Source organism: Rhodococcus sp. C3V (assembly GCF_029269915.1).
GTDB classification, from domain to species: domain Bacteria; phylum Actinomycetota; class Actinomycetes; order Mycobacteriales; family Mycobacteriaceae; genus Rhodococcus_F; species Rhodococcus_F qingshengii.
The window spans coordinates 1-57350 of record NZ_JARJBE010000014.1 but is presented as its reverse complement, the minus strand read 5'-3'; the positions used below and the strand labels follow the sequence as shown (position 1 = coordinate 57350).

Here is a 57350-nt window from a genome sequence, read left to right as displayed (position 1 = left end):
AGGCCGGCTTCGTCTTCAACCGCCTCGTCACCCGCACCTTGGGTGAGGTCATGTCCGCCGTCGACGAAGGCACCCCCTTCGACGTCGCAGACAATGCCATCGCCGAACTCGGCATGCCCATGTCGCCGTTCACCTTGCTGGCCCTCGTCGGACCCGCAGTGGCACTGCACACCGGTGAGACCCTGCAGGAGTCGTACCCGGACCGGTTCAAGAGCTCACCCGGACTCGAAGCACTCGTCGAGGCCCGCAAGCCCGGCGTGTGGACCTGGGGCGAGAACGGTCAGGCCGTCGACCCCGAGGTCGCCGCACTGTGGCCGCAGGGTGACAAGGTGTCAACTTCGGAAGAGGTCCTCGAGCGCACACGTCGTGCATTTGCCGAGGAAATTCAGATCATGCTCGACGAGGGCGTCGTGGCGGCAGCCGAGGACATCGACCTCTGCCTGCTGCTCGGCGGCGGATTCGGATTCTGGAACGGCGGCATCACGCCGTACCTGGACCGCACCGGCACCTCCGAGGCCGTCAACGGCAAGCGCTTCCTCGCGCCTGGTGTTGCCAGCGTCTGAGTCAGTCGATCGACCCGTCACGGACGGCGTGCCTTCGGGTACGCCGTCCGTGGCGTTTGCGCAGGTTCAGAATAGGGTTCCCACATCGTCTTTCACGATGTTCTCGAGCGCACGCTCCGCGACGGCGGCGATGGTCATCGACGGATTGCACGCAGCGGAGTTTCCCGGCAGCAGAGCGCCGTCGAGCACGTACAACCCCCGCTGGCCCAGAATCCGCCCATCGAGATCGCACACCGAGTTCATGCAGGCACCGCCGAGGGGATGCCACGTGGACGGCAGTATCGCGTTCGTATCGGTGAGCAGTCCTCCTGCCGCGATCTGCTGGGCCGCAGGTCCGATGTGGCCTTGCTGGATCGCAGAGTCGCCATCACTCGGCCAACGGAGCACCGCCTCGCCTCGCGCTGAGTCGTACACGAACCGACCCCGGTCGCTGCTGACCCCGAATCCGACCATCACCGTGCTGTGAGCGTCGAACGCCACCGGCGGGAACGACGCCTGAATGACGGTGAACGCGTTATGCGGGTCGTCCCAGTTCCGGCTGCCGTAGACGACCGGCCCGCCCTGCGTCGCGCCGAAATTCTCGGCGAGATCCGACCAGATGTAGATCCGATCGGCATTGGTCCCCCACCCTGCGCCGAGCTCGTCGGGCAGATCCGTGATCCGCCCCGTTGCCGCGGCGCGGACCAGGAGTTTGGTGGTGTTCATGCTGCCGGCAGCCATGACGAGCGCATCCGTCGTCAAGATCTTGTTCTCGAGAATGTTGCCGGAAATGTCGGTCCGGTCCACGTACACGCGCCACCGTCCGTCGGCAGCCCGCTCGACATCGGTGACCTGGTGCAGAGTCTCCACATTCACCAATCCGGTCGCTTCCGCTGCCGCAATGTAGGTGACATCCACCGAATGTTTGCCACCGTTGTTGACACCGAGCGCGCCGTCACCGTTGGTGTAAGACGGCTTCATCTCACCCCTCAGTTCGGCCAACGCGTAGTTCCAGTCGATCGGCATCGGAATCTTCGACACGGGTAGACCGGAACGCGTTGCGTTACGCGCGAATACACGTGCCGCCTCGTAGTTCGGGCTGGAAATCAGTTCGTCTGGTGCAGTTTCCACTTGCAGCATCCGCGCCACCCGCGGGTAATGGACGCGGTCCATTCGTGCGTAGTCGAGCTCCTCCGGAAAGTGCGTGTTGAAGACCGCTTCTTCCGGTTGCAGCGTCATCCCTTGGTACACAAGCGATCCGCCGCCCACACCGGCTGCGCAGATCGCGGTCATGTTCTCACCGGTCACCGTCTCCAACAAACCCGCGTATGGCTCGAAGATCGCCGGCCTGCCGAACAGAGTCGGGTTGGACTGATGCCAGAGGATGCGCTTGTCCGGGCTGGCGGGGTGCGGGAAAGTTTCGGCATTCGGCCCGGTCTGCCACCGAATCCCTCTCTCCAGCAAAGTGACCGGAACCCCCGCCTCGGCCAGGCGAAGTGCCGTCACCCCGCCGCCGAACCCCGATCCGATAACCACGACACGGTGCACTTCACGTGTCAGCGGAATCCCTGTTGCAGCCCTGGCAGTGCGTGGCGCCATCATCGCGACTCCCACGGCGGCCGTACCGGCCAAGAACGATCTGCGTTTCACTCCGGACATGACTGGTGCTCCCTCGAAGAATGTCGCCAGAGAATTCCGGGCACGCCAAAACTAGACACTCTGACGCTCGAGTGTCAAGGTTTTGGCGGAGCAGGCGAGGAACTACGAGGTCGACCGGATTGCGGGCCCGAGCCACCTCGAGAGAAAGGCCCGCAAGGAGTCGTCGGAATGTACGAGGTCACTGTCGAATGCAACAACCGAAAGCCCCAGTCGCACGGCAATTTCCACTATCTCATCCAACTCCGCCTCGGTGGCGAGGCCACGTTCGACGATAGGGGTGAGCATCTGACCAGCGAAAGGTATTGCTCGACTCATCATTTCGAGATCGAAGACAGGGTTTCCCCGCTCGGCGAGGAGCAGAGTCGCGAGCACCGGGTGAGCACGCACGGCAGTTCGCGCGGCAACGATGAATTCGACGACGTAATCACACGCCGTGTCGACCGACTCCACCTGTGCCGTGATCTCCCCGAGAACCTCGACAGCGAGACCGCCCATCGCCTGGGAGACGACCTCCTCACGTGTGCCGAAAATCGAGTACACCGTCTGGCGCGAGACACCGGCCGCGGTGGCAACTGCGGCAATGTTCACAGCCCCGAATCCGCCACCTTCGATCAGTTCGAGGGCGGCGCCGAGAATCTTCTGCTGTGATCGCACGAGGAAAGTATTGCCCACCGAAATGGTGCACTGAGAAACGCGGTCCAGATCCGACTCCCACCTGCATAAACGGCACAATCGGTTTCGTTTGGCTGCCGAAATTCAGTAGGTTAGGCTGCCCTTCATGAAAACTTCTGTTCGGGGCTTCACTGCCCTCGGTGCGGCTGCAATCGCGGTCACCGCACTTGTCTCGTGCTCCTCGGATTCAGGCACATCCACGCCATCCCAAGGTACGGGCGGATTCCCCGTCAGCATCGAGAACACCTTCGGCACCACGACCATCGACTCGAAGCCCGAGCGCCTCGTCACCCTCGGATGGAACGCGCAGGACATCCTGTACGCACTCGATCTGACTCCGGTCGGACAGCCCAAGTACACCTACGGCGCGGACGACAACGGCGTCATGCCGTGGGCGCAGGACTACTTCGACGCGGACAAGACAACGCTCTTCGACATGCCGGCCAGCGGAGAACCGCCGATCGAGTCCATCGCGTCGTTGACCCCCGACGTCATCCTCGCGCCGTACGAGGGCTTCGAGGAATCCGTCTACAACCAACTGAGCAAGATCGCACCGACGGCCGCCTACCCCGGCGCGGCCTGGCAGACATCCTGGCAGGACCAGACCCGCATCGTCGGCAAGGCAGTCGGCAAGAGCGAAGAGGCCGACAAGCTCGTCGACGGCCTCGACGCGACTCTCGCCGATACCGCCACAGCCCACCCGGAGTTCGCCGGAAAGACATTGGCAGTGGTCAACTTCGACACCGATTCGAGCAACATCAACGTCTATCTGCCCACTGATCCGCGGGTCCAGGTGCTGACTGAACTCGGATTCGTCAACGCGCCGGGCGTCGAGAAGCTCGCCGCGGACAATGCAGGTGGATCGTTCTTCAAGACGATCTCCTACGAGAACATCGCCGACATCGACGCCGACGTGATCGTCGGCTTCACCGACGGCTCCGGCGATCCGTCCGGCATACCCGCAGTCGGTGGACTCGACGCGGTCAAACGCGGATCCACCGCATTCCTCAGCGACACCCGCGTCATCGGCGGACTGAGCAACGTCAACGTCCTGAGCACGCCGTGGGTCCTCGGCCAGATCACACCGACGTTGAGCGAAGCCGCAAAGCGCGCCTCCGCCTAGAAACGAGATTTTCCCGACAACCCTCTCCGGCGTGATCCGTATCGAACGGCTCGCCGGAGAGGCGGGTGACCCGGAAATTCGTGGCGAAGGATCTCGAAGACATCGCAGCAAAAGCCGAGCGTCTCTCGGGCGAGTAAAGCGCCCTCACCTGCACTTACCATATTGTTTGCATAATAACTGCAATCAATACGACATCACTGTGTCCAGCTGATTCGCTGCGGGAATGGACTCAGCTGGGTAACGGCGCGTGAGTCCCCGCCAAATCTGCCCGGGTGGGCGTAGCGTGCAGAGTGCTCGCGGATGGATCGGCGCATCGGGGTGTCGACCGTAGGGCCTTTGAGGGGGCAGGAATGGCATTCAGCGGAACCGCCTCCGGCGGTGGATCCGGCGCTACTCGCGCCGACGTCGGACATGCAGTGCTCTTCGCCGGCGCCGCCGCGCTCGGCGGTTTTCTGTTCGGATACGACACCGCAGTCATCAACGGGGCGGTCGGTGCGATCCGAGACAAGTACGACATCGGCGCCTCGGGCACCGGGCTCACGGTCTCACTGACTCTGCTCGGCGCAGCACTCGGCGCCTGGATCGCAGGCACACTCGCCGACCGACTCGGCCGCATCCGCGTCATGCAGATAGCCGCGGTGTTGTTCATCATCGGCGCCGTAGGCTCCGCAATTCCGTTCAGCGTCTACGACCTCACGTTCTGGCGCGTGGTCGGCGGCCTGGCAGTGGGTTTCGCGTCAGTCATCGCCCCGGCCTATATCGCGGAGATCTCCCCCGCCGCGATTCGCGGACGTCTCGGCTCGATGTACCAACTGGCGATCGTTCTCGGAATCGCCGTGTCGCAGTTGGTCAATTACGCCCTCCAGGCCGCGGCCGGTGGTGATCGCAATCAGATCGCAGGCCTCGAAGCCTGGCAGTGGATGCTAATGCTCGAGGCGGTTCCCGCAGTCCTGTACCTGATCATGACAACCACGATTCCCGAATCTCCACGGTTCCTCGTGGCGCAGGGCAAGGACGATCGTGCTCGCAAGATCATCTCCGATCTCGAAGGTGGAGATCACGACGCCGTCACCGAACGCATGAACGAGATCCGCGAATCTCTGACGGAGAAGCAAGCCAAGACCACAGTCCGCCAACTCTTCTCGAAGCGGCTCGGGGTCTCCCATCTGGTGTGGGTCGGTATTGCACTCGCCGCATTGCAGCAGTTGGTCGGTATCAACGTGATCTTCTACTACTCGAGCACCCTCTGGCAGGCGGTCGGATTCGGCGCCGACCGGTCCCTGCTGATCAGCGTCGTGAGCGCCTTGGTCAACATCGTCGGTACGTTCGTCGCCATCGCCGTCATCGACCGGGTCGGTCGAAAGCCGTTGTTGCTGGTCGGTTCCGCCGGTATGGCCATCTCACTGGGCACCGCAGCGTTCTGTTTCCATTCGGCAACAGTGACCAAGAACGAGATCGGCGAATCCGTGGCCACACTGACCGGAGCCAATGCCACTATCGCTCTTATCGGGGCGAACGCATTCGTGTTCTTCTTCGCCTTGTCCTGGGGCCCGGTCGTCTGGGTGTTGATCTCCGAAATGTTCCCCAACCGCGTGCGTGCTGCAGCAGTCGGAATTGCGACCGCCACCAACTGGGTCGCGAACTTCCTGGTCTCCTGGACGTTCCCGGCACTGGCCGATTGGAATCTGTCGTACACCTACGCCGGCTACGCCGTCATGGCAGTGTTGTCGCTGTTCGTCGTCCTGAGGTTCGTGAAGGAAACGCGAGGCAGCACACTCGAATCCGTCCAGTAGCGAGCTCTCACGATTTCACCGAAAGCGGTGGCCCTCGGATTGATCCGTGGGCCACCGCTTTTCGAGATCGTAGTGAAGATTATCGTGAGACGAGCTGTCAGCCTTGCGCGACTTCACCTTGAGCCGACGCCGAGGACGCGTCTTCCTGGACGTGGACGCCGACGCTACCCATCCCCGCCACCCAGCCGGTGATCTTGCGGGAGAGGTCCTGAGCCGTGAGTCCGAGTTCCTTGTGGATGGCCTCGCGGCTGGCGTGATCGAGGAACTGCTGGGGAACGCCCATGTCGCGGCACGACGTGTGCACTCCGGCTGCCCGCATCGCGGCCGAGACCGTCGAACCGATGCCGCCGTGCAGACCACCGTCTTCGATGGTGACCACGAGGGCGTACTTGTCCGCCATCTTCACCAGCGAATCCGCGACCGGCAGAACCCACCGCGGATCGACGACGGCAACCGAGATGCCCTGCTTGTCGAGCCGCTCGGCAATCTCGAGTGCCAGGGATGCAAACGGGCCCACCGCGACGAGGAGCACGTCGCCGCGCTCACCCTCGCTGGACTTGAGAACGTCGACCATTCCGTCGAGTCGCTTCACGGCCGGAATCGCTTCGGGTACAGCGCCCTTCGGGAAACGAACGACGGTTGGGCCGTCGTCGACGAGAAGTGCCTCGTCCAGTTCTTCGCGCAGTGTGTCGGCGTCGCGCGGTGCCGCGACACGGATCCCGGGGATGATTCCGAGCAGCGAAAGATCCCAGACGCCGTTGTGGCTGGCGCCGTCGACTCCGGTGACCCCGGCGCGGTCGAGCACGACTGTGACCGGTTGCTTGAGTAGAGCGACGTCCATCAACAACTGGTCGAAAGCCCGATTGAGGAAGGTCGAGTAGATAGCAACGACGGGGTGAAGTCCGCCAAGTGCAAGACCGGCGGCCGAGGTCATCGCATGCTGCTCTGCAATACCGACGTCGAAGATCCGATCGGGGAACTTCTCACCGAAGGCCGCGAGGCCGGTGGGCCCGGCCATCGCCGCGGTGATGGCGACGATGTCCTCACGACGCGAAGCCTGCTCGATCAACGCGGCCGAGAAGACCGACGTCCAGTCCGGCGCGGACGACTTGGTGCCGCGACCGGTGACGGGATCGATGACACCGGTGGCATGCATCTGGTCGGCCACGTCGTTCTCGGCGTGTGCGTAACCGTTGCCCTTACGAGTGACGGCATGGACGATGACCGGTCCGCCGTAGGCCTTTGCCCGGCGCAATGCCGATTCCATGGCGGCTTCGTCGTGTCCGTCCACCGGTCCGAGATACTTGATACCCAGATCGGTGAACATGACCTGAGGGCTGACCGCGTCTTTGAGACCCGCCTTCATTCCGTGCAGGACGGAGTACGCGGTGCGCCCCACCCAGGGCAGTCTCTTGACCATGCGTCGGCCACTGTCGAGGGCGCGCTCGTAACTCGGCGCAGTGCGCAGTGCCGAGAGATGGTCGGCGAGTCCGCCGATGGTCGGTGCGTACGAGCGACCGTTGTCGTTGACGACGATCACCACCGAACGGTCCTTGCCTGCCGCGATGTTGTTGAGAGCTTCCCAACACATTCCGCCGGTCAGCGCGCCGTCACCGACGACGGCAACTACGTGGCGATTCTGACCCGTCAGCGCGAAGGCCTTCGCGAGGCCGTCGGCATAGGACAACGCGGCGGAAGCGTGAGAAGACTCGACCCAGTCGTGTTCGCTCTCGGCGCGGCACGGATACCCGGACAGTCCACCCTGCTTACGCAGAGTGTCGAACTGATCCTGACGACCGGTGAGGATCTTGTGTACATAGGCCTGATGGCCCGTGTCGAAGATGATCGCGTCCTGCGGCGAGTCGAAAATTCGGTGCAGTGCGAGGGTCAACTCCACGACGCCCAAGTTGGGCCCGAGGTGACCACCGGTCGCAGCGACCTTCAGCACGAGGAACTCACGAATCTCGTCGGCCAACTCCGTCATCTCGGCGTGGCTCAACTGACGTAGATCGTCAGGACCCTGAATGCGGGCAAGAACACCCAACGAGATCGCTCCCTCCGTGCTTCACAGCTGCACCGGTGCGCGCCGCGGCTGTCTTCGCGACAGTGCTGCCAGTCTACGGAGCGTTCCGGCGAACCGACACGCGGACTCGGCCCGATTCCGGTGTGACTTCGCGTAACAGCGAAATCCCGCGGATCGCTCGTGATCGCAATCACAGACAAATGGGATCCGTCGCGATCGACTCGGCAACTCTTCTTCCACAAAACGACCGCCATGTCAGCTTAAGGTCGACGTATGGGAACTGTGGTCGACGACCTGATAACGCGAGTGTTCGACGAAGTCCGATCACTCGACGAAGGCGAGTTGGCCGACTACATCCCCGAACTCGCGGCGGTCGCCCCCGATTCGTTCGGAATCTGCATCGCCACCGTAGACGGTTACGTCTACGAGATCGGTGACTCGCGAATCCCGTTCACCATTCAGTCGATCTCGAAGCCCTTCACCTACGCCTTGGCTCTCGCCGATCGAGGAAGCGAGGCGGTTGCCGCGAAAATCGACGTCGAACCATCCGGCGAGCCGTTCAACGAAATCAGCCTCGACCCGCTCACCGAACGGCCACGAAACCCCATGATCAATGCCGGGGCTATCACCGCTGCATCACTGGTTGCCGGACCGAATCCCGAGGCCCGCTTCGAGCGCATCCGCTCGGCGTACTCGCGATACGCAGGCCGCGAGCTGACCTTCAACGAAGCCGTCTACACCTCCGAGGCCCGCACCGGTCACCGCAACCGTGCGATCGGCCACATGCTGCGATCCTTCGACGTCATCACCGGCAATCCCGACGAGGCCGTCGACCTGTATTTCCGTCAATGCTCGATCGACGTGACCTGCCGCGACCTGAGTCTGATGGCTGCGACGATGGCGAACAACGGTGTCAATCCGCTCACCCACGAGCGCGCGCTGGCACCCGCAGGCGTCGAACAGGTCCTCAGCGTCATGGCTACGTGCGGAATGTACGACGGCGCCGGCAAGTGGCTGGTAGAGGTCGGATTGCCGGCCAAGAGCGGTGTCGGCGGCGGAGTGCTGGCGGTTCTGCCGGGCCAGATCGGCATCGCCGTGTACTCCCCCAGGCTCGACGTTCACGGCAACAGTGTTCGCGGAGTTGCTTCTGCCCGGGCACTGTCGAAGGAACTCGAACTGCACTTCCTCCACGTGACGCGGGCGTCACGCTCGTCGATCCGGGCCAGATACAGCGTCATCGAAGCGCCGTCGCGAGTACGACGCACCCCGACCGAACAAGCCGTGCTCGACGACGTCGGCAAGCGCAGCCGGGTCTACGAACTGCACGGCGATCTCCTCTTCACCGGTGCCGAATCGGCGGTCCGCGAAATCGGCTCGGTGGACGAGGGCCTCGAAGTTGTCGTCATCGACGTCCGACGCGTCGACGACGCCAGCGACGTCGCGGTGCGCATGATCACTGCACTGCAGGTTCAGCTGGCCGAACAAGCCTGCGCTGTGGCCGTCGTCGATCCGCAAGGACTGCTGGGACAACGAAGTTCGAGCATCGACCCCGCCAGAAGAAGTGGTCGGGTTTTTGCGGACCTCGATTCCGCCATGCAGTGGTGCGAAGACACGCTGCTTGCGGTGCATTGTGAGGCCGATCGGCAGGCGTCGACGATCTCGATCGAGGACCACCCAGTTCTCGATGCTCTGTCCGCGGCGCAGATCGTGGGATTCTCCGCAGAGCTGGAGACGCGAACCTATGCCCGCGGCGAGAAGATCGCCCGCCGAGGCGAAGCGGCCTCGGGGTTCTATCTGATTCTCAGCGGCCAGGTCAGCACCATGTTCACCGATGCTCACGGGGTCGAGCACCGCATCACGACGCTGTCGGCCGGAATGACGTTCGGCGAGATGACGATGTTCCTCGACACTCCATTTCTCAATGACATCCGCGCCGATTCCACGGTCACCGTCGCTGTCCTGACTCCGGAACGATACGCAGAACTGACCGCACAGGCACCCGAGTTGAAACTTGCGCTGCTCGAACGACTGGCGGCGGGAGCCTACGAGCAATTGGACCTGATGTTGCGGAGTGTCATATCCGCCGGACGAATCGGATAGGAAGTACACATGCCGACCACCGCCTTCACCTCGGAGCCGTCCACTGTCATGGTGACCGGAACCGCCACTGCAACAGCTGTTCCCGACATCGTGCGGCTGACGATCGGAGTATCGGTGACACAGACGGCCGTTTCCGCCGCATTCGACGCCGTCGCGCGTCTGTCCACTGCGCTGACCGAGACCCTGCACGCGCGCGGTGTGCGCGGAGCGGACCTCACCACCGCTGGGCTGAGCGTCCATCCGCAGACTCACTGGAGTGACGGAGGCCGCCAGGAGACAACAGGATTCACCGCATCGACAACTTTCCGAGTCGTACTGCGAGAGCTGGAGCCGGAAGCGGCGAACTCCCCCGCCGCCGTCATCGCGGCGTGTGTATCGGTGGGCGGCGACGCGATACGGCTCGACGGGCTCGAGTTCGACCTCGACGACCGCAGCGATCTGGCGACAAAAGCACGCGAATTGGCCTGGACGGCAGCCGAATCGAAAGCCAGACAGTTCGCGGACCTGGCAGACAAAGATCTGGTCGAAGTCCTCGAGGTGCTCGAGGACTTCGACCAGATCGTGCCGATGCGCGGACGTGTCGCGGCGATGAAAGCGGATTCGGCCCCGATAGCCGTCGAACGCGGAGAGGTCGAAGAATCGATCTCGGTCCGCGTTCGATGGGCTATGGCGTGACAACAGTAGTTCAGAAGACGCTGCCGGCAGTAGACCAGCCGGGCATGCGGATCAGCGAGTGAGGTTCTTCTCCTCGTTCTTCTCTTCGCGTTCTTCTTCGAACTTCTGCTCGGCGTCGGGGGTTGCCATGTCGATGGTGGTGCGCAACGGACGGTTCGGGATGAAGACGACCGACACGAGCGTGACCACGGCGACGACGGCTGCGACCAGGAAGATCCGTCCTGTTGCGTCGCCGTAGGCGAACCGAACGATCTGCGAGACGAAGTCAGGCATATTGCTCAGGTCGAGGCCGTCCTGGAGGCTCTTTCCAGCTACTGCCTGCTGCTCGGGCGGCAAGGTGGAGACCGAATCGACTGTCAGTGTCTTGACGCGGGTCGCAAGAATCGAACCGAGCACCGACACACCGATCGCGCCGCCGAAGGTGCGGAAGAACGCCACGATACTGCTGGCCGCGCCGATGTTCTCGACGCTGACCGTGTTCTGCACGGCGAGCACGATGTTCTGCATCAGCATGCCGGTACCGAGACCCACGATGGCGATGAAGATTCCGATGGTCCAGAGGCTGGTTGCGTGGTCGATCGTCGACAGCAGCCCGAAACCGACCAGCAGCAGAACTGCGCCGGCGACGATGAAGGGCTTCCACTGACCGAACTTGGTGATCAGCTGGCCCGATCCGACCGAGGCGACGAGCATGCCTGCGACCATCGGAATGGTGAGCAATCCGGCTTCGGTGGGATCGAATCCGCGTGCGGTCTGGAAGTACTGCGTCAGGAACGTCGTCGCACCGAAGAGGCCGACACCAACTGCGATCGAGGCGATGATCGCGAGAGCCGTAGTGCGCTCGGTGATGATCTTGATCGGCAGGATCGGATCCTTGACCTTGGATTCGACGAACATCGTCAGGCCGAGCAGGGCCAGACCACCGATGACGAAGAAGGCCGACTCTTTCGAGAACCAGGCGTAGTAGTCGTCCTGACCGGCAAACGACACCCAGATCAGCAGGACGCTGACACCGGCGGTGAGCAAGGTGGCGCCCATCCAGTCGATGGAGACGTTGTCCTTCTTCACGGTCTCGACGTGCAGTGTGCGCTGAAGCAGGAACAATGCGATGACTGCCAACGGAACACATACGTAGAAGCACCAGCGCCAGCCGGCAGTGTCCACGAGGACGCCGCCGAGGATCGGTCCACCGGACATCGAGACGGCCATGGCCGCACCCATGTATCCGGAGTAGCGACCGCGATCTCGCGGCGGGATGATCGTGCCGATGATGGCTACGACGAGAGCGGTCAGACCGCCCATACCGATGCCCTGGATGACACGCGCACCGAGAAGCAACGGAACGTTGTGCGCCGCGCCGGCGATGACCGAGCCGATCACGAAGATGACGATCGCGGTCTGGACCAGGACCTTCTTGTTGTAGAGGTCGGCAAGCTTGCCCCAGATCGGCGTCGACGCCGCGGTGGCGAGCAACGCTGTCGTGATGATCCAGGCGTACTGCGTCTGAGTTCCGTGCAGTTCACCGATGATCGTGGGAAGCGCTGTGGAAACGATGGTGCTGCTGAGCAGCGCGGTGAACAGCGCTGCGATGAGTCCGGTGAGTGCTTCGAGAATTTCGCGGTGAGTCATCGCGCCCGCTTCGCGAGCCGATCCGTCACCTCCGGTACTTGCCCGGGTTTCTCCTACTGTTGCTGCCATGTGCCTTATCTCCCAATACTTTCTACGCCCGTGTGCGGAACTGCCGGTGAGGCCTGCCGATTCGATGCGCCGAACGTCTCGTTGAGACGTTGCAGCGATGTCACTGCGGCCATGGCCTCTTCCTGGCTCCAGTCTTCGAGCATGTTGCGCAAACGCGCCGCACGCCGCTGCGTGGTTCTCCGTAAAACGTCGTGTCCCTCTTCCGATACTCGGATGCGGAACGCCCGCTTGTCAGCCGGATCGGGATTTCTCTCGACATACCCAGCGTCGACCAGATCCGACATTTGTCGGCTGAGCGACGACTGACTGACACACAGATCGACGGCCAATTCGTTCTGTCGGCACTCCCCACGCGCTGCCAGCATGAACAACACACTGACCAGCGCAGGCGGCAGCAGGCTGTCTGCACCGGTGGTGACCGCGGCTCGCAGCGATCTGCCGAACATGAAGATCGTGTCGACGAGCGCTTGGGCCGTCTCCGGCTGTACCGACATTGCCTACCCCTGAATTCGAGTGGCCCGAACGAGCCGTGACTTGAAAACGGAAAACTACTTGCAGAACGAAACTATACGATTAGTTGCGTAATGCAAGCAACTGTTGTGAACGCGAGAAGCGTCACACCGTTTCAGGGAAAGATTTCGGGACGTCTCAGCGTTCGAGGAGCGCGATGCACTCCATGTGGTGAGTCTGGGGGAACGCGTCGAACGCCCGGAGGCCACCGATTCTGAAGCCCTGCTCCAGGTAAAGGCCGATATCGCGACCGAACGACGCCGGGTCGCACCCGATGTGGACTATCCGCTCAGCGCCCGTTGCGGCGAGAGCTTCCACGACCTGACGGCCGGCTCCCGCACGTGGCGGGTCGAGCACGACGACAGCAGGCGAACGCTCCAGATCCGCGATGATGTTCTCGACGCGGGCGCTGTGGAAGCGCACCTGACCGAGATCGGACAGCGCTGCCTGCCCGTCCGCGACTGCACGCGCCGAAGATTCGACGGACTCCACCACGCCGGACGGACCGACAAGCTCGGCGAGCGCTGCTGCGAACACGCCGACACCGCCGTAGAGATCCCAGGCCGTGTCCGCGGTAGCGGCTCCGGCCCAATCACCGACCACCTGTGAGTAAGTGGCCGCCGCGCCGCGATGGGCCTGCCAGAAACCGGTCGCGGCCAGCGCCCATTCTCGATTGCCGACGCGCTCGATCACTGTGTCCGATCCGATGGCAACTCGGGTCTTTCGCGGGCCGCCGCTTGCCGCTCGGCGTGCCATCGCGCCGCGTCGCCCGGGCGTCCGCCGTCCTGTCTTGGACACTGCGGGTGCCGCGATTTCCACGACGTGCCGCTCGCCGGCAGCGTCGAGAACAACCTGCAGCTCGCTACCTGGCGCCCACTGCGCACCGCCGAGACCGTCGTACGCGCTCTGATCGATCTGGGTGCACCGCAGGTCTGTGACGATCCGGTTGCTGCGGTACGCGTGGTATCCCGCGACCCCGTGCCCGTCCACCGCCAACCGGACTCGCGTGCGCCAACCCGTTCCGCCTCCGGTTCCGGGCAGTTCCTCTACCTCGACGTCCGATTCGACACGAGCGAGTCGCAGAAGCTGCTCCCGCACGACCGAGGTCTTCATCTCACGTTGGACGCTCAGATCCGCGTGCGAGTAGTCGCAGCAGCCCGCCCCGCCCGGGCCGGAGATCGGGCATGTCGGATCGATCCGATGCGGAGAAGCGTCGAGAACGGTGATCGCGTCGGCGCGGCAGAACGATCCGCCCTTGTCCTCGGTCACCCGGACCAGCGCCCGCTCCCCCGGCAAACCGTGACGGACGAACACGACCCGCCCCTCGTGCCGGGCGACGACGAACCCGCCGTGACCGGGGTTGCCCAGATCGACCTCGAAGGTCTGTCCGGTCCAATTCTCACTCAACGAACTACGCCTGCCATTTCGATGTTGCCGATCATTTTTCGCCGGTGATCATTTCTCGCCGGTGTCGTAACCGCGACGCGTGGCGCCTGCGGTCTTCTCGATGTCGAGCGGCTTTGCCTTTGCCGACGAACTCAGCTGCCACGGAACGCTGGTCACCATCACGCCGGGCTGGAAAAGCAGACGACTCTTCAGACGAAGCGCGCTCTGATTGTGCAGGATCTGCTCCCACCAGTGTCCGACGACGTACTCGGGAATGAAGACGGTGACGACATCACGCGGAGCATCGCGTCGTACACGCTTGACGTAGTCGAGAACCGGCTTGGTGATTTCTCGGTACGGCGACTCGATCACCTTGAGCGGAACCGTCACGTCGCTCTTCTCCCACTCACGCACGAGTGCACGGGTGTCGGGCTCGTCGACGTTGACCGTGATGGCTTCGAGGGTGTCCGGTCGCGTTGCTCGCGCGTAGGCGAGAGCTCGCATCGTCGGCATGTGCAACTTCGAGACGAGCACGATCGAGTGCGTGCGGCTGGGCAGTACGCCGTCCCACTCCTGCTCCTCGAGCTCGGCTGCGACGCTGTCGTAGTGCTTGCGGATCATCTTCATCACGATGAAGATCGCGACCATCGCGACGATGGCGATCCATGCGCCGGCAGCGAACTTGGTGATCAGAACGATGATCAAGACGGTGGCGGTCATTGCCAGACCGATCGAATTGATCACTCGCGAGCGCTGCATACGGGCCCGTTGCGCCTTGTCGGTCTCGGACTTCAGATGCCGAGTCCAGTGCTTGATCATGCCCGTCTGGCTGAGCACGAACGAGACGAAGACGCCGACGATGTACAACTGGATGAGCTTGGTGACCTCGGCGCCGAACACCACGACGAATGCGATGGCAGCACCGGAGAGGAAGAGGATTCCGTTGCTGAATGCCAGTCGGTCGCCGCGCGTGTGCAGCTGACGCGGTAGGTACCGATCCTGCGCCAGGATCGATCCGAGTACCGGAAAGCCGTTGAACGCGGTGTTCGCGGCCAGAACCAGGATCAGTGCCGTGACGATCGCCATGAAGAAGAAACCGATCGGGAAACCACTGAACACGGCTTCGGCGATCTGCGCGATCAAGGTCTTCTGATGGTAGCCCTCCGGCGCTCCGACCAGCTGTTCCTGCGGATTGTGTGCGTAGACGATGCCGATTTTCTGAGCCAGGATGATGATGCCCATCAGCAGGACGATGGCGATCGACCCGAGCAGCAGCAAGGTCGTGGCAGCGTTGCGCGACTTCGGCTTCTGGAACGCCGGTACGCCGTTGCTGATGGCCTCGACGCCGGTCAGTGCGGCACAGCCCGAGGAGAATGCGCGGGCGATCAGGAACGCGAAGGCAATTCCGTACAGATGCGAATCCTCGGCGTTGAGCGTGAACGACGACGATTCCGCGTGCACATCCTCACCGAGGACGTAGATCCGGAAGAATCCCCACCCGAGCATCAGGAACATGCCGACGATGAATGCGTAGGTCGGAATTGCGAACGCGGTCCCCGATTCACGGATACCGCGAAGGTTGACCGCGGTCAGCAACACGATCGCCGCAACCGCGAACAACACCTTGTGCTGCGCGACGAACGGCAGAGCCGAGCCGATGTTCGACGCCGCCGACGAGATCGACACGGCGACCGTCAGCACGTAGTCGACCATCAGCGCACTACCGACGGTCAGACCGGCGGTCGGGCCGAGGTTGACCGTCGCGACCTCGTAGTCGCCGCCACCGGAGGGGTATGCGTGGACGTTCTGGCGGTAGCTCGCCACCACCACAGCCATGACGATGGCGACGGACAATCCGATCCAGGGGGTGTACGCATACGCGGAAATACCCGCGACGGAGAGAACCAGGAAGATTTCTTCGGGGGCATACGCGACGGACGACATCGCGTCGGACGCGAAGACCGGTAGTGCAATTCGCTTGGGTAGCAGCGTGTGCCCGAGTTTGTCGCTTCGGAACGGCCGACCGAGCAGGAGCCGCTTGGTAGCGGTCGAGAGCTTAGACACGTGCAAAGCGTAAGCCGTCTCGCCCGATTCGGAGTCATCAGAGCCCCAACTTCACCTTTTGTCGTGACAACCGGCACGCGAGCGACCGTTGTACTTGCTCTTCCCGTGAGGGGCTGTACCGTTCGATTCGGCGTGCAATCGCGCCATGAGGGTCCATGAACGGAGTAGGGCGTGTATGTCGTCATCATGGGGTGCGGTCGAGTGGGTTCTTCCCTCGCCGCGTCTCTGACCAGGATCGGACATGAGGTCGCCGTCATCGACCGCGATCAGAGTGCGTTTCTGCGTCTCGATCTCGACTTCCCGGGAACCAAGGTTCTGGGAATGGGGTTCGACCGTGACGTGCTGGTCCGGGCGGGAATCGAGCGGGCCGACGCCTTTGCCGCGGTGTCCTCGGGAGACAATTCCAACATCATCGCAGCGCGAGTCGCACGCGAGACTTTCGGCGTCGAACGCGTCGTCGCACGTATTTACGACGCCAAGCGTGCCGCTGTTTACGAGCGACTCGGCATTCCCACGGTCGCCACCGTGCCGTGGTCGACGGATCGTTTCCTGCACACGTTGACCAAGGAAAGTCAGACTGCGAAGTGGCGCGATCCTTCGGGCACTGTCGCCATCACCGAACTTGCCCTGCACGAGGATTGGGCGGGCAAGCCGATCGCACTCCTCGAGGGCGCGACCAGTTCGAGAGTCGCCTTCATCATCCGCTTCGGGACCGGCATTCTCCCCGACCGCAAGACTGTCATCCAGGCCGACGATCAGGTCTACATCGCCGCCGTGTCGGGAACCGTCGCCGAAGCTGTCGCACTGGCCGGCAACCCGCCGCCGAGCGACGACTGAGGGAGGCCGCAGATGACTGATCCGTACGCCGCCCCCCACAACAAGACTGCGACTGTGTTGCACTACAACGTGATTGGAAGTTCTCGATGAAGGTCGCCATCGCCGGAGCCGGCGCCGTAGGCCGTTCCATTGCGCGAGAGCTGATTCGAAGCTCACATGACGTCATGCTGATCGAACGCAAACTCGATCACATCGAACCGGAGTCGGTGCCCGAGGCGAAGTGGGTGCACGCGGACGCCTGCGAACTCAGCAGACTCGAGGACGCGTCGATGGAGTCGTACGAGGTCGTGATTGCCGCGACCGGAGACGACAAGGCAAACCTGGTCCTCAGTCTGCTCGCGAAAACCGAGTTCGGTGTTCGCCGAGTTGTCGCCCGCGTCAACGATCCCCGCAACGAGTGGCTCTTCGACGAGTCCTGGGGCGTGGACGTCGCCGTCTCGACACCGCGGATGCTCGCTTCGCTCGTCGAAGAGGCCGTCTCGGTCGGTGACCTGGTCAAACTGATGACACTGCGGCAGGGACAGGCCAACCTCGTCGAGATCACGTTGCCCGACAACACACCTCTTGCCGGAAAAGCCGTCAAGAAACTCGAACTTCCGCGAGACTGCGCACTGGTCACCATCCTGCGTGGCGGACGCGTGATCGTCCCGCAGATGGACGATCCCATCGAAGGCGGGGACGAACTGCTCTTCGTTGCGGCCGTCGACGCCGAGGATCAGCTGCGCGTTGCACTCCGCCTGGAGAATTGACCGACGAACACACTGACGACGAAAGGGAATCACATGGCACAAGCGCCCGAAAACACCGTAGTCACCGACAATCCAGCCCAGAGCCGGTACGAGATCCATGCCGACGGCGATCTCGCCGGGATCGAGGACTACACCACCTCCGGTGACGTCGTCTCGTTCAACCACACCGAGATCTACCCCGCCTTCGAAGGTTTCGGATTGGCCGGGGTTCTCGTCCGCCAGGCTCTGGACGACCTACGAGCACGCGGCCTCAAGGTTCACCCGGTGTGCCCGTACGTCGTGAAGTTCCTCGACAAGCACCCCGAGTACCAGGACCTGATCAGCTGAGATCTCGGTCTTCGCGCGGCTTCGTCAGATTCACCGAGCCCACCTCTTCGGACTCTGCGTCCGTGGCGGTGGGCTCGCTGCTTTCGGGCTCCACAACCGGTTCAGGCTCGACGATGCGATCGGCCTTACGCACAGCCCAGACCGTCACGAGCAGCACCAAACCGGTCAACGGCCAACCCATGCCGATACGCGCGACTGCGAGCCATCCGGTGTGGTCGGTGTCGTAGAGCTGTGACTGAACGAGATACCGCGCACCGAAGACCACCGCCCACGCTGCCGTCGCGACGTCGTAGAGCCGGACGGCGGAGCTGTGCTTGCGCCAGAGATTGCCGTGCCCGTTGAGATAGCCCCAGATGATTCCGACGAGGGGCCAGCGCACGAGGATGGAAATCAGGAAGACCGCACCGTAGGCGAGGCTCGTGTAGATACCGAAGAGGAAATATCCTTTGGCGTCGCCGGTGCGGTAGGCGATGAATGCGGAAACTCCGACTCCGAGAAAACCGGAAATAGCGGGTTGGAGGGAATCCTTACGGAAGAGGCGCCAGGCCGCGATAGCGACAGCGACGCCTAATGCGGCCCAGATTGCCGCGGTGAGATTCCAGATGCTGTTGACCGGGACAAAAATCAGAATCGGCAAAGACGAATAGATCAGACCACTCAGCCCGCCGAGTTGGTCGATTACCGATCGCTGTTGTGTTTCAGTCACCTGTCGAGGGTGCCACAGTCACCGAGTTGCACGGTAAATGCGGGAAACGCGCCTATTCGCCGCGCAGTTCGTAGTAAGGGTTGAAGATCGCCTTGCGACCGTCACGCTCGCCCACACGACCGCGGATCAGCAGGGTCTTACCGGTCTCGATTCCCGGGATCCGGCGACGCCCGATCCAGACGAGATTGATCACCTCGGTGCCATCGAAGAACTCGGCCTCGATGCTGGCATTTCCCGACTTGGGACACGCGTCGACGCTGCGGAGTCGGCCCACCATCGTGACTTCTTCACCGCGACGACAATCGCATGCCTTCTGACCTCCGGAAGCCTTGTTGGACTCGGCCATCTCCTGGGCGTCCAACTGGTCGACGTCCTCGGTCAGACGCTGGGTCAGTCGACGAAAATATCCTGCGGCGGCGGGTGCCATTGCGCGCTCCTGCGAACATGTGTGACGCAAGGGTTTCGCGTCACGTGAAGGGCTGTGTGATCGCCACTGTAGACCCATTACGAGCGTGTAACCACACCGGTCAGTCCGCGTCTCGGGGGCACCGGGCAAGATCAAGAGATGCAGAACTCGGAATTGGCGACCGTTGCCGTCGTTCTCCCAGGTACAGGCTCTGACGCCCACTTCGCGGACCGCGCATTCCGGGCGCCGCTGGAGGCTCTGGGTGTGCGCATCGTCGCAATTGAACCGGACCCTCGGCGTGTCGTGGACGGCTATCTGGACGCGATGGACAGAGCCGCGGACACGCACGGCCGAATCATCGTCGGAGGGGTCTCGATCGGAGCGGCCGTTGCACTCCAGTGGGCCGCCGACAATCCCGATCGAACCGTGAGTGTGTTGGCAGCGCTTCCGGCCTGGACGGGCTCGGCCGACGACGCCCCCGCAGCAGCGAGCGCGCGGTTCACCGCCGGGCAACTGCGCTCCGAAGGCTTGGAGTCGGTGATCGCTGCGATGCTCGCGTCGAGTCCGGCGTGGCTCGGAGCCGAACTCGAGCGCTCCTGGCGCTCTCAGTGGCCCGATCTCCCGGCTGCGCTCGACGAGGCGGCGTCGTACCACTCACTCGGCGAGAGCGCGCTACGGGCGGTGGGCGTTCCGGTCGGCATTGCGTCGGCGGTGGACGATCCGGTTCATCCCGCGTCAGTGGCGCAGGCCTGGGCGGCTTCACTCCCCCGCGGCGCAGTCGCCACGACGACGCTCGACATGATCGGGCGCGACCCCGCGGTTCTCGGGTCCACCTGCATCAAAGCGCTCGCGGCGATCGAATCCGATACCACCGCGAGCGCCTGAAGAAAATTCTGTTACTGACCCAATTGCTGCATGGCAGAACCGGATTCGCCGCTACGAGGCGGCGGGGTCGGCCGTGCTGGAGGTGCCGGCGGAGCGGGCGGAGCGGGCGGTGCTGACTGCTGTTGCTGCTGGGCGGCGACCTGTTGCTGCTGCGCTGCCGCCAACTGCTGCTCGTGTGCGGCCGCCAACTGCTCGGCGAGCACCTGCGGGAGCACCACGGGCAGCGGTGTCCGCACCGGATGCGGCTCTGATCCTCGGTTGACGACGGTGTCACGCAAGATGTCCCGTGCGATTGCCACCAGAGGAGCGTTCGCGGCGGTGGATCCACTCGGACCCGCGACCACGCAGCGCACCATCCACCGGGGACCGTCGACGCCGATGAACCGCAGGTCCATGTTGGCCGTCACAGCAGCCAGTTCACGGCCCCACGGGCCGTTCTCGACGCTCACCGCGGAATTGTCGTCGCGAAGCGACTGCGCGAGCTCGGCAACGACCTCACGCCACTGACCGGGCGATTTCGGGGCGGCGTAGGCAGCAACCGTGATGCGGCCGTGCTCGGTGACCAGGTGCACGGCCTGCGGCGAACCGTTGGGCGCCATCTCGACCTGCAACTGCCCGCCGGTCGGCATCGGCACCAGAACGGAACCGAGATCAAGACGCTGACCGTCACGGCCTGCCGTCGGATCGTCGGAATCGATCTCCGAGATGTCGTAAGGGCCTTCCGATTCGTCACCGAACTCGTCGCCGGTGACTTCGAGATCGTCTTCGACCTCGTCGATCTCCACCGACTCGTCGTTCTCGTCACCGAAGAAGCTGGTGGTTTCCTCGTCGACATCTGTCTTCTTCTTGCGTCCGAACATGATTCAGACTCCCTCTCCGACTACCGCGCCAGGCGCATCGGTATCGAGTATCGCGTGCCCGCCGCTGGAACCGTAGCCTCCGGTTCCTCTGGTCGTGTCGTCCAGCGATTCGACTTCCTCGAAAACCGGAAGTTCGACTCGTTGAACCACGAGCTGAGCGATTCGGTCACCGCGGCGGATGTCGATGGCTGTGGCCGGATCGAGATTGATCAAGCAGACCTTGAGTTCGCCCCGGTATCCCGCGTCCACGGTTCCGGGCGCATTCACGATCGACAGTCCCGATTTGGCGGCGAGTCCGGAACGCGGATGGATCAACCCGACGGTGCCCACCGGCAAAGCGATCGCGATCCCCGTTCCGACCAGTGTTCGGTGTCCGGGTTCGATGGTGACGTCGCTGGTGGAGCACAGATCCACACCCGCATCTCCGGGATGCGCACGCTGTGGAACGGGCAGGTCTGGATCCAGTCGCTTCAAGGCGATGGAGAGATGGTCGCTCACGTGGGCCAAGACTACTCGTAGCGACGGACTATCCTTGACAGGTGCCCGAAACATCTCGACCTGACGTCGCCACCACAACGCCCCCGTCCACGACGCTGTACTCCGAGCGCCTGTGGGTGCCGATCTGGTGGTGGATCGCCGGGTTGGCCGTAGCCGGACTCCTCGCGGCCGAGGTCCACATGGGCCGCCCGGGGCTTCTCTCGTACCTGGCGTACGTCGTACTACTCCCGATCCCGATCTGGGCGGCATTCTGGCTCAGCCGGATGCGCGTCGAGGTGGTGGAGACAGCAGGGGTGAAGGAACTGCACGTGGGTAGAGCCCACCTGCCGGTCGAATTGATTTCACGGGCGGCAGCAGTGCCGGCTTCCGCGAAGAGTGCTGCGATGGGGCGCCAACTCGATCCGTCGGCGTTCGTCCAGCATCGCCCATGGGTCAAGACAATGGTGTTGATCGTGCTCGACGACCCGGAGGATCCCACGCCGTACTGGTTGGTGAGCACACGTCGTCCCGCTGATCTGCTGGCTGCGCTGGATCTCTGACCAGCGCGGTCACAGCAAAGCAGTACTTCCCGACCCTTGGTCGACCCTCGCGCTGACGGGTCGACCACCGGGAAGGGAGATCAGGCAGCGCAGTCCATGCATACGAGCTGTCCGTTGGCATCACTGGCCAGGCGGCTGCGGTGATGAACCAGGAAGCAGCTCGAACACGTGAACTCGTCTGCCTGCTTCGGAACAACTCGAACCGAGAGTTCCTCGCCGGAAAGGTCGGCACCCGGCAGCTCGAAGGACTCCGCGGTGTCCGTCTCGTCGATGTCGACGACGGCTGACTGCGCTTCGTTGCGTCGCGCCTTCAGCTCCTCGAGCGAGTCCTCCGAAACCTCGTCGGACTCTGTACGCCTCGGTGCGTCGTAGTCAGTTGCCATCTCGTCTACCCCATCCTCTTCGTGTATCCCGGTCCCGTGTGCGCCGAGAATCCGGTAGATCCTTGATGCGCATGGAAACCGCCGTGGCATCCAGATCATTCCCTGTCGCTGCATAACGCTGCAGGACTGGAATTAGTGCCCGGAAGTTCCTTCCGAGAACGTGATCTGCGCCTCATTTGGTTGTCATTTCGGCGTCCGGCCGATGCCCAGTTGAACGACCTGGGCCGCCAGACAGTAGCCGACGTGAGCACGAAAGTAGTAACCGAATCGGAAATTTCCGAAAAATGACTGCGAATTGTCACCAAGGCAAGAGCAAGCTGTGACCTTTCCACGATGTTTTCGGGCCGAATCCGGGTAGAAACAGGCCGGTAATCGGCCAACTGCCGTTTCGCAATCGACAAGGACTCGACGCGTCGAGCCTCGCTTCGGCTGTCTCGTCACACAGGCCCTCTAAGGTAGGCACCGAACGTCATGCCGGCGCCGCTCGGCCCGATGGCGAAGTAGAAGTTTCGTCAAGAAAGTCGAGGGATACCGTGGTTTCTCTGATCACCGAAGGCAGCTCTACCGATGACCAGGGACGTCCGTTCCGCCGTCGGCGCGCGTGGCCGGTGATCGCCGTGTTCGCGGTACTCGCATTGATCGGCAGTGTCTTGTGGGTCCGCATCCTGAGCGCCGAGGCGGAAGTCAGTGACACCGTCGCCTGCAACCTGCCGCAACCTTCGTCCGATCCTTCGGCAGCGGCGCCACTACCGCTGGGAACCGTCGTCGACCGCTCGAAGCTGCTCGACGTGGATCCCGCTCCCCTCGCCGCCACCAAGGTTCGTGTGTTCAACGCCAACGGTGAACACGGTCAGGCGGCCCAGGTGGCAGCGCAACTGAGCGAGTTCGGCTTCTCCAGCGCGCCGGACGTCCAGGTCGGAAACGACCCCGTCTACGTCGACCAGAACATGGAGTGCCAGGGTCAGATCCGATTCGGAGCGAACGGCCTCGCCGCCGCCAGTTCCGTCTGGCTGGTCGCCCCCTGCGCCGAACTGGTCCAGGACGGCCGCGGCGACGACACCGTCGACCTGGCTCTCGGCACCTACAACAAGGGCGCCCTGACCCCCAACACCGACGCTACCGCGATCCTGCATGCTCTGGCCGAGCAGCCCGCAAACGCCGAAGTCGCTCCGATGGACATCGCACTGCTCAAAGCAGCGCGCACGGCGCGATGCTGACAGGCCTCAGCTCGGAATCGGCTGATCTGCGCCGATCGAACTGAGCATGTGCGCGAACTGCTCGGCGATCGCCGGAGCGACTGCGTAAACGACATCGCCGTCGGCCGACGTGGAATTGGGCGCCGGGACGTTGATGACGGCGCCCGCTTCGGAAGCGATCAAGGAGCCGGCTGCCCAGTCCCATGGACTCAGTCCGTGTTCGAAGTGAGCGTCGACCCGGCCGGTGGCAACCATGCACAGATCCAAAGCCGCCGAACCGATGCGTCGGATGTCGCGAACCTGCGGCAGGATCTGCCCGATCAACGTGCCCTGGACCTTCCGGCGATCCGCTCCGTAACCGAAGCCGGTGGCCAACAGCGCCATTGACAGCTCGGTCACCTCATTGGCTTGCAGGTCGCTGACGACGCCGTCGGCCGTGGTCATGGTTGCACCGCCGCCCCGATGCGCGGCGTACGTGGTTTCCAACGACACGTCGACGACAGCCCCGGCTACCGAGACCCCGTCGATCTGTACGGCCACCGAGATGGCGAACGCGGGGATTCCGTAGAGAAAATTCACCGTGCCGTCGATGGGATCGACAACCCACCGAACTCCCGCGGAATCGTCGGTGTCTCCGCCACCTTCCTCACCCAGGATCGAATCTGCAGGCCGCCATTGCGCCAGAAGGTCGCGAATCACCTGTTCGGTTTCGGTATCGACAACCGTGACGGGATCGGTGGGCGTGCTCTTCGCCGCAACCGAACCACCCTCGGCGGCACCGGAACCCACCAGGCCGAATACCTCGGGCCGACGCAAGCGGACGTGTTCGGCTGCGCGTTCGGCGACGGCTACGGCTACTTCCCGCAACTGTGCGGGGTCCAGAGAATCGGCGGAAAAGTCGGGCAACGTTCTTTCTGAAGGGCGCACCGGACCATCGCAACACATCTCTACCGAGGGGCACCACTCGAACGTCTCGAGGCGGGCGGTTCGAGAGGACGCGCCCGGGTCCTCGTTCGGGTTAGTGTTTGCAACGGTAGATCGTGACCTCGAATTCGACACTCAGGAGCGCAGGACGATGACAACCACAGGTTTCGGGATCGACGTCGGCGGCAGCGGCGTCAAGGGCGGCACGATCGACCTGAGCACCGGGGAAATGATCGGTGACCGCATCAAGATCCTGACCCCGCAGCCGTCCACACCCGATGCGATCGCGGGCACTGTCGCCGAGATCGTCGAGCAGGCCAAGTGGACCGGTCCGGTCGGCATCACCTTGCCCGCTGTCGTGACCGGCGGCGTCGCGCGAAGCGCCGCGAACATCGACAAGTCCTGGATCGACACCGACGCCGCCGCCCTGTTCGGCAAGGCGCTGGGCGGGCGCGAGGTCACCGTCCTCAACGACGCCGACGCTGCCGGAATCGCCGAGGACTCGTTCGGAGCGGGCAAAGACACCTCCGGCGTCGTGATCTTGTTGACCTTCGGCACCGGAATCGGATCTGCCGTGCTGCACAACGGAGTTCTGTTGCCCAACACCGAGTTCGGCCACCTCGAGGTCGACGGCAAGGAAGCCGAGCACCGGGCGGCGTCGTCGGTGAAGGAGAAGAAGGACTGGAGCTACAAGGAGTGGGCGGTCGAGGTCTCGCGAGTTCTGACCACCTTCGAGAACCTGCTCTGGCCAGATCTCTTCATCGCCGGAGGCGGTATCAGCCGCAAGCACGAGAAGTGGATTCCGCATCTGACCAACCGCACCAAGGTCGTCCCCGCCACCCTTCTCAACACCGCCGGAATTGCCGGAGCTGCGCTCGCATCGGTCGGACTGGCTAGGCCGGCCTCCGTCGCCGGATGAGAAAACCCACACGTGAAAAGCGGAAAATCTACCTGTTACGGCCCGCCGTGACGTAAGAGTTTCCTGAGAGTCGTTACAATGGTGAAGTCCGGCTGCGCGCCGGCCAACAACCATTGACCTCTCCGCCGGATCACCACTCTGGCGTGACGCCGCACGACACCGTCACGAAAGGGCGTACGTGGCAGCCACCGATACACGTCAGACTGCTGATTCTCCATCAGAGTCAGAGCCACAATCTCCAGCCGTGGAGGCGGCCACCGTCACCGCTCCGGCAGCCAAGAAGGCTCCGGCGAAAAAGGCCCCCGCCAAGAAGGCAGCAGCAAAGAAGGCTCCGGCCAAGAAAGCTCCGGCCAAGAAGGCAGCAGCTAAGAAGGCCAGCCCCAAGAAGGCCGGCGATCCTGACGCCGAAGACGGCGATGTCGAGTTGGAAGACATCGACATCACGGACGGCGACCTTGCCGAGGTCGAGTCCGATGTCGTCGAGGTCGTAGCAGTCGGCGAAGACGAAGAGACCGCTGCAGAGCCGTCCGAGAAGGACAAGGCTTCCGGCGACTTCGTCTGGGACGAGGAAGAGTCCGAGGCTCTCCGCCAGGCACGCAAGGATGCCGAACTGACGGCGTCCGCCGACTCGGTTCGCGCCTACCTCAAGCAGATCGGCAAGGTCGCACTCCTCAACGCCGAAGAGGAAGTCGAACTGGCCAAGCGCATCGAGGCCGGCCTCTACGCCGTGCAGATCATGCAGGACCTCGCTGACAAGGGCGAGAAGTTGCCTGCGGCTCAGCGACGCGACATGAGCTGGATCTGCCGCGACGGCAACCGCGCCAAGAACCACCTCCTCGAGGCCAACCTCCGCCTGGTCGTCTCACTCGCCAAGCGCTACACGGGCCGCGGCATGGCGTTCCTGGACCTCATCCAGGAAGGCAACCTCGGTCTGATCCGTGCAGTCGAGAAGTTCGACTACACCAAGGGTTACAAGTTCTCGACCTACGCCACGTGGTGGATCCGTCAGGCCATCACCCGCGCAATGGCCGACCAGGCTCGCACCATCCGTATCCCGGTGCACATGGTCGAGGTCATCAACAAGCTCGGCCGTATCCAGCGTGAGCTGCTCCAGGACCTGGGCCGTGAGCCCACGCCGGAAGAGCTCGCCAAGGAAATGGACATCACGCCGGAGAAGGTGCTGGAAATCCAGCAGTACGCGCGTGAGCCGATCTCTCTCGACCAGACCATCGGCGACGAGGGCGACAGCCAGCTCGGTGACTTCATCGAGGACTCCGAAGCTGTTGTCGCAGTCGATGCCGTCTCGTTCACCTTGCTGCAGGATCAGCTGCAGTCGGTACTCGAGACGCTGTCCGAGCGCGAAGCCGGCGTGGTTCGCCTCCGCTTCGGTCTCACCGACGGTCAGCCGAGGACTTTAGACGAAATCGGACAGGTCTACGGCGTCACGCGTGAGCGTATCCGCCAGATCGAATCGAAGACGATGTCGAAGCTGCGCCACCCGTCGCGTTCGCAGGTTCTGCGCGACTACCTCGACTAGTCACACCAGCTATGCACACAAGAGCCGCTCTCCGGATCTCCGGAGAGCGGCTCTTGTGCGTTTGCCGCCTCAGACCAAGAGTGTGTCCCGGAGTTGTGCGACATCGTCCTCGCTCAACTGAAGGCCGTCCCGGACGTAGTTGTCGAAGTTGCCGTACACCCGATCCACCGTGGCGAAAGACGTGTCCAGCCAAGACTGTTCGACGCCGTCGATGAACGCGCTCCCCGTGCGGGGTCCGGTGAGGTACTGATTGCTGAGCATGTAATCGGCGTTCACGTCGGTGCGACTCACGCCGAGGACGGTCAGGAGAACTGCGGTCATCCAACCGGTACGGTCCTTGCCCGCCGAGCAGTGGTAGAGGACTGCACCGTCGGTGTTCGCGACGTTCACCAGCGCGTCGTGGAATGCGCGGCTCGCCCCCGGATCGGTCACCATCAACGCGTACATCGTCGGCATGTCCACCAGCGCCGGGAGGTTGGCGGGGTTGGTTCCGATGACGTCGAACCAGTTGCTTCGCGCCCCGTTCGGAAGGCGATCCTGCGAGAGCGTTCGTTCGACGACCGTACGGAAGTCGTCGACCGATTCCACTCCGCGTTCGCTCAACGACGCGAGATCCGACGGTGTCAGCTTGTCGAGGGCATTCGAGCGAAATACCTTCCCCCACCGAACGGTCTGCCCGTCCGCGGCGTCGTAGCCACCGATGTCACGCGCGTTCGACGCACCCTCGAGGTGTAGCGATCGATCCGCGGCAACCTGCGCAGCTGTGGGTCCGGCGTGGTCGAGAGCGGGAATTCCACCGGCGAGCGCCGGGACCGGTGCACACGAGATGATCAGCGCACACAGAGCGGTCGCGGCGGGACGGGCGATTCTGTTCGACATCCGGACAGAATAGGACCGCAATCAGGACTTCGTACGAACCTTGATGTACAACGAGGCGACCGGTTCGATAACTCTTGCCGCCACCGGGCCGATGACCGCCATCAGGAGCACGTAAGCAGTTGCCAATGCGGCAAGTTCGGCGTCGACGGCGCCTGCGGACACCGCGAGGCCGGCGATGATGATGGAGAACTCACCGCGGGCGATCAGAGCGGCACCGGCGCGCGCCTGACCCATTCGCGCGACACCCTGACGTCTGGCCGCCCAAGCGCCGGTTACCAGCTTCGTGATCGCCGTGACCACTGCCAGGATCGCGGCCCATCCGAGGACTGGCGGAATGGAACTGGGATCGGTGTTGAGACCGAAGACCACGAAGAACATTGCGGCGAACAGATCTCGAAGGGGCTCGAGCACGCGACTGGCATTGTGCGCCGTCGACCCCGAGATCGCGATTCCGAGGAGGAATGCGCCCACAGCCGCCGACACCTGCATCGCCGAACTGATGCCGGCGACCAACAGTGCGGCACCGAGCAGCTTGAGCAGGAGCGTCTCACTGTCGGGACTGTCGAGGAGGGCGGAGACGTACCGTCCGTATCGGAGGGCCACGACAAGAACCACGGTGATGACCAACAACGAGATCCCGACCGCTTCGAGCCCGCCCATGAAGCTCACGCCCGCGAGCATCGCGGTCAGAATCGGCAGGTACAGCGCCATCGCCAAGTCTTCGAACACCAGAATCGAAAGCACGACCGGTGTCTCGCGGTTACCGAGGCGCCCCAGGTCGCTGAGCACCTTGGCGATGATTCCCGAAGACGAGATGTAGGTGACGCCGGCCATGACCGTCGCCCCCACGACGCCCCAGCCGAGCATCAAGCCGACAACCGCGCCAGGGGTGGCGTTGAGGACGATGTCGACGATGCCGGCTACCCGCGAGCGTTTGAGACCGGTGACGAGCTCGGCCGCAGTGTATTCGAGCCCCAACAGCAGCAAGAGCAGGACGATCCCGATCTCACTTGCCAGATGGGAGAACTCGCCGATGTCGCCGAGCTGGATGAAACCGCCCTGTCCGAAGCACAGGCCGCCGATCAGGTAGAACGGGATCGGCGACATGCCGACGCGAGCAGCGAGCCGTCCGAGCAGTCCGAGCGCGAAGAAGACCGCGCCGAGTTCGATCAGTGCGAGGGTGGTTGTGTCCACGCGCCAGTCAGCCGTTGGCCAAGATTTTTGCCGCTGCAGCCAAACCGTCCGGCGTTCCGACTGCCACGAGAAGGTCTCCCCCGGTGAACGTGAAGTCGGGGTTCGGAGACGGGCTCACCTGTCCTGCGCGCATGACGGCGACGATGGACACTCCGGTGCGCGTGCGCATGCCGGTGTCCCCGAGGGTCTGTCCGTCGTAGCGAGAACCGTCCTTGATGTAGAGCTGTTTGGTTCGAATGCCCGGAAGGTCACGGTGCTCTTCCTCGAGCTGAGCAACGAGCTGGGGGGCACCCAGGAGATTGCTGAGCGCTGCCGCTTCCTCGGTGGTCAGAGGCAGCGAGGCAGCACACGCGTCAGGGTCGTCTGCCTTGGAAACGATGAGGTCGGTATGACCGTCCCGATGGGTGACGACACCCACGCGACGACCGGAAGACAGAACAAAATCCTTGCGCGTCCCGATCCCCGGTAGTGGGGTGACTTCTACGTTCATATACCAACGGTAGCGCCGATCGGTGACCTGCATCGCGGGAGGGCCGTAATCCGCGGGGCACAGTTCACGACCGGCCAACCGGCGACCTACCGAACCGGCGAAAACGCGCCGTTCTCGCCCGGAAAATACTCGACGACAGCGGTGACGGCTGCGACGGGAATCGGGGCGTACAGATGCGGGAATCGCATCGATTCCGGGTCCGAGGGGACACCCGGTTCGTACTTGACCTGACCGCCGAGCAAGGCCGGATCGATAGCCAGAAGGACTATGTCGTCACGGCCGGCAAAGATCCGATTGGCCGGGAGATGAACTTGCGCCGGAGTCGACATGTGGACAAATCCCTCCGCCTCGAATCCGTCGGGGATACGTTCACCGAGCTGTTGTGCCCGCGCCCACTCCTCGCGCGTGCACATGTGGAGCAACTCGACGCTCTCGTCGACAAGTGGTTCGCGTCCCGGGTTCATCCGCCCAGAATATCGGGCTGAGGTCGGCGATCCGAATCAGCTGTCAGCGAACAATCCTCACCCGAGAATGCCTGCCCAGCGCATTTCCAGTGAGACACAACACTAAGAAACGCCTTCGGGAACAACCCGTAAACCCCAAACGTCTGTAAGAGTGGATCTACCGCGCCATTCCGACGCGGCGGACCAGGCCCCAGGCACGCGGCCCGAATGCCGCAAAGCCAGTACGGAGGAGTCATGCCCGGAACACTGACCAGCCCACAGTTGACCGCTGCCGACCGGTGCGACCGGTGCGGTGCCGGAGCACGCGTACGCGCCGTGCTTCCCACCGGCGGCGAGCTTCTCTTCTGCGGACACCACGCAACCGAACACGCGGATCGACTTCGCGAGATGAATGCCGTCGTCTCCGAAAGCGAACCCGCAATCTGACCTGTCAGCCGGGGGTGGCCTCTTCACGAGGCGCGCCATGAACGCCAGAACGGGCGATCACAGTCACTGTGATCGCCCGTTCTGCCGTTCCGGGGCCGCAAGCACGCGAAGCGTGCGGGACCGGTATCGGCTGCTACCAGCTGCGGAGAATCGCGATGCGTTCGGTCAGCTGATCGACAGTAGCGATGGCCGTCGGCGGACCGCCGCACACCCGGCGCAGTTCCGCGTGAATGATGCCGTGCGGCTTACCAGTGCGGTGAACGTTCATCGCCACCAACCCGTTGAGCTCCTTGCGGAGCGCACCGAGCTGATCTGCCGTGGCCGCTCGATCGGATACCACTGCCGCCGTGGGTTGCGGGGCGGCGGCCTTGGCCGAGTTGGCCTCGACCTGCGTCTGCTGGCGTTGACGCAGCAATGCCCGCATCTGATCGGCGTCGAGTAGGCCTGGCAGACCGAGGTAGTCGGCTTCCTCGTCACTTCCGGCGAATGTCGCGGTACCGAAGGATGATCCGTCGTAGATCACCTGGTCGAGTTCGGCATCGGCGCCCAGGGACGTGAACGCCTTCTCCTCCTCGCCCAGCTCGTCCTTCTGCTTGTTCGCATCGGCGAGCAGGTCGTCTTCGAGGCCGTCCTTCTCACGATGCGGCTTGCCGAGTACGTGATCACGCTGGGCCTCGAGCTGTGCGGCAAGGTCGAGAAGCACCGGCACCGACGGCAGGAAGACGCTGGCAGTTTCGCCCTTACGACGCGAGCGCACGAAGCGCCCGATCGCCTGAGCGAAGTACAGCGGAGTCGACGCGCTGGTCGCGTACACACCGACCGCCAGACGGGGAACGTCGACGCCCTCGGACACCATGCGGACCGCGACCATCCATTTCTGGTCGCTCGCACCGAATTCGGCGATTCGCTTGGACGCGGTGGGGTCGTCGGACAGCACGACGGCCGGCTGTTCGCCGGTGATCGCTGTCAGGGCCTTCGCGTACTCGCGGGCCACTGTCTGGTCCGTCGCGATGACGAGTCCGCCGGCATCGGGCATACCGGTACTGCGCAGCTGCGCCAAACGGGTGTCTGCTGCTTGCAGCACGGCAGGAATCCAGTCGCCGGCAGGGTCCAAGGCCGTACGCCATGCCCGAGTCGTCTGCTCGGCGCTCAGCGGCTCGCCGAGTCGAGCGGTGAATTCCTCGCCGGCGTTGTTTCGCCACCGTGCCTCGCCCGAGTAGGCGAGAAACACGACGGGGCGAACCACGCCGTCCTTGAGGGCATCCGAATATCCGTAGGAGTGGTCGGCTTTCGAGCGGAGCAGACCTTCCTTGTCCGGCTCGTACTCGACAAAAGGAATGGCACTGTCGTCACTGCGGAACGGGGTTCCGGTCAGTGCGAGACGCCTGGTCGCGTCGCCGAACGCTTCACGAATGGCGTCGCCCCAGCTCTTGGCGTCGCCGCCGTGGTGGATCTCGTCGAGGATGACCAGCGTCTTGCGGCCCTCGGTCCGCACACGATGCTTCGACGGGTGCGAGGCAACCTGGGCGTAGGTCAGCACGACGCCGTGATAGTCACTCGAGGTCTGGCCGGTCGAGTTGGAGAACCGCGAGTCCAATGCGAGGCCGGAGCGCTGTGCGGACTCCGCCCACTGGTGTTTGAGGTGCTCGGTCGGCGCCACGACGGTTATCTGGTCGACCGTCCGGTCACGGAGCAATTCCGAAGCTACCCGCAGAGCGAAGGTGGTCTTACCTGCTCCCGGCGTTGCGACCGCCAGAAAGTCACGCGGACTGCTGGAAAGGTACTTGGTCAGTGCACGGCGCTGCCATGCACGAAGGGAACCGGTAGGGGCGCCAGGTTGGGTTCCCGCGGATTGAGCTCCGGCGGGTTCGGGCGACTTGCCGAACTCGGCTGCCACGGTCTCAGACGTCATAGGCCGCGCCTCCACTGGAATCGCACTGTTGTCTCGCGCTCCTCGAATTTTCATCAATGTCCGGCGACGAGCCTAGCCGCCGCCACCGACCAAAGCCGCACTCGAAGCGCGTACTCATGGCCGTTCTCACTCCGGCCGGCGAGGTTTCGCTTCTCTCGCATCCTGCCGACCTGCACGCGAATTGTCTCAGAAATGTGCGACACGTCGGCGCCATGGTTGGGCAACCGGGTGTGTCGTCAGGGATGCTGGAGACATCATGAGTGAAGCGCGAGGCGAGAAGTCGAGCGGAAGTGATCTGCACCACCGCAGATGGCATCCGCTACGCCGCACCGGGCAGTTGATCGGTCGAACCCTGAGCAAGGCCTGGGACGATTCCATCTTCGGAAAGGCGGCTACGGCCGCGTTCTGGCAAACGCTGTCGCTTGCTCCCCTGCTGCTCGGCCTTCTGGGAATGATCGGCTACATCGGTGGGTGGTTCGGACCCAACACCGTCGAGATCATCGAATCCAAGATCGTCACGTTCAGCGGAACGATCTTCAGCGAAAGCGTCGTCGACCAGATCATCCGCCCGACGGTGACGGACGTCCTTCAGCGCGGACGCCCGGAGATCATCTCGGTGGGCTTCCTGCTCTCCCTGTGGGCGGGATCATCGGCGATCAGTACGTTCGTCGACTCGATCGTGGAAGCACACGGGCAGCAGGATGCCCGCAATCCCATCTGGCAGCGCATCTTCGCCCTGCTGCTCTACGTGATGTTCCTGGTGATGGCGGTGTTCATCCTGCCGCTGGTAGCTCTGGGGCCGACGCTCGTCGGGCGAGCACTGCCGGCCTCCTGGTACGTGGTCGGATCGAATCTGGTCGACACGTTCTACTACCCTGCTGTCGGTCTGCTGGTGATCATCGGCCTCACGACGCTCTACAAAGTCGCTCTGCCGAAGTCGCTGCCGTGGCATCGGCTGCTCGCGGGCGCCCTGGTCGCCGGTGTGTTCTTCATGGCCGCCAGCACCGGATTGCGTTGGTACCTGGGATTCGTCACCAGCACCGGCTACACGTACGGCGCACTGGCAACGCCGATCGCGTTTCTGCTCTTCACGTTCTTCCTTGGTTTTGCCGTCGTGCTCGGCGCCGAGTTCAACGCGACGGTTCAGGAGTTCTGGCCCGCTCGTGCCACTCGGATGGAGCAGATGCGAGAGTGGCTTGCGGCTCAGAACACCGACGAAAAGACCGGTCCGGTCACCAATCTGACCTGGCACCTGGCCACCAGCCCGATCCGCATCTCGGGCGACAAAGCGGACCCGGCCACGGTCCCCTCGTACGGGCGGCCCCGCAGCAGACAAACCGAGAGCAGACAATCGGAGTCGCGCCAGAACTCGTGCGTCGACCAAGATCCCTGCGATGAACCGCACGCAGACGCGAAGAGCCCGGCGGCCGACTGCGTCGAGGCTGTCGATCCGCCGAGCTCCGGAAGTACTCCCGCTCGCCTGACCCGAGGTCAGTCGCCCTTACGGAGTCCTTCGTAAATCTTCTTGCAGTCCGGGCACACCGGTGATCCCGGCTTGGCGGACTTCGTCACGGGAAACACCTCACCGCACAGCGCGACGACATGGGTTCCCATGACGGCGCTCTCGGCGATCTTGTTCTTCTTCACGTAGTGGAAGAACTTCGGGGTGTCGTCGTCGGTCGTTTCGTCGGTGGAGACGTCGGGACGTTCCTTGGTTTGAGTGCTCACCCCTCCAATAATGCCGTCTCCGTCACAGCGGTGCGACCCACGGGTCGTGTGCAATTGTCGGCCGAGAGTGGAACAGTGGAGTCATGGCACGAAATGGCGCGTTCGGCAGGTCCGACGAGGCCGGGACTCCCGACAATCCCGTACTGATCACCGAAGCGCAGCAGTCCGTCGAAGAACAGCACAAAGCCCGAGTGCGCAAGTACATGATCATCATGTCCTTCCGGTTCCCGGCGTTGATCCTCGCGGCGATCGCGTACGGCATCTGGGCCAACGCCTGGATCTCGATGCTCATCATCGGTGCATCCATTCCGCTTCCCTGGATCGCCGTCCTGATCGCCAACGACCGACCACCGCGCACCAAGGACGAACCGAGTCGATACGACGGACGAAAGAAGACCGCAGGCGAGATCGAATCCGCGACGCACCACACCATCGAAGGCTGACAAGTTCCGCCTGCGAGAATGACAGGGTGAGAAGCGAAACGCTCCTGTCCATCACCCCTGCGCTGCGTGAGGCTCTGCTTCGCAATCGATTCGACACCGGAACCATGCTCGAGGCGTTGGGTCCCGAAGTTCACGCTGCTCTCGGTCGAAGTGAGCCGGTGCCCGTGCGCCGCGCCACCCGAGAACTCGGGGACCTGGGCGTTCTCATCAGACTGTTCCTTCTCGCCGATGACTGCCCGGCGGGCGACGTCGCCGCGGCGCTGGCTCCGCTGACAATCGCGCAGTGCGTCGACGCCGGTCTGCTCGAAGGTGAGAACTTCGACAGTGAGAATCCGCTCGTGCGGGCCGCGGTGGATCTTCGCCCCATCGACGTCGGCGACGGCGATCGTTGGGTGATCTCGGATCTCGACGGCGGAATCCGTCCCAAGAAGGCCACGGCCGATCATGTGCTGGGCGTTGGGCATGCGTCACTGTCCTTGCTGCAGGCCACGCCCACCGCGAGGGTCGGCAGCGTGCTCGACCTCGGTACGGGATGCGGCATCCAAGCCCTGCACGCGAACACGTACGCCGATTCGGTCACCGCAACCGACATCAATCAACGCGCTGTCGACCTCACGGCAGCAACCATGGCCCTCAACGGACTGGACGTCGAACTCCTTCAAGGGTCCTGGTTCGAACCCGTCGAGGGTCGAACCTTCGACCAGGTGGTCGCCAATCCGCCGTTTGTCGTCGGCGAGGCACGCGTCCATCACACGTACCGCGATTCCGGCCTCGATCTCGACGGTGCGAGCGAATTGATGATCTCGCAATCGATCGACTACCTGAACCCCGGCGGCACGGCAGCTCTGCTGGCGTCCTGGGTGCACGTCGAAGGGCAGGACTGGCGGTCGCGGATCGCGTCGTGGCTGCCGGCCCACGGCGTCGATGCCTGGGTGGTCCAGCGCGATGTCGCGGATGCGGCTCTGTACGTCGGCACGTGGCTCAAGGACGGCGGGCAGGATCCTCGAGATCCGGAAACGGCATCGAGAGCAAACGCCTGGCTGGATCACCTCGAAGAAGCCGATGTCGAGGGCGTCGGCTTCGGTTTCGTGTTTCTTCGCCGCACCGACTCCCCCACCGACCTGATGGCCGAGGACCTCATGCACGGCTTCTCGGACCCGCTCGGGGCCGAGGCGCTCGCTTACTTCGACCGTCTTGCCTGGTTGCGTGAACACGACGTCCTCGAGGAACGCTTCGTCCTCGATCCGGACACGGCTCTCGAACGCGTCTACCTCCCCGGTGACGAGGGATGGCAACAAGTAGTCACGCGTGTGCACCGCGGCAACGGACCGCACTGGCAGCACGAGATCGACGAGCTCGGTGCTGCGCTGTTGGCCGGACTCCGAGCGGATGGACTGGTGGTCGACGAATTGATCGAACTTCTTGCCGCGGCGAACGGCGAAGACCCGGACCAGCTACGTGAGGCCGTCGTCACAATGATGGTCTCGCTGGTTCGGCACGGGTTGGTGCTTCCCGTCACGAACTGAGTTCCCGGTGAGTTGCAGATTTTTGTGTTCTCAGCAACTTCTCAGGACGACTGGGAAATAACTGCAGGTCACGGCGATTTAGCGGAAATCGGCACGGGAACTTTCCCGGAACTCTCACACGTTGAACTGTGTGAGAGACCGCCGATAGGGAGGCAAGTCATGACAAGCCCCAGCACCACTACTCGCATTCGTCCGAGCGCCGCAGATCTGGACGCCCAGAGCCCGGCCGCAGACCTGGTCCGCGTCTACCTGAACGGGATCGGTCGTACCGCACTGCTGACAGCAGCAGACGAGGTCGAACTGGCGAAGCGAATCGAAGCGGGGCTGTACGCCAGCCACGTTCTTGCCACGGGAAAGCGCCTGACAGTCGCCAAGAAGAGGGATCTCGCAACGATCGTTCGCGAGGGACAGTCGGCACGTAGCCACCTCCTGGAAGCGAACCTGCGACTCGTCGTGTCGCTGGCCAAGCGCTACACCGGCCGCGGCATGCCGCTCCTCGATCTGATTCAAGAAGGCAACCTCGGACTCATCCGTGCGATGGAGAAGTTCGACTACGCCAAGGGCTTCAAGTTCTCGACGTACGCCACCTGGTGGATCCGTCAGGCGATCACCCGCGGAATGGCTGATCAGAGCCGCACCATCCGGCTCCCAGTCCACCTCGTGGAGCAGGTCAACAAGCTCGCCCGCATCAAGCGCGAACTGCACCAGCAGCTCGGGCGAGAAGCCACGGACGACGAGTTGGCCGAAGAGTCGGGCATCCCGGCGCACAAGATTGCCGACCTGCTCGACCACAGCCGCGACCCGGTAAGCCTGGACATGCCTGTGGGCAACGACGAAGAAGCGCCCTTGGGCGATTTCATCGAAGATTCCGAGGCGACCTCGGCCGAGAACGCCGTCATCGCCGGTCTGCTGCACAGCGATGTGCGCAGCGTGCTCGGGACGCTCGACGAGCGGGAGCAGCAGGTCATCCGACTTCGCTACGGTCTCGACGACGGCCAGCCCCGCACCCTCGATCAGATCGGCAAGCTCTTCGGCCTCTCGCGTGAGCGGGTTCGTCAGATCGAGCGTGAGGTCATGGGCAAGCTCCGCGTCGGCGATCGCGCCGAGAAACTGCGGTCCTACGCGAGCTGATCAAACAACACTGCGGTGCGTCAGCGCGCCACACCACTCGCGCTGACGCACCGCACAAAGCACCGGCCACCGCTACTTCCCTCCCCCTCGGGAAGGTGCGGTGGCCGGTGTTGTTCGCTGTGTCTACCGCAGCCGCCTGGGCCCCAGGTCGATTGCGCTCGGCTCAGGTCCGATTCGGACACGTGAATCGGTGATCTCCGCGCCGGTAGCCGAAGCGAGTACCGGCTCACAGGCCAGTTCGCGGACTTCGGGAATGTCGTCGGCCAGCGCCGAGATGCGCTGGACCAAGTCAACCAACGCACCCTTGTTGACCGGAACGGCGTTGCGGTATCCGGAGAGAAGCGGCGCGGCCTTGGGCGCGTCGATCAATTCCGTAGCAGCGTCCTCGGTGAGTGGCAGTACGCGATAGGCACGGTCACCGAGGAGATCGGAGATCACACCGGCGAGCCCGAACGAGATCAGCGAACCGAACGACGGGTCGTCTTGGACACCAACCACACATCCGATGCCCTTGGTTGCCATTTTCTGCACGTGCAGCAGCGGTTCACCCGACGCGGCCGCAAGATCTCGGTAAGCGAGGCGCACCGATTCCGGTCCACTCAGATCCAGCCTGACGCCGCCCAGATCCGGTCGGTGTCGCCACATTTCGCCGGTTGCCTTGACCGCGACCGGGTAGCCGACAGCATCCGCTGCCTCTACTGCTTCGTCTTCGCTCAGGACCGAACGGAATTCGACGACGGCGACCCCGTAACACTCGAGCAGCGCCGCCGCTTCCACATCTGAAAGCCAACGGCCAGGAGAGTTTTCAAGCCAATCTGCCACCATCTTCTGGGCTCGCTCGGAGTCGATACCCACGGGGCGAACCACCTTCGACGCAGGCTTGCTGCGCCACTCCGCATATCGCCAAGCCCTCGCCAACGCCAGGGCGGCACGCTCCGGCCCCGGGTAGGACGGCACCGAACCGCGGGTCGGGTTACCGACTTCGTCACGAACCGCCAGGACGTCCGGCACACCCTCAGCTGCGAGGAACGTGGTGAGAATCGGCTTGTCCGAGCCTGCGACGGCGTCCTTGAGTGCTTTCGCAAACGGCTCGACCGGAATGGCGACCGGAGGAACGAAGACGGCAATGACGGCATCGACGTCGAACGACGCCAAAGCGTCGCGCACGGCAGTGGCGAACAGTTCCGGACTCGCCTGGGCGCCGAGGTCGACCGGGTCGCTGACCTGCAGACCTTCACTGCGGGCCGCGTCCGCAGCAAGGACACCGAGCGCGGTCGAGTTGCCGATGACCGCAAGCCGGGGGCCGGCGGGCAACGGTTGGTATCCGAAGAGCAAGGCGCAGTCGAACAATTGTGAAATGGACCCGACCTGAATGACGCCCGCCTGTTCGAAGAGGGCGCGGACGATCGAATCGTCGATCTCGACTCCGGTGGCGGCGAGCACCGGCGGAACCGCGTGCCGACCGCTCTTCACTGCGACGATCGGCTTCTTCCGCGCAACTCGACGCGCGATGCGAGAGAACTTCCGTGGGTTGCCGAAGCTCTCCAGATAGAGAAGGACCACTTCGGTGGACTGGTCGGAATCCCAGTACTGCAGAAGGTCGTTACCCGAGACGTCCGCACGGTTACCGGCGGAAACGAAGGCGGACAATCCGATTCGGCTGCGCGCGGCTTCGTCGAGAATGGCGATACCGAGCGCGCCGGACTGACAGAAGAAGCCGACGTTGCCTGCCACCGGCAAGACCGGCGCGAGCGTCGCATTCAACGAAATCGCCGGGTCGTTGTTCGCGACACCCAGCGCATTCGGGCCGATGAGGCGCATACCGTGAGCGCGCGCTGCATGGACCAGTTTGCGTTCGGACGAGCGCCCGTCCGGACCACTCTCACTGAAGCCCGACGAGACGACCACCAGCGCTTTGACGCCCTTGTCGAGGCAGTCGTCGAGTACCGAATTGATCGATTCTGCAGGTACAGCCACGACGGCGAGATCGACGTCGTCGGGGATGTCACGAACCGTCGGATATGCCCGAACGCCGTGTACCGAACGATGCTCCGCGTTGACGGGATAGACCGGTCCGGTGAATCCGCCGCGCAGCAGGTTGGTCAACACCGCGTTACCCACTTTGGCCGGGTCCGCTGATGCGCCGATCACCGCCACCGATCGCGGGCTGAGCACGTTTCCCATGCTGCGGGCCTCAGCTGCCCGCTCACGCGAATTACGTACTGAAACAAGCGCTTCCGTCGGGTCGATCGCGAATTCGAGTCTCAGCACGCCACCGTCGAAAGAGCGGCTCACCTGATACCCCGCCTCACGGAACACCGTCACCATGTTGCGGTTCTCGGAGAGGACCTCGGCGACGAACATCGTCAGACCGTTCTCGGCCGCTGCCGCTGCCAGGTACTCGAGCAGGATCGGGCCGAGGCCGCGCCCCTGGTGTGCGTCGGCGACGACGAAGGCGACCTCGGCAGACTTTCCGTCACCGACGTCGAGCAGTCGCTCGTATCGACCCACCGCGATGATCTCGTCGCCGAGCATCATCACGAACGCCACGCGGTTGTGGTGGTCGACCGTCGTGAAGTTCTTGACGTCGCGCGCCGACATCGTGGGGTACGGGCCGAAGTAGCGCAGATACCGGGTGCGCTCGGAGAGTTTGCCGTGGAATTCGACGAGCTTGTCCGCGTCTTCGGGAACGATGGGTCGCAACGCCACCGCTCCGCCGTCGGAGGCGAGAACATCGACTACCCAGGAATGGGGATAGGTGTGAGCGGGGTCGGTCTTCGGCGCCTGGCCGCTCGCCTCGCCGCCGGCAGCTTCGGTATCGGACTGTTCAGTCACGGGGATCCTCCGGGTCGAGTCCGAGTAGCGGGAACGAAGCGCGACGTGTCGCGATGATCGCCGAGTCGATACGGGTGAGTGCACGGTCCACCGAGGCGACACCTGTCTCCGGTGTACCACCCGGGCCGTCCCACGGCGTGTAGGCGACATCGCCGCCGTCCCCCATGGTCGGCGGGAGGTCGACGCTCGGCGCTCGCAGCTTCGTCGATTCCTTCCAGTCTTCCGGGACAGCGGTGTCGACGTCGATCTCGCGATCGAGCGCTGCAGCGATCAAGTGAGTCCATGCCCTCGGCACGACGCGCACCAGTCCGTATCCCCCGCCTCCGACTGCCAGCCACCGCCCCTCGGAGTAGCGGTCGGCGAGGTCACGCATCGCCAGGAACGCGGCGCGCTGACCGTCGACGGTGAGGGCGAGATCCGCGAGCGGGTCCTCGCGGTGCGAGTCGACTCCGCACTGGCTGATGATGATCTGCGGGCGGAAGGCTGCAATGGCTCCCGGGACGACGGCGTGAAATGCACGCAGCCACAACGCGTCGACGGTTCCGGGCAGCACCGGGATGTTCACCGCCGTACCTTCGGCGGCCCCGTCGCCGACCTCGCTCGACCATCCGGTGTTCGGCCACAAGGTTGCCGGGTGCTGATGCAGCGAGACCGTGAGCACCCGCGGGTCCCCGAGGAACGCATGTTGCACTCCGTCGCCGTGGTGAGCGTCGACGTCGATGTAGGCGATGCGGTCGTAGCCGTTGTCGAGCAGCCACGAAATCGCAACCGCCGCATCGTTGTAGACGCAGAATCCAGAGGCCCAATCCGCCATCGCGTGGTGCATGCCGCCGCCTATGCTGACCGCGCGCCTCGTACGTCCCGAAGCGATTTCCTGCGCTGCGGCCAGCGAGCCGCCGGCGAGGATCGCACTGGCTTCGTGCATGTGCGGGAAGACCGGGTTGTCCTCGGTACCGAGCCCGTGGGGAACATCCTGGCCGCTCACACCGTTGTTCGCAGAGTTACCCGCGTCTTTGACCGCTGCAAGATATGCCGGTGTGTGGATTCTGAGGAGGTCGGCATCGGACGCGGCACTCGGTTCGAGAAATTCGATGCCCTCGAGAAGTCCGAGGCTTCGCGAGAGTGCCATCGTGAGATCGAGGCGAGTGGGATTCATCGGGTGATCGGCGCTCCACCGATAGCTCAGGTACTCCGGACTCCACACCACGACTCGATTCGCTCGAGACGCCGCGGGGTCCCCGTCAGATCTGATCGACGCGGTCATGGGATCACGCTACTTCCTTCTCGTTTCGTGCTGCACACCACACTCGTGGCCCGCTTCGGAGACCGAGATCGAGTGACACGAATCCAATTCGGACACGCGCTGGACTCGCCGCGGTGGAGGCGGCACCGGAACCACGAACTGAACGGTAGAATGATCAACTGACGAAGGGGTTGAGTGTGAAGGATCTAGTCGACACCACGGAGATGTATCTCCGGACGATCTACGACTTGGAAGAAGAGGGCGTAGTCCCACTCCGGGCGCGGATCGCCGAACGGCTCGAACAGAGCGGACCCACCGTCAGCCAGACTGTTGCGCGTATGGAGCGTGACGGCTTGCTGATGGTCGCCGGCGATCGACATCTGGAACTCACCGACAAGGGTCGCGATCTCGCGATCTCTGTCATGCGTAAGCACCGGTTGGCAGAGCGCCTGCTGGTGGACGTCATCGGTCTCAAATGGGAAGACGTACATGCCGAGGCATGCCGTTGGGAGCACGTGATGAGCGAGGAGGTCGAGCGTCGGCTCGTCGTCGTTCTGAACAACCCCACGACGTCGCCCTACGGCAACCCGATTCCGGGCTTGGACCAGTTGGGACTCGACGGCCCGGTTGCCACCACCGAAACATTGGTGCGCCTGACCGATATTCCGCACGGCGCACAGACAGCTGTGGTCGTTCGGCGACTGGCCGAGCACGTGCAGTCCGATCCCGAGGTGATCGCGCAGCTGCGTGACGCCGGCGTCGTTCCCGACGCCAGGGTGACGGTCGAAACCCGTCCGGGCTCGGTGACGATCATCGTGCCGGGTCACAGCGGGTTCGACCTGTCCGAGGAAATGGCTCACGCCGTTCAGGTCAAGCAGGTCTGAGGAAGTAGATGAAACTCCTGGTCACCGGCGGCGCCGGTTACGTCGGCAGTGTGTGCAGCACTGTGTTGCTCGAGCGTGGACACGAGGTTGTCGTCATCGACGACCTCTCCACCGGAAATGCCGACGCGGTGCCTGCCGGTGCCGAGTTCATCGAAGGAGACGTGGGAGCGCTTGCTGCCGACGTCCTCGGCAGTGCGGGTTCACCGGTTTTCGACGGTGTGCTTCACTTCGCGGCGCAGTCGCTGGTCGGCGAATCGGTGCTGCACCCCGAAAAGTACTGGCGCGGAAACGTCGTCACGACCATCGAGTTGCTCGAGGCGATCCGTGTCTCCGGTACTCCGCGCCTCGTGTTCTCGTCCACCGCAGCTACGTACGGCGAACCGGAGCAGTCCCCCATCGTGGAGACCGCTCCGACCCGCCCCACCAATCCGTACGGCGCGACCAAGCTCGCGATCGATCATGCGATCACCTCGTACTCGATCGCCCACGGCCTCGGTGCGACGAGCTTGCGCTACTTCAACGTCGCAGGTGCGTACAAGTCCGCCGGCGAGAACCGGGTGATCGAAACCCACCTGATTCCACTCGTCCTGCAGGTCGCGCTCGAACAGCGGGACAAGATCTCGGTCTTCGGAACCGACTGGCCCACGCCGGACGGAACCGCGGTACGCGACTACATCCACGTGCTGGACCTCGCCGAAGCACATCTACTGGCGCTCGAATCCTCGGTTCCCGGCGAGCACCGCATCTACAACCTCGGAAGCGGTGCCGGCTTCAGCGTGCGCGAGGTGATCGCCGCCTGTGCGCGGGTCACCGGCCTGCCGATCAACGTCGAGGACGCGTCACGACGGCTAGGTGATCCGGCGGTACTGATCGCATCGAGCGACAAGGCGATTGCCGAGCTCGGTTGGACGCCCACGCGTACCGATCTCGACGTCATCGTCGCCGACGCATGGCAGTTCCTCCAGGATCTGGGCGACCGCTCACACGCTGCTCGCTAGCTTCCACTCGGCAGTGCCGGCGGCAAGCCGGTGATTCCGAGCGATTCCCCGATGGACAATCCGACGGCCGCGAGGTCACGGATTCCGTCGGGGCGCACACCGGATTGCAGCGATAGATCCAGCAATCCCGCCAAGGTGTGTTCCGAATCGGCCGACAGTGCGGCCGACAGCGCAACACCTGCCAGAGGGCCGTCGCCACGCACGTAAGCAAAGAAGCCGAGAAGTGTTGCCGGCCAAGCTCGTTCGGGCGACGGTACTTCATGGGTGAGCACGAGCCACAATTGCTCAGCATGTGCCGCAACGGACGTGATCGCCAATCCCAGCACCACGTCGCGCACGCGTACGTCCGTCAATGCGACCACCAGATCGGCGCATTCCTGCGGGTCAGGGCGGTGAGCGCCTGCCTCGACACGGCGGACATGTTCCAACACCAGATCGATCCGGCGCTGAACTGCGGTTTCACCGCTCGGTCCCCCTCTGTGCGCGCTCGACTCTCGTCGGCTCGCGATCAGTCGGGCAATCGTGTCGTGATTGCGAGCGGCGCCGTGTACCCACCGGACCAGTTCCTCACGCGAACGGCGAATGACCCTCCCGCCCAACACCTGTGCTGCCGCAACCGACGAAGATGCCGGGTCTGGCAGGGTGCCGCGGTGAATCGAACGCATGACGCTCGTCCACGGCTGGCCAGATTCTATTGCGGCCGTGCACAATACGTCGGCCAGCTCGACGCAGGTTCCGCCGAGCATGTCTTCGAATACCTCGGCCAGCTCGATGGTTTCATCGATCAGAGTTTCAGCTGCCGAGCAATCGGTGATCACCACGAGAACGACCGCACGCGCGCCTTCCCCGTCACAGACGGCGGCGAACTGGCGCAGCGCCGCGCTCATCTGCCTCGCGGGCTTTCCCCTGACACTGGGAAAGTAGTCGTGCCGCATCACTGGTCCGAGCGTCGAGGCGGAGGCGCCCATCAGAGACAGCGCAACCACAGAGTTGGACGGGTGGAAGCCCAGGAGTGCGGGTATTGCCGCGATCAATTCGCCTGGATCGGAGACGCGTTCGACGCATCCGAGAAGGGCGGCAAGGTCGTCGTCGGAGAATTCGAATTCTCCCGGAAGAGGTGATGTCGTCATGCACACACCGTCGCTGATCACCCTGACCCGGCCGTCTGCTCGACCAGGGAAAACAGCTGCGTCCAACTCGTCTGTGGATTACCGCATTTGTTGGGGACCAAGTACCGCGCCGCACCGAGCAGCTCCGCTACTTGTCGTACCTGTGTGCTGCGAAATCACTTGCCTGCTTTGACCTTCTGCACGGCTGCAGTGAACGCTTGATCCAGCGGTGCCGTCGAGGGCGTCGCAGAACCGAACGTCATCAGTGTTGTCGCCACCCGTACGTCGCCGACCTGCGCGATCAAGGTCAGCATCGTCTGATCACCGGCTGTGGCCTTGGGAGACACGACAGTGCGGCGAAGTGACATCGTCTTGTCGGCATCGATCGGCGACGGCGGAAGAATTTCCGTCGTCACTGCCGTAGTGACGCCGTTCGCAGTGACAGTCATGGACGGGCACTGCCGAGTTTGCGCTTCCAACTCGTCCAGTGGTGCATCGACCTTCGTGAGTTCAACCGAAATCGTTGCCCTCGTCGCGTTGTCGGTCCCGACCGCCATCACGGTCCCGTTCGGACCGTAATCCTGTTCCGGTGGCTCACATTCGGACGGATCGACGGTGGCACCGCGCGGGACGCCGACTAGATCCGGCGCTGCCATCGGAACGGCCTGCGGGGGCAGCACAACAGCGCCGAAGGGCTCGGGGAATTCCTCGGGAGTCAGCAGCAGTTCGGACAGCGGTGCCGCCGTTTTCGGAGAGGTGGATTTCGGCGTCGAGGATTTGGGTGCAGCCGTCGTACTCGGCGCCGCCGTGCCGCTGTCGGTCGCACCGGCAGTCGCCGGCGCGGAGTCCGGAACGGGTGCTCCTTGGACAGACCCGGAGCAGCCCGCGAGTAGTGCAACGGCGGCCACCGCAGCAAGTGAGCATGCGGCCACTCGCCTGGACGATCGTGGACACACCCGCATGTAAGCCTCCGCACTCGACCGATCCCGACAATCGACCAATCCATTTCGGACAAATCAGCCGTGCCGACCTTGTGTTCCACTCTGCCATGTCCGAAGCCGCGCACCCGACATCTAGCGAACGCCCAGGCCAAGTGTCGAAAGATACCGCTCAGCTTCGCTCTCGGCGAACGCCCGTCTCGTCGGATCGGGAATGATCGGTCACCGACTCGGTGTTCTTACCGATGAACGTCTGATCCAGTGCTGTCGGGCACCTGACTCCGATGCTGTCGAGCGTGCGCCGATAGTGGACACTTGAGATCAAGACCGAAGAGCGAAGGGGACTGCGATGGACGAACAGTCGAGGATGTACGAGCTGGAATTTCCGGCGCCCCAGTTGGCGGCTGCCGACGGCCAGGGACCGATCCTGATTCACGGACTCGAGGGTTACTCCGACGCCGGTCACGCCGTGAAGTTGGCGACGACGCATCTGCGCGAAAGCCTCGAGACCGAGCTTGTCGCGTCGTTTGCTGTCGACGAGCTGATCGACTACCGCTCGCGTCGACCGACGATGACGTTCAAGGCCGATCACTTCTCCGATTACGACGCTCCGGCGCTCAATCTGTACGCACTGCGCGATACGGCCGGCACGCCGTTCCTGCTGCTCGCAGGGATGGAACCGGACCTCAAGTGGGAGCGGTTCACCACAGCTGTTCGACTGTTGTCCGAACAGTTGGGAGTGCGTCGAACCATCGGACTCAACGCGATTCCGATGGCAATCCCGCACACCCGACCGCTCGGTGTGACAGCACATTCGACCAACAAGGACCTGATCCAGGACCATCAGCGTTGGTCAGGTGAACTGCAGGTTCCCGGCAGCGCATCATCACTGCTCGAGCTTCGTATGTCTCAGCACGGGCACGAGGCGATGGGCTTTTCGGTGCATGTCCCCCACTACCTCGCGCAAACGGACTACCCGGGCGCCGCAGAAACTTTGCTCGAAAACGTTTCCGAGGTTTCGGATCTGGAGTTGCCCTTGGTGGCACTGGGTGAGGCCGCGGCGCGCGTTCGGGAACAGGTTAACGAGCACATAGCCGGGAACGAAGAAGTTCAGACTGTAGTCCACGCTTTGGAGCGTCAATACGACACTTTTGTCGCCGCTCAGGAACAACAGTCGTCCCTTCTGGCCGGCGAGGCCGACCTTCCCAGCGGTGACGAGATCGGCGCAGAGTTCGAAAAGTTCCTGGCCGAACAGGCAGGAAATGACGACTTCGGCTCAGCTGGAGACCTCGATCGAGGCGACAACTGACGAAAATGTGACGGGCGGGGCGCATAATTCGACATTGTGCGCATTCCGCAACCCCTCCGTTACCTGGGCTGTTGTTCAGGACACATCCGTCGGATAGCCTCAAACTCTGTGTGATTTTCGTTGACGGCTCAACAACTGGAGCAGACAGTCAACGTGGTCACACGCCGAGCCAGGAGGCGACATGAGCAGACCACGGAACCGTCAGCTCCGACCGGTCCCCGACGAGGAACCGCGGATGATGTTCCGGACGATTCACGGCTACCGACGCGCATTTCGGATAGCCGGCGAGGGTCCGGCAGTACTGCTCCTGCACGGAATCGGCGACAACTCGTCGACGTGGACCGAGATCATTCCCCACCTCGCCAAGAAGTACACGGTCATCGCACCTGACCTGTTGGGTCACGGCCGTTCCGACAAGCCACGCGCGGATTACTCGGTAGCCGCGTACGCCAACGGCATGCGGGATCTTCTGTCGACGCTCGGCATCGAGCACGTCACCGTCATCGGGCACTCGCTCGGCGGCGGCGTAGCGATGCAGTTCTCCTACCAATTCCCACACATGGTGGATCGCCTCGTGCTGGTCTCGGCCGGTGGCGTCACCAAGGACGTCCATCCGCTGCTTCGCCTCATGTCCGTTCCGGTGGTCAACGAGGTGGTAAAGCTGCTCCGGATACCTGGTGCGATGCCGCTCGTCCGGATGGCCGGGAACCTTGCCGGCGTAGTTCACGGTTCAAATCTGCGTCCCGGCACCATGTTGCACGACACACCGGACCTGATTCGCGTGCTCGCTGATCTCCCCGACCCCACTGCCTACGAGGCCTACCTTCGTACGCTGCGGGCCGTCGTGGACTGGCGCGGACAGGTCGTCACGATGCTCGACCGCTGTTATCTGACCGAGAATCTGCCGGTTCAACTGATCTGGGGCGACGACGACTCCGTCATTCCCGTCTCCCACGCTCATCTCGCGCACGCGGCGATGCCGAACTCACGCCTCGAAGTCTTCCGCGGCTCGGGCCACTTCCCGTTCCGCGACGATCCGATGCGTTTCCTGCAGATCGTCGAAGATTTTCTTTCCAGCACCGCACCACTCGTCTTCGACGAGGCTCGCTGGCGCCACATGCTGATCTCCGGGGTCGGCGAGAACACCATCACCGGAACGTCGTCCACCCGCATGGCTGTGCTCGACGCCATGGGCTCGGACGAGCGAAGCGCAACCTGATCCACGGTTGCGGCTAGCCTGTACGAGTGCTGCTGACGGAACTTCTCCCCGACAACGCGGATCCTGATTCCGTTTTCGACGCCTTCTCTTCGTGGACCATCGAACGAGGTTTGACGCTCTACCCGGCCCAAGAAGAGGCCGTCATGGAGTTGGTCTCGGGTGCAAACGTGATCCTTGCGACGCCGACCGGGTCAGGCAAATCGATGGTGGCGATCGGCGCGCATTTCTATGCGATGTCGCTCGGCAAGCGCACCTATTACACAGCGCCGATCAAGGCGCTCGTGAGCGAGAAGTTCTTTGCACTGTGTGAGGTCTTCGGTGCCGAGAACGTCGGCATGATGACCGGCGACGCCGCCGTGAACTCGTCGGCGCCGATCATTTGTGCGACGGCCGAAATCGTCGCGAATCTTGCACTGCGCGAGGGCCCGAACTCCGATATCGGCCAGGTCGTGATGGACGAGTTCCACTTCTACTCCGAACCCGATCGAGGTTGGGCGTGGCAGGTTCCGCTCATCGAGTTGCCGCACGCCCAGTTCCTGTTGATGTCGGCAACTCTCGGTGAGGTCGACTTCTTCTCCGAAGATCTGACGCGGCGTACCGGGAAACCCACCACCGTCGTCTCCGGCACAGAACGCCCCGTGCCGCTGATGTTCTCGTATGCGACCACGCCGGTCGGCGAAACCATCGAAGATCTGGTGACCACCAACCAGTCCCCCGTCTACATCGTGCATTTCACGCAGGCCGCCGCCCTCGAACGCGCCCAGGCACTGACGAGCGTCAACTTCTGTTCCAAAGAAGAGAAGGAAGCGATCGCCGAGGCGCTGGGTGGTTTCCGCTTCACCACCGGGTTCGGAAAAACACTCTCCCGCCTGGTCCGGCACGGCATCGGCGTTCACCATGCGGGCATGCTGCCCAAGTACCGACGGCTCATCGAAGTTCTCGCACAGGACGGGCTTCTCAAGGTGATTTGCGGTACCGACACCCTCGGCGTCGGCATCAACGTCCCGATCCGCACGGTGCTGCTCACGGGTCTGGCCAAGTACGACGGCGTCCGCACTCGGCATCTGAAAGCCCGCGAGTTCCATCAGATCGCCGGTCGCGCGGGTCGTGCAGGCTACGACACGATGGGCACCGTCGTCGTCCAGGCACCCGAACACGAAGTAGAGAATCTGCGGGCAGTCGCCAAGGCCGGCGACGATCCGAAGAAGATCAAGAAGATTCAACGCAAGAAGGCTCCCGAGGGGTTTGTATCCTGGAGCGAAGCGACGTTCGATCGCTTGGTCGCCGCATCGCCCGAACCGTTGGTGTCGCGATTCTCGGTCAGCAACTCGATGCTGCTCAATGTCATTGCCCGCCCGGGTAACTGCTTCGACGCGATGCGGCACCTGTTGGAGGACAACCACGAATCGCGTCCGGCGCAGCGCAAGCACATCCTCAAAGCGGTCTCGCTGTATCGCGGATTGCTCAGCGCCGGCATCGTGGAACGCCTCGACGAACCCGACGAGTACGGCCGCATGGCTCGGTTGACGATGGACCTGCAACGCGACTTCGCCTTGAACCAGCCACTCTCACCGTTCGCCTTGGCGGCATTCGAACTTCTCGACGTCGAATCCGACAGTTACGCACTCGATGTCGTCTCGATCATCGAGTCGACGCTCGACGATCCGCGTCAGGTTCTGATGGCGCAGCAGCACTTCGCTCGTGGCGAAGCGGTTGCGCAGATGAAGGCCGACGGCATTGAGTACGAGGAGCGCATGGAACTCCTCGAAGAGGTTACGTGGCCGAAACCGTTGTCGGACTTGCTGTTCCCGGCTTTCGAAATGTACCGGGGTGGCCACCCGTGGATCACCGAGTTCGCCCTCTCCCCCAAGTCCGTGGTGCGCGACATGATCGAACGCGCCATGACGTTTGCCGAGTTGATAAGCCATTACGGACTCACCCGGTCCGAGGGCCTCGTCCTGCGCTACCTCGCCGACGCCTACCGCGCGCTGCGACAGACCGTCCCGACGGAAGCGCGCACCGAGGAACTCGAAGACATCATCGAGTGGTTGGGCGAGCTGATCCGTCAGGTCGACTCGAGCCTGCTCGACGAATGGGAGTCACTCACCGACCCCGGAGCCGAGGCAGATACGGAAGAGGTTGCGTTCGGCGCCGACATTCCCCGTCCCATCTCGGCGAACCCGCGCGCATTCCGCGTCATGGTGCGCAATGCGATGTTCCGACGCATCGACCTCGCGTCGCGTCGGCAGTGGAACGAGCTGGAAAACCTCGAGGACGGTATCGACGCCGCCGAGTGGGAGGAGCAACTACTCCCGTACTTCGAGGAGTACGCAACAATCGGAACCGGGCCATCGGCGCGCGGGCCGGCGCTCTTCCAGGTCACCGAAGAGGGTGAGTTCTGGCGGGTGCGGCAGGTGCTCGAGGATCCGGAGGGCGATCACGGATGGGCACTGCTTGCCGTCGTCGACATCCCGGAATCGGATGCCGCGGGTGAAATCGTGTTCGACGAGCTGAGCGTCGTGGAAGGCTAGCGCCTGTGCGCCTTTTTGGTAGTCGGCGCTACCAAAAAGGCGCACAGGGGGCGTCAGCCCCTTCGAGCCTTCCGCGGCTGGTTGCGGCGAGCAGCGCGCTTTTCCTTGATGCGAACGTTCTCGGCCCGCACCTCGGCCTGAACAGCGCGTTCCTTTTCGAGCCATTCGGGCTTCTCTTCGAGGAGTGCGGCGATCTGATCCGTGGTGAGTGCTTCTTCCACGCCGCCGCGGGCCAGGCCGGCGATCGATACGCCCAGCTTGGCTGCGATGACCGGGCGAGGGTGCGGTCCGGTGCGTCGCAGCTCCAGCAGCCACTCCGGCGGATCGGTCTGCAGAGCGGTCAGCTCGTCACGAGTCACGTCGCCTTCCTGGAACTGCGCAGGTGTTGCTTCCAGGTACACACCCAGCTTCTTGGCAGCCGTCGTCGGCTTCATCGTCTGGGGAGTTTTGTTCGACGTCATGCAACAAGAGTAACCAGCCGATACGGGTGCTTTTACCAAGGCGGTAGCCTTGCCTGGTGACAGACGCGGATAGTCAGGCAATTTTTCGACTCGCGTACGCCCCGGGGGTGACGCCCACCAAGTGGGTCCGGGTGTGGCACGAGCGGCTCCCCGAGGTGCGTCTGGAACTTGTTCAGTTCCCGGTTCTCGAACTCGAAGCTGCACTTCGCGCCGGTGAAGCAGATGCAGGTTTGGTTCGACTGCCGATCGACCGGACCGGCATCAGCGCCATCTCGCTGTACGCGGAAACCCCGGTGGTGGTGGTACCGAAAGATCACGTATTCACTACTGTCGATCAGATTTCCGTCGACGATCTGGCCGACGAGATAGTGCTCGATCCTCTCGACGACAGACTCGACTGGCCGACCCGTCCCGGAAAGACCGCCGCCGAGCGACCCGCGACGATCGCCGACGCCATCGAGTTGGTGGCCGCCGGTGTCGGAGTTGTCGTGGTTCCCCATTCGCTGGCGCGGTTCCACCATCGCAAGGACCTGACCTTCCGTCCGGTGGACGGTGCGCCCGAGGCTCCTGTGGCTTTGGCATGGATGGAGTCCAAGACCACAGATCTGGTCGAGGAACTTATCGGCATCGTGCGGGGCCGAACGGCGCAGAGTTCCCGCGGCCGAAACGGTGAGCCGGCGGAGAAGATCAAGGGCTCCGTCAAGGCCAAGATCGCGGCCCGCGAGCGTCGCGCAGAAGCTGCCAAGAACGGACAGAAAGCAAAGGGCGCCGGCACCGCGAAAAACATTTCCGGCCGCAACGCCGGTTCCGGCAAAGCCAAGGCGGGCGGCAAATCAGGCAGCGGCAAGTCCGGTGGGACCAAGAGTTCGGGTGGCCGGTTCTCCGGAAAGCAGAAGGGCCGCTAGGGCTTCAACTGGCAACTCGGAGGATCGCTGCCGGACAACGCTGAACTGATCAGGCGCGACAGAGTCGGGCCGTGGTCTCGCGAATTGGCGCATCGTCGAACTCCGTCGAGCATGATGAGAGCATGACTCCCGCGAGTTCTTCAGCCCTCGACGAATTGGTAGCGGCACTCCCCGAGGGAGCCGTCCTGCTGGATCCGGATGTGACCGCGGGCTACCGCCAGGACTGGGCCGCCGACCCGACCGCCGGCCGTCCCGCTGCCGTGGTTCGCGCTACGTGCACCGAAGACATCCAAACAGTGATGCGCTGGGCAACCGCCAACCGCGTGCCGGTGGTTCCCAGAGGTGCCGGCTCGGGCCTGTCCGGTGGATCCAGCGCCGTCGACGGTTGCATAGTGGTCAGCACCGAGCGAATGCGACAGATCACGATCGACCCGGTCGCCCGGGTGGCGGTTACTCAGCCCGGTTTGATGAATGCCGAGGTCAAGAAAGCAGCCGCAGAACACGGACTCTGGTACCCACCTGACCCGTCGTCCTTCGAGATCTGTTCCATCGGCGGCAATGCAGCCACCAACGCCGGCGGACTCTGCTGCGTCAAGTACGGAGTTACCACCGACTACGTTCTCGGACTCCGGGTCGTGCTGGCGGACGGTACAGCTGTCAGCCTCGGAGGTCCCCTTCTCAAGGACGTCGCCGGACTCTCCCTCACCAAACTGTTCGTGGGCAGCGAGGGGACTCTCGGCATCATCACGGAAATCACGTTGCGTTTGATTCCCGCGCAGCCGCCCGCATCAACCGTCGTCGCGTCGTTCGACTCGGTACAAGAAGCTGCCGACGCGGTCTTGGCGATCACCAGCAACATGCGTCCGGCGATGCTCGAGTTCATGGATCACGCCAGTATCAATGCTGTCGAGGATTCGGTACGCATGGGTCTCAACCGCAAGGCTCACGCACTACTGCTCGCGCAGTCCGACGCACCCGGCGCGGCAGGCGTGCTGGAAATCGAGACGATTGTTCAGGCGTGCGAAAACAACGGAGCCACCGAAGTATTCGCCACCGATGACCAGGCCGAAGGTGACGCTTTTGCGGCGGCACGGCGAGCGGTGTTCCCGGCCGTGCTCGCGATGGGAAGTCTGCTTCTCGAAGACGTGGGCGTTCCCATGCGCGCACTCCCCCAGCTGGTAACCGGGGTCGAAGCCATCGCAGACGACCTCGACGTCCTGATCTGCACGGTGGCGCACGCCGGAGACGGAAACACCCACCCGCTCATCGTCTTCGACCCCGCAGACCCGGACATGTCCGAACGCGCACAGATCGCATTCGGACGGGTGATGGATCTCGCCATCGCGCTCGGCGGCACGATCACCGGCGAACACGGGGTCGGTCGACTCAAGCGCGACTGGCTGCCGTCACAGTTGGGTGAAGACGTCATGGCCCTCAATCGCAAGGTCAAGGATGCGCTCGACCCGCTGGGAATTCTCAATCCCGGAGCCGTCATTGCCGCGAAAGAAGGCTCTCTCGACTAGCTTTCACGTCGACGTCGAACGAGTCACGTCATCGAGGAACCGTCGGGCTGACCGAACGGACCAGCTCGGCCAGCTGACGGAATCCCTCTGCTCGGCCACTCGACGAGCGGAACACGACGCCGATCGTGCGACCTGGAGCCGGCGAAGCGAAATGCGCCGTCGACAAGTCCCCGCGTCGAACCTCCACGGCAACAGCCGATTCCGGGACCAAAGTCACCCCGAGTCCCCCGGCCACACATTGCACGACTGTCGCGAGAGAGGTAGCCCGCGTGTCGCCGGCAAGCGGATGGGCGTCTACCGAACGGCACAGATCCAACGTCTGGTCGCGCAGGCAGTGGCCGTCGTCGAGCAAGAGCAACGGCAGCGCGTCGAGCACGTCCGCCGTGAGATCGACACGTCCGGCCAAGGAATGATCGTTCGGCACGACCATCACAAAATCCTCTTCGTACACAGGAACTTCCACCAGGCCAGGTGTTCCGGCAGGAAGCGCCAACACCGCGACGTCGAGCGCTCCCGATCGCAGGGCATCAAGCAAGCGCGCCGTTTGATCCTCGACTATTTGCGGCGCCAACGACGGCAGCTTCTCGCGCAGCTCCGGCAACAACCCCGGAAGAATGTAGGGCGCAACGGTCGGGATCAACCCGATGCGTAGCGGTCCGGTCAGAGAGTCGCCGGAGCCGGCCGCGCTCGCGACGAAACCGTCGGCAGCCTCGAGGATTTGCTTGGCCTGACCGAGCAAGCGCTGTCCGTCCGCGGTCACGAGCACGCGCCGCGTACTACGTTCGATCAGTTTGACCCCTAGTCCCGCCTCGAGAGCTGCCAGCGCCTGCGACAGTGTGGGTTGGCTCACACCGGAACGCGCTGCGGCAGTACCGAAGTGCCGGTACTCGGCCACCGACACAAAGGCACGCAGCTGTGACAAGGAAGGTTGATAAGTCTGATCAGACATGCCTATCAGTGTAGTGCCACCCATCACCTTTACCTTTTGAACGGTTTGATGCAGAATGGACTCATACCAAAAAGCGCCGGTCACAACCTCGACACTCCAGTCGAAACCGTCCGACCCGCTGACGGTGACAAACCCTCTCGATCCAGCACGTTCGGCCGTCACAGTCCGAACAGCCGGATCGTGTGCGCAAGAAATTCCTGTTCACGAGACACGTAGGAGAATGAGACACATGGCTCTGCTCACAATCGGCGACCAGTTCCCCGCTTACAACCTCACGGCTGTCATCGGCGGCGACCTGTCCAAGGTCGATGCCCAGCAGCCCGATGACTACTTCACCACCGTCACCAGTGACGACTACGCAGGCAAGTGGCGCATCGTCTTCTTCTGGCCCAAGGACTTCACCTTCGTGTGCCCCACCGAGATTGCTGCATTCGGCAAGCTCAACGAAGAGTTCGCAGACCGTGATGCTCAGGTTCTCGGCGCTTCCGTCGACAACGAGTTCGTGCACTTCCAGTGGCGTGCACAGCACGAAGAGCTCAAGACCCTCCCCTTCCCGATGCTCTCGGACCTCAAGCGCGAGCTTGCCGAGGCCACCGGCGTCCTCAACGCCGACGGCGTTGCAGACCGCGCGACGTTCATCGTCGACCCCAACAACGAGATCCAGTTCGTCTCCGTCACAGCCGGTTCCGTCGGCCGTAACGTCGACGAGGTTCTCCGCGTCCTCGACGCTCTCCAGAGCGACGAGCTGTGCGCATGCAACTGGAAGAAGGGCGACCCGACCATCAACGCCGGCGAGCTCCTGACTGCGAGCGTCTGAGTATGAGCGTCGAGAACCTCAAGAACTCGCTTCCCGAGTACGCGAAGGACCTCAAGCTCAACCTGAGTTCCATTGCGCGCACGACGGTCCTGAACGAGCAGCAGTTGTGGGGAACGCTCCTCGCAACGGCCGCAGCCACCAAGTCTGCGTCCACGCTCAAGGAGATTGCTTCCGAGGCTGCCGACAACCTGTCGGCAGAGGCATACAACGCCGCTCTCGGCGCAGCGTCGATCATGGGCATGAACAACGTCTTCTACCGCACCAAGGGCTACCTCGACGGTAAGTACGACGACCTTCGTGCCGGCCTGCGGATGAACATCATCGGCAACCCGGGCGTCGACAAGGCCGACTTCGAATTGTGGTCGCTTGCAGTGTCCGCGATCAACGGCTGCAACCACTGCCTCGAAGCTCACGAGAACACCCTCCGCCAGGAAGGTGTCGACCGCGAGGTCATCTTCGAAGCGATCCGCGCCGGTTCCATCGTCGCGGGCGTCGCACAGGCTGTCGAAGCCAACGAGATCCTCTCTGCCGCACAGGTCTGATCACTCGGACCTGAGTGCAGTTCGACGAGCCCTCCCCACCGTGAAGGTGGGGAGGGCTTTTCGCGCGCTAGGGTGGACCGATGGGTATCGAGGTGAGTGTGGTCCGGGTCTTCACGGACGAGTACGGCAAGCACGGGAATCCGCTGGGAATCGTCGACGCGTCCACGGTTGCAGAATCGGATCGACAAGCCGTCGCGAAGGAACTCGACTACAGCGAGACCATCTTCATCGACGTTCCGGATGACGGCGCCTCGCGTGCGCGGGTCCAGATCTTCACTCCGGCAGCAGAACTCCCCTTCGCCGGACACCCGACCGTCGGTGCCACGTGGTGGCTGGGCGAACAGGGCCGTCGCGTGAGCGCCCTCGACGTTCCTGCCGGCAGTGTCGACGTCCGCCAATCCGGCGCTTTGACGTGGGTACGCGCGCGTGCTGAATGGGCACCGGAATTCGCGATCTATCCGATGGACACGGTGGACGACGTCATCGACGCAGATCCGTCCGACTACGAGGCGGATCATTCGTATCTGTGGGCATGGCAGGACAAGCTCGAAGCTGCCATCCGCGCACGCATGTTCGCACCGGTGATGGGAATCGCCGAGGACGAGGCGACCGGATCTGCAGCGCTGCGCATCACGGACCGATTGAGGAAATCATTGCTCATCACCCAGGGACGCGGATCGGTCCTTCACACGACCTTCTCTCCGGAAGGTTGGCTCGAAGTCGGCGGCCGCGTCGTCGCCGAGCCGTCACGAACCTTGTGAGTACCCGGCGGGATTGCGTCCGGCCTCGAGGTCACGTGCACTCAGTGATACCGAGATCTCGTCACCGAGCGCAACTCCCGGCGCGAGGGGCAACTGATCTCCACTCCAGAACTTGCCCGGGTCGAACCAGTTGACACGACGATTGCCGACGAGCAGACCCATCGCTTCATAGGTCTTGGCAACCACTTCGGCGCAGTAGGCGCTCTCGACGGCCACTGCCGATACGTCGGACTTCTTGCGCAGCTTCGGGATTCGGCCTCCGAACCAGCGCGAAGCAAGCTTGGCCGTCGACGGGAAAGGCGTACCGTCCAGCCGCGCGATCGTCTGGAGCAGAGCGTCTTCCTGCTCCCGGGTGACTTCGTGGTCGAGCTGGCGCAACCATCCACGCTGCCCGTACTTGGCGCCCCAAACCTGAACGGCCGATCGCAGATCGTGCAGTTGGACACCACGCTGGAAGCGTCCGGTCCACATGTCCTGCAGCGAGTGACCGAGTTCCGCATGCCACATCAGCGGCGGGAGGTCGTCGATCACGACCGACATTCCGACGTGGTTGACGGGACTGTTGGTCAGTGTCTGAATGGCCCGGTCCGCCGTCGACTCTCCGCGGAAGATCCAGATGTCGCCCGTGCGGGTCGCCGCAGCGGCCTCGTCGAGACTCACCTGCGAAAGCAATCGTCGGTCCATGCCTCTAGCGTAGAGGGATGAAACTCCGTACTCCTCTGCGCGCCTCGCACGTTTGGAAACTGGTCGGCCTCGCCGGTGCAATGGGCGTTGCCGCCACCGGGGTTCTCGTTGCGCGCGGCGAACGCCAGCGTCGGGCCTACTCTCCGGACGAAATTCGCTCGGTACTGCACGAGCGGTACACCCAGGCCTACGCCAAGCAGTCGGAACAAGAGGTTCTGGAACTCGAACCTGCACCCAACGCTGTGCGGCGCCGAATCGAGAAATTCTTCCGGCGCCGCAGCTGACTTCAGCCGAGGGCTGCGAGGATCCCTGCTGCCATCTCCGCGACCTGATCATCGGTCATGACGAACGTCGGCGAAATCTGCATCGCACCCTGACCCGCAGCGCGACCCGAAATACCGTGCTCACGAAGCGTCTTCACAAACGGCAACGCCTCCG

Annotated in this window: 55 protein-coding genes and 1 pseudogene (1 of these 56 running past the window's edge); 29 read left to right on the top strand and 27 right to left on the bottom strand. The window is 63.4% G+C overall.

Annotated elements, in window-relative coordinates; translation table 11 throughout:
* Positions 1 to 563: the 3' end of a 3-hydroxyacyl-CoA dehydrogenase NAD-binding domain-containing protein gene (locus tag P3G66_RS27400; RefSeq protein WP_276117383.1), read on the top strand. 1543 nt of this gene lie to the left of the window's left edge; the window shows 563 of its 2106 coding nt (coding positions 1544-2106); its start codon lies off the left edge, out of view; it ends in the stop codon at positions 561 to 563.
* Positions 564 to 629: 66 nt separating this feature from the next.
* Here P3G66_RS27400 and P3G66_RS27395 read toward each other — a convergent pair whose 3' ends face one another.
* Entirely contained in the window at positions 630 to 2201 is a 1572-nt protein-coding gene (locus P3G66_RS27395; protein WP_007732873.1) for a GMC oxidoreductase, read from the bottom strand.
* Positions 2202 to 2303: 102 nt separating this feature from the next.
* Entirely contained in the window at positions 2304 to 2855 is a 552-nt protein-coding gene (locus P3G66_RS27390) for a TetR/AcrR family transcriptional regulator (RefSeq protein ID WP_276117382.1), read from the bottom strand.
* A 124-nt stretch (positions 2856 to 2979) separates the two neighbouring features.
* On the opposite strand from P3G66_RS27390, the gene P3G66_RS27385 reads away from it, so the two are divergent.
* Entirely contained in the window at positions 2980 to 3996 is a 1017-nt protein-coding gene (locus tag P3G66_RS27385) for an iron-siderophore ABC transporter substrate-binding protein (RefSeq protein ID WP_007732870.1), read from the top strand.
* A 350-nt stretch (positions 3997 to 4346) separates the two neighbouring features.
* Complete coding sequence (locus tag P3G66_RS27380) at positions 4347 to 5789, top strand: sugar porter family MFS transporter (RefSeq protein WP_007732869.1); 1443 nt, start codon at positions 4347 to 4349, stop codon at positions 5787 to 5789.
* 97 nt (positions 5790 to 5886) lie between these two features.
* On the opposite strand, the gene dxs is transcribed toward P3G66_RS27380, so the two are convergent.
* Positions 5887 to 7833 (bottom strand): 1-deoxy-D-xylulose-5-phosphate synthase, encoded by a 1947-nt coding sequence (dxs, locus tag P3G66_RS27375; protein ID WP_007732868.1) that lies wholly within the window; start codon positions 7831 to 7833, stop codon positions 5887 to 5889.
* Between the two features lie 252 nt (positions 7834 to 8085).
* Here dxs and glsA point away from each other — a divergent pair, with 252 nt between their 5' ends.
* Complete coding sequence (gene glsA, locus P3G66_RS27370; RefSeq protein WP_276117381.1) at positions 8086 to 9912, top strand: glutaminase A; 1827 nt, start codon at positions 8086 to 8088, stop codon at positions 9910 to 9912.
* A gap of 9 nt (positions 9913 to 9921) precedes the next feature.
* Complete coding sequence (locus P3G66_RS27365) at positions 9922 to 10587, top strand: SIMPL domain-containing protein (RefSeq protein WP_276117380.1); 666 nt, start codon at positions 9922 to 9924, stop codon at positions 10585 to 10587.
* 51 nt (positions 10588 to 10638) lie between these two features.
* Here P3G66_RS27365 and P3G66_RS27360 read toward each other — a convergent pair whose 3' ends face one another.
* The 4 genes from P3G66_RS27360 to P3G66_RS27345 all read right to left on the bottom strand — a co-directional run bounded on the left by P3G66_RS27360 (position 10639) and on the right by P3G66_RS27345 (position 16245).
* A complete protein-coding gene (locus P3G66_RS27360; RefSeq protein WP_276117379.1) occupies positions 10639 to 12285 on the bottom strand; it encodes an MDR family MFS transporter in 1647 nt (548 codons plus the stop codon).
* Between the two features lie 5 nt (positions 12286 to 12290).
* The gene (locus tag P3G66_RS27355; RefSeq protein ID WP_003942624.1) at positions 12291 to 12779 is read right to left on the bottom strand and encodes a MarR family winged helix-turn-helix transcriptional regulator; all 489 of its coding nucleotides are present in this window, start codon (positions 12777 to 12779) and stop codon (positions 12291 to 12293) included.
* A 154-nt stretch (positions 12780 to 12933) separates the two neighbouring features.
* Positions 12934 to 14202 (bottom strand): TRAM domain-containing protein, encoded by a 1269-nt coding sequence (locus P3G66_RS27350; RefSeq protein ID WP_276117378.1) that lies wholly within the window; start codon positions 14200 to 14202, stop codon positions 12934 to 12936.
* 48 nt (positions 14203 to 14250) lie between these two features.
* A complete protein-coding gene (locus P3G66_RS27345) occupies positions 14251 to 16245 on the bottom strand; it encodes an APC family permease (RefSeq protein WP_007732857.1) in 1995 nt (664 codons plus the stop codon).
* Positions 16246 to 16416: 171 nt separating this feature from the next.
* Between P3G66_RS27345 and P3G66_RS27340 the strand changes: the two genes are divergently transcribed.
* The 3 genes from P3G66_RS27340 to P3G66_RS27330 all read left to right on the top strand — a co-directional run bounded on the left by P3G66_RS27340 (position 16417) and on the right by P3G66_RS27330 (position 18158).
* Positions 16417 to 17082, top strand: a complete 666-nt coding sequence (locus tag P3G66_RS27340) for a TrkA family potassium uptake protein (RefSeq protein WP_003942587.1) — start codon at positions 16417 to 16419, stop codon at positions 17080 to 17082.
* A gap of 86 nt (positions 17083 to 17168) precedes the next feature.
* Entirely contained in the window at positions 17169 to 17831 is a 663-nt protein-coding gene (locus P3G66_RS27335) for a TrkA family potassium uptake protein (protein ID WP_003942632.1), read from the top strand.
* A gap of 33 nt (positions 17832 to 17864) precedes the next feature.
* Positions 17865 to 18158, top strand: coding sequence for a GNAT family N-acetyltransferase (locus tag P3G66_RS27330; protein WP_003942641.1), 294 nt, complete (start codon positions 17865 to 17867; stop codon positions 18156 to 18158).
* On the opposite strand, the gene P3G66_RS27325 is transcribed toward P3G66_RS27330, so the two are convergent.
* Entirely contained in the window at positions 18151 to 18864 is a 714-nt protein-coding gene (locus P3G66_RS27325; protein WP_276117377.1) for a DUF3159 domain-containing protein, read from the bottom strand. The genes P3G66_RS27330 and P3G66_RS27325 overlap by 8 nt on opposite strands.
* Positions 18865 to 18916: 52 nt before the next feature.
* On the bottom strand, positions 18917 to 19291 hold the full coding sequence (locus P3G66_RS27320) for an OB-fold nucleic acid binding domain-containing protein (protein ID WP_003942613.1): 375 nt from the start codon (positions 19289 to 19291) through the stop codon (positions 18917 to 18919).
* A 138-nt stretch (positions 19292 to 19429) separates the two neighbouring features.
* On the opposite strand from P3G66_RS27320, the gene P3G66_RS27315 reads away from it, so the two are divergent.
* Entirely contained in the window at positions 19430 to 20155 is a 726-nt protein-coding gene (locus P3G66_RS27315; RefSeq protein WP_030536884.1) for an alpha/beta hydrolase, read from the top strand.
* A gap of 11 nt (positions 20156 to 20166) precedes the next feature.
* Here the strand turns inward: P3G66_RS27315 and P3G66_RS27310 are convergent, their stop codons facing one another.
* Entirely contained in the window at positions 20167 to 21015 is an 849-nt protein-coding gene (locus P3G66_RS27310) for a DUF3710 domain-containing protein (RefSeq protein WP_276117376.1), read from the bottom strand.
* Between the two features lie 3 nt (positions 21016 to 21018).
* Positions 21019 to 21513 (bottom strand): dUTP diphosphatase, encoded by a 495-nt coding sequence (gene dut, locus P3G66_RS27305; protein WP_003942635.1) that lies wholly within the window; start codon positions 21511 to 21513, stop codon positions 21019 to 21021.
* A gap of 41 nt (positions 21514 to 21554) precedes the next feature.
* Here dut and P3G66_RS27300 point away from each other — a divergent pair, with 41 nt between their 5' ends.
* A complete protein-coding gene (locus P3G66_RS27300; protein ID WP_003942596.1) occupies positions 21555 to 22052 on the top strand; it encodes a DUF3093 domain-containing protein in 498 nt (165 codons plus the stop codon).
* Positions 22053 to 22132: 80 nt separating this feature from the next.
* On the opposite strand, the gene P3G66_RS27295 is transcribed toward P3G66_RS27300, so the two are convergent.
* Complete coding sequence (locus P3G66_RS27295) at positions 22133 to 22435, bottom strand: DUF4193 domain-containing protein (protein WP_003942593.1); 303 nt, start codon at positions 22433 to 22435, stop codon at positions 22133 to 22135.
* A gap of 533 nt (positions 22436 to 22968) precedes the next feature.
* On the opposite strand from P3G66_RS27295, the gene cei reads away from it, so the two are divergent.
* Entirely contained in the window at positions 22969 to 23652 is a 684-nt protein-coding gene (cei, locus tag P3G66_RS27290; RefSeq protein ID WP_003942618.1) for an envelope integrity protein Cei, read from the top strand.
* 6 nt (positions 23653 to 23658) lie between these two features.
* Here cei and P3G66_RS27285 read toward each other — a convergent pair whose 3' ends face one another.
* Positions 23659 to 24537, bottom strand: coding sequence for an inositol monophosphatase family protein (locus tag P3G66_RS27285; protein ID WP_042920008.1), 879 nt, complete (start codon positions 24535 to 24537; stop codon positions 23659 to 23661).
* Positions 24538 to 24706: 169 nt separating this feature from the next.
* Here P3G66_RS27285 and P3G66_RS27280 point away from each other — a divergent pair, with 169 nt between their 5' ends.
* Together P3G66_RS27280 and P3G66_RS27275 are read left to right on the top strand one after the other, a co-directional pair.
* The gene (locus tag P3G66_RS27280; RefSeq protein WP_042920010.1) at positions 24707 to 25474 is read left to right on the top strand and encodes a polyphosphate--glucose phosphotransferase; all 768 of its coding nucleotides are present in this window, start codon (positions 24707 to 24709) and stop codon (positions 25472 to 25474) included.
* A gap of 178 nt (positions 25475 to 25652) precedes the next feature.
* The gene (locus tag P3G66_RS27275; RefSeq protein WP_019748245.1) at positions 25653 to 27011 is read left to right on the top strand and encodes an RNA polymerase sigma factor; all 1359 of its coding nucleotides are present in this window, start codon (positions 25653 to 25655) and stop codon (positions 27009 to 27011) included.
* A 69-nt stretch (positions 27012 to 27080) separates the two neighbouring features.
* Here P3G66_RS27275 and P3G66_RS27270 read toward each other — a convergent pair whose 3' ends face one another.
* The 4 genes from P3G66_RS27270 to P3G66_RS27255 all read right to left on the bottom strand — a co-directional run bounded on the left by P3G66_RS27270 (position 27081) and on the right by P3G66_RS27255 (position 30038).
* Positions 27081 to 27890: a tyrosine-protein phosphatase gene (locus P3G66_RS27270; RefSeq protein WP_042449914.1), complete on the bottom strand. Its 810-nt coding sequence runs from the start codon at positions 27888 to 27890 to the stop codon at positions 27081 to 27083.
* 21 nt (positions 27891 to 27911) lie between these two features.
* Positions 27912 to 29084, bottom strand: coding sequence for a cation:proton antiporter (locus P3G66_RS27265; protein ID WP_003942634.1), 1173 nt, complete (start codon positions 29082 to 29084; stop codon positions 27912 to 27914).
* A 7-nt stretch (positions 29085 to 29091) separates the two neighbouring features.
* Positions 29092 to 29574, bottom strand: coding sequence for a cation:proton antiporter regulatory subunit (locus P3G66_RS27260; RefSeq protein WP_021344116.1), 483 nt, complete (start codon positions 29572 to 29574; stop codon positions 29092 to 29094).
* 86 nt (positions 29575 to 29660) lie between these two features.
* Positions 29661 to 30038 carry a DUF952 domain-containing protein gene (locus tag P3G66_RS27255; RefSeq protein ID WP_070161439.1) on the bottom strand — a complete coding sequence of 126 codons (378 nt, stop codon included), beginning with the start codon at positions 30036 to 30038 and terminating at the stop codon, positions 29661 to 29663.
* A 234-nt stretch (positions 30039 to 30272) separates the two neighbouring features.
* Here P3G66_RS27255 and P3G66_RS27250 point away from each other — a divergent pair, with 234 nt between their 5' ends.
* Complete coding sequence (locus P3G66_RS27250) at positions 30273 to 30464, top strand: hypothetical protein (protein WP_003942643.1); 192 nt, start codon at positions 30273 to 30275, stop codon at positions 30462 to 30464.
* A gap of 133 nt (positions 30465 to 30597) precedes the next feature.
* Here P3G66_RS27250 and P3G66_RS27245 read toward each other — a convergent pair whose 3' ends face one another.
* The gene (locus tag P3G66_RS27245) at positions 30598 to 32376 is read right to left on the bottom strand and encodes a DEAD/DEAH box helicase (RefSeq protein ID WP_003942642.1); all 1779 of its coding nucleotides are present in this window, start codon (positions 32374 to 32376) and stop codon (positions 30598 to 30600) included.
* Positions 32377 to 32632: 256 nt separating this feature from the next.
* Between P3G66_RS27245 and P3G66_RS27240 the strand changes: the two genes are divergently transcribed.
* Entirely contained in the window at positions 32633 to 33895 is a 1263-nt protein-coding gene (locus tag P3G66_RS27240; protein WP_030536891.1) for a YihY/virulence factor BrkB family protein, read from the top strand.
* Here P3G66_RS27240 and P3G66_RS27235 read toward each other — a convergent pair.
* Positions 33868 to 34104, bottom strand: coding sequence for a DUF3039 domain-containing protein (locus P3G66_RS27235; protein ID WP_003942602.1), 237 nt, complete (start codon positions 34102 to 34104; stop codon positions 33868 to 33870). The two genes, P3G66_RS27240 and P3G66_RS27235, sit on opposite strands and share 28 nt — an antisense overlap.
* Positions 34105 to 34187: 83 nt before the next feature.
* Between P3G66_RS27235 and P3G66_RS27230 the strand changes: the two genes are divergently transcribed.
* The 3 genes from P3G66_RS27230 (at position 34188) to P3G66_RS27220 (ending at position 37204) form a co-directional block, all read left to right on the top strand.
* A complete protein-coding gene (locus tag P3G66_RS27230) occupies positions 34188 to 34547 on the top strand; it encodes a DUF3099 domain-containing protein (RefSeq protein WP_003942638.1) in 360 nt (119 codons plus the stop codon).
* A gap of 26 nt (positions 34548 to 34573) precedes the next feature.
* Positions 34574 to 36073 (top strand): methyltransferase, encoded by a 1500-nt coding sequence (locus P3G66_RS27225; protein ID WP_276117375.1) that lies wholly within the window; start codon positions 34574 to 34576, stop codon positions 36071 to 36073.
* A gap of 159 nt (positions 36074 to 36232) precedes the next feature.
* Positions 36233 to 37204 carry a sigma-70 family RNA polymerase sigma factor gene (locus tag P3G66_RS27220; protein ID WP_003942639.1) on the top strand — a complete coding sequence of 324 codons (972 nt, stop codon included), beginning with the start codon at positions 36233 to 36235 and terminating at the stop codon, positions 37202 to 37204.
* A 123-nt stretch (positions 37205 to 37327) separates the two neighbouring features.
* Here the strand turns inward: P3G66_RS27220 and P3G66_RS27215 are convergent, their stop codons facing one another.
* Together P3G66_RS27215 and P3G66_RS27210 are read right to left on the bottom strand one after the other, a co-directional pair.
* Positions 37328 to 40039 carry a bifunctional GNAT family N-acetyltransferase/acetate--CoA ligase family protein gene (locus P3G66_RS27215; RefSeq protein WP_030536893.1) on the bottom strand — a complete coding sequence of 904 codons (2712 nt, stop codon included), beginning with the start codon at positions 40037 to 40039 and terminating at the stop codon, positions 37328 to 37330.
* Complete coding sequence (locus tag P3G66_RS27210) at positions 40032 to 41303, bottom strand: acetoin utilization protein AcuC (RefSeq protein ID WP_003942159.1); 1272 nt, start codon at positions 41301 to 41303, stop codon at positions 40032 to 40034. Before P3G66_RS27210 ends, P3G66_RS27215 begins: the two co-directional genes overlap by 8 nt.
* 176 nt (positions 41304 to 41479) lie before the next feature.
* Here P3G66_RS27210 and P3G66_RS27205 point away from each other — a divergent pair, with 176 nt between their 5' ends.
* Both P3G66_RS27205 and galE read left to right on the top strand, forming a co-directional pair.
* Complete coding sequence (locus tag P3G66_RS27205; RefSeq protein WP_003942150.1) at positions 41480 to 42166, top strand: metal-dependent transcriptional regulator; 687 nt, start codon at positions 41480 to 41482, stop codon at positions 42164 to 42166.
* 8 nt (positions 42167 to 42174) lie between these two features.
* Positions 42175 to 43164, top strand: a complete 990-nt coding sequence (gene galE, locus P3G66_RS27200; RefSeq protein WP_003942257.1) for a UDP-glucose 4-epimerase GalE — start codon at positions 42175 to 42177, stop codon at positions 43162 to 43164.
* On the opposite strand, the gene P3G66_RS27195 is transcribed toward galE, so the two are convergent.
* Together P3G66_RS27195 and P3G66_RS27190 are read right to left on the bottom strand one after the other, a co-directional pair.
* The gene (locus tag P3G66_RS27195) at positions 43161 to 44294 is read right to left on the bottom strand and encodes a DUF4192 domain-containing protein (protein WP_037126687.1); all 1134 of its coding nucleotides are present in this window, start codon (positions 44292 to 44294) and stop codon (positions 43161 to 43163) included. The genes galE and P3G66_RS27195 overlap by 4 nt on opposite strands.
* A gap of 155 nt (positions 44295 to 44449) precedes the next feature.
* Entirely contained in the window at positions 44450 to 45205 is a 756-nt protein-coding gene (locus P3G66_RS27190) for a sensor domain-containing protein (RefSeq protein ID WP_007732815.1), read from the bottom strand.
* 355 nt (positions 45206 to 45560) lie between these two features.
* Between P3G66_RS27190 and P3G66_RS27185 the strand changes: the two genes are divergently transcribed.
* The 3 genes from P3G66_RS27185 to P3G66_RS27175 all read left to right on the top strand — a co-directional run bounded on the left by P3G66_RS27185 (position 45561) and on the right by P3G66_RS27175 (position 50270).
* Complete coding sequence (locus tag P3G66_RS27185; protein WP_003942198.1) at positions 45561 to 46520, top strand: PAC2 family protein; 960 nt, start codon at positions 45561 to 45563, stop codon at positions 46518 to 46520.
* 181 nt (positions 46521 to 46701) lie between these two features.
* Complete coding sequence (locus tag P3G66_RS27180; RefSeq protein WP_007732813.1) at positions 46702 to 47739, top strand: alpha/beta hydrolase; 1038 nt, start codon at positions 46702 to 46704, stop codon at positions 47737 to 47739.
* A 26-nt stretch (positions 47740 to 47765) separates the two neighbouring features.
* Positions 47766 to 50270: a DEAD/DEAH box helicase gene (locus P3G66_RS27175; RefSeq protein WP_256520641.1), complete on the top strand. Its 2505-nt coding sequence runs from the start codon at positions 47766 to 47768 to the stop codon at positions 50268 to 50270.
* A 53-nt stretch (positions 50271 to 50323) separates the two neighbouring features.
* Here the strand turns inward: P3G66_RS27175 and P3G66_RS27170 are convergent, their stop codons facing one another.
* On the bottom strand, positions 50324 to 50731 hold the full coding sequence (locus P3G66_RS27170) for a DUF5997 family protein (RefSeq protein WP_007732807.1): 408 nt from the start codon (positions 50729 to 50731) through the stop codon (positions 50324 to 50326).
* Between the two features lie 56 nt (positions 50732 to 50787).
* Here P3G66_RS27170 and P3G66_RS27165 point away from each other — a divergent pair, with 56 nt between their 5' ends.
* Positions 50788 to 51636, top strand: a complete 849-nt coding sequence (locus P3G66_RS27165; RefSeq protein WP_003942255.1) for a LysR substrate-binding domain-containing protein — start codon at positions 50788 to 50790, stop codon at positions 51634 to 51636.
* A gap of 122 nt (positions 51637 to 51758) precedes the next feature.
* The gene (locus P3G66_RS27160; RefSeq protein WP_276117374.1) at positions 51759 to 53159 is read left to right on the top strand and encodes an FAD-linked oxidase C-terminal domain-containing protein; all 1401 of its coding nucleotides are present in this window, start codon (positions 51759 to 51761) and stop codon (positions 53157 to 53159) included.
* A 28-nt stretch (positions 53160 to 53187) separates the two neighbouring features.
* Here the strand turns inward: P3G66_RS27160 and P3G66_RS27155 are convergent, their stop codons facing one another.
* Complete coding sequence (locus P3G66_RS27155) at positions 53188 to 54108, bottom strand: hydrogen peroxide-inducible genes activator (RefSeq protein WP_020907545.1); 921 nt, start codon at positions 54106 to 54108, stop codon at positions 53188 to 53190.
* 229 nt (positions 54109 to 54337) lie between these two features.
* Between P3G66_RS27155 and P3G66_RS27150 the strand changes: the two genes are divergently transcribed.
* The 3 genes from P3G66_RS27150 (at position 54338) to P3G66_RS27140 (ending at position 56228) form a co-directional block, all read left to right on the top strand.
* The gene (locus P3G66_RS27150) at positions 54338 to 54925 is read left to right on the top strand and encodes a peroxiredoxin (protein ID WP_003942119.1); all 588 of its coding nucleotides are present in this window, start codon (positions 54338 to 54340) and stop codon (positions 54923 to 54925) included.
* A gap of 2 nt (positions 54926 to 54927) precedes the next feature.
* Complete coding sequence (locus P3G66_RS27145; RefSeq protein WP_003942122.1) at positions 54928 to 55467, top strand: carboxymuconolactone decarboxylase family protein; 540 nt, start codon at positions 54928 to 54930, stop codon at positions 55465 to 55467.
* Positions 55468 to 55547: 80 nt separating this feature from the next.
* Entirely contained in the window at positions 55548 to 56228 is a 681-nt protein-coding gene (locus P3G66_RS27140) for a PhzF family phenazine biosynthesis protein (protein WP_214514341.1), read from the top strand.
* On the opposite strand, the gene P3G66_RS27135 is transcribed toward P3G66_RS27140, so the two are convergent.
* Entirely contained in the window at positions 56214 to 56912 is a 699-nt protein-coding gene (locus tag P3G66_RS27135) for a hypothetical protein (protein ID WP_042919956.1), read from the bottom strand. The two genes, P3G66_RS27140 and P3G66_RS27135, sit on opposite strands and share 15 nt — an antisense overlap.
* Positions 56913 to 56929: 17 nt before the next feature.
* On the opposite strand from P3G66_RS27135, the gene P3G66_RS27130 reads away from it, so the two are divergent.
* Positions 56930 to 57196: a hypothetical protein gene (locus P3G66_RS27130; RefSeq protein WP_042919958.1), complete on the top strand. Its 267-nt coding sequence runs from the start codon at positions 56930 to 56932 to the stop codon at positions 57194 to 57196.
* A gap of 2 nt (positions 57197 to 57198) precedes the next feature.
* Here P3G66_RS27130 and P3G66_RS27125 read toward each other — a convergent pair.
* A pseudogene (locus P3G66_RS27125) lies at positions 57199 to 57350 on the bottom strand (aspartate aminotransferase family protein); the annotation flags it as partial.

Bases quoted from the DNA above. Each gene is read 5' to 3' on its own strand.
- P3G66_RS27395 (WP_007732873.1), bottom strand. From the start codon at position 2,201: ATGTCCGGAGTGAAACGCAGATCGTTCTTGGCCGGTACGGCCGCCGTG.
- P3G66_RS27385 (WP_007732870.1), top strand. From the start codon at position 2,980: ATGAAAACTTCTGTTCGGGGCTTCACTGCCCTCGGTGCGGCTGCAATC.
- P3G66_RS27380 (WP_007732869.1), top strand. From the start codon at position 4,347: ATGGCATTCAGCGGAACCGCCTCCGGCGGTGGATCCGGCGCTACTCGC.
- glsA (WP_276117381.1), top strand. From the start codon at position 8,086: ATGGGAACTGTGGTCGACGACCTGATAACGCGAGTGTTCGACGAAGTC.
- P3G66_RS27365 (WP_276117380.1), top strand. From the start codon at position 9,922: ATGCCGACCACCGCCTTCACCTCGGAGCCGTCCACTGTCATGGTGACC.
- P3G66_RS27360 (WP_276117379.1), bottom strand. From the start codon at position 12,285: ATGGCAGCAACAGTAGGAGAAACCCGGGCAAGTACCGGAGGTGACGGA.
- P3G66_RS27355 (WP_003942624.1), bottom strand. From the start codon at position 12,779: ATGTCGGTACAGCCGGAGACGGCCCAAGCGCTCGTCGACACGATCTTC.
- P3G66_RS27335 (WP_003942632.1), top strand. From the start codon at position 17,169: ATGAAGGTCGCCATCGCCGGAGCCGGCGCCGTAGGCCGTTCCATTGCG.
- P3G66_RS27330 (WP_003942641.1), top strand. From the start codon at position 17,865: ATGGCACAAGCGCCCGAAAACACCGTAGTCACCGACAATCCAGCCCAG.
- P3G66_RS27320 (WP_003942613.1), bottom strand. From the start codon at position 19,291: ATGGCACCCGCCGCCGCAGGATATTTTCGTCGACTGACCCAGCGTCTG.
- P3G66_RS27315 (WP_030536884.1), top strand. From the start codon at position 19,430: ATGCAGAACTCGGAATTGGCGACCGTTGCCGTCGTTCTCCCAGGTACA.
- P3G66_RS27310 (WP_276117376.1), bottom strand. From the start codon at position 21,015: ATGTTCGGACGCAAGAAGAAGACAGATGTCGACGAGGAAACCACCAGC.
- P3G66_RS27295 (WP_003942593.1), bottom strand. From the start codon at position 22,435: ATGGCAACTGACTACGACGCACCGAGGCGTACAGAGTCCGACGAGGTT.
- P3G66_RS27280 (WP_042920010.1), top strand. From the start codon at position 24,707: ATGACAACCACAGGTTTCGGGATCGACGTCGGCGGCAGCGGCGTCAAG.
- P3G66_RS27270 (WP_042449914.1), bottom strand. From the start codon at position 27,890: ATGTCGAACAGAATCGCCCGTCCCGCCGCGACCGCTCTGTGTGCGCTG.
- P3G66_RS27260 (WP_021344116.1), bottom strand. From the start codon at position 29,574: ATGAACGTAGAAGTCACCCCACTACCGGGGATCGGGACGCGCAAGGAT.
- P3G66_RS27255 (WP_070161439.1), bottom strand. From the start codon at position 30,038: ATGAACCCGGGACGCGAACCACTTGTCGACGAGAGCGTCGAGTTGCTC.
- P3G66_RS27250 (WP_003942643.1), top strand. From the start codon at position 30,273: ATGCCCGGAACACTGACCAGCCCACAGTTGACCGCTGCCGACCGGTGC.
- P3G66_RS27245 (WP_003942642.1), bottom strand. From the start codon at position 32,376: ATGACGTCTGAGACCGTGGCAGCCGAGTTCGGCAAGTCGCCCGAACCC.
- P3G66_RS27240 (WP_030536891.1), top strand. From the start codon at position 32,633: ATGAGTGAAGCGCGAGGCGAGAAGTCGAGCGGAAGTGATCTGCACCAC.
- P3G66_RS27230 (WP_003942638.1), top strand. From the start codon at position 34,188: ATGGCACGAAATGGCGCGTTCGGCAGGTCCGACGAGGCCGGGACTCCC.
- P3G66_RS27220 (WP_003942639.1), top strand. From the start codon at position 36,233: ATGACAAGCCCCAGCACCACTACTCGCATTCGTCCGAGCGCCGCAGAT.
- P3G66_RS27210 (WP_003942159.1), bottom strand. From the start codon at position 41,303: ATGACCGCGTCGATCAGATCTGACGGGGACCCCGCGGCGTCTCGAGCG.
- galE (WP_003942257.1), top strand. From the start codon at position 42,175: ATGAAACTCCTGGTCACCGGCGGCGCCGGTTACGTCGGCAGTGTGTGC.
- P3G66_RS27195 (WP_037126687.1), bottom strand. From the start codon at position 44,294: ATGACGACATCACCTCTTCCGGGAGAATTCGAATTCTCCGACGACGAC.
- P3G66_RS27185 (WP_003942198.1), top strand. From the start codon at position 45,561: ATGGACGAACAGTCGAGGATGTACGAGCTGGAATTTCCGGCGCCCCAG.
- P3G66_RS27180 (WP_007732813.1), top strand. From the start codon at position 46,702: ATGAGCAGACCACGGAACCGTCAGCTCCGACCGGTCCCCGACGAGGAA.
- P3G66_RS27170 (WP_007732807.1), bottom strand. From the start codon at position 50,731: ATGACGTCGAACAAAACTCCCCAGACGATGAAGCCGACGACGGCTGCC.
- P3G66_RS27160 (WP_276117374.1), top strand. From the start codon at position 51,759: ATGACTCCCGCGAGTTCTTCAGCCCTCGACGAATTGGTAGCGGCACTC.
- P3G66_RS27155 (WP_020907545.1), bottom strand. From the start codon at position 54,108: ATGTCTGATCAGACTTATCAACCTTCCTTGTCACAGCTGCGTGCCTTT.
- P3G66_RS27150 (WP_003942119.1), top strand. From the start codon at position 54,338: ATGGCTCTGCTCACAATCGGCGACCAGTTCCCCGCTTACAACCTCACG.
- P3G66_RS27145 (WP_003942122.1), top strand. From the start codon at position 54,928: ATGAGCGTCGAGAACCTCAAGAACTCGCTTCCCGAGTACGCGAAGGAC.
- P3G66_RS27140 (WP_214514341.1), top strand. From the start codon at position 55,548: ATGGGTATCGAGGTGAGTGTGGTCCGGGTCTTCACGGACGAGTACGGC.
- P3G66_RS27135 (WP_042919956.1), bottom strand. From the start codon at position 56,912: ATGGACCGACGATTGCTTTCGCAGGTGAGTCTCGACGAGGCCGCTGCG.
- P3G66_RS27130 (WP_042919958.1), top strand. From the start codon at position 56,930: ATGAAACTCCGTACTCCTCTGCGCGCCTCGCACGTTTGGAAACTGGTC.